Here is a 57,671-nt window from a genome sequence, read left to right on the forward strand (position 1 = left end):
GAGCTGACTGTTACTAATCGGTCGAGGGCATAACCAAGAAGGTAGGACAGGGTAAAGAATGGATGGAGTAAAGATTTAAATTTGTATGTGGTTTTGAAGGTACATGAAATGCCTTTAAATAAGGCCCGATGGCTCAGTTGGTTAGAGCGCCGCCCTGTCACGGCGGAGGTCGTGGGTTCGAGTCCCATTCGGGTCGCTTGCAGGAAACACCTAGTGTTGATTGCTTAATTAAATTATCATGGGATCATAGCTCAGCTGGGAGAGCATCTGCCTTACAAGCAGAGGGTCATAGGTTCGAGCCCTATTGGTCCCATTGATATGCCGATGTGGCTCAATTGGCAGAGCAGCTGATTTGTAATCAGCAGGTTATCGGTTCGAGTCCGATCATCGGCTTGCATCAGACAGTTAATCTGAATGATGTCTGTTGGAAGACAGTAAAACTTCATATGGGTGGATTCCCGAGTGGCCAAAGGGGACAGACTGTAAATCTGCTGCAATTTGCTTCGGTGGTTCGAATCCACCTCCGCCCATTGCATATTTAGAAAAAATGTGCTATAATGAGATATCATCGCGGGATGGAGCAGTCTGGTAGCTCGTCGGGCTCATAACCCGAAGGTCGTAGGTTCAAATCCTGCTCCCGCAACTCACACATTAGTGTGTATGCCCAGATAGCTCAGTCGGTAGAGCAGAGGACTGAAAATCCTCGTGTCACTGGTTCGATTCCGGTTCTGGGCACTGTCTTCGAAAGAAGGCAAGCTGTATAACAGATGGAGCATTAGCTCAGGTGGTAGAGCACTTGACTTTTAATCAAGTTGTCCGGGGTTCGAATCCCCGATGCTTCATGATTTAGAAGATGTAAATCCTGTATAAATTGGGTTTACATCTTTTTTCGTTTTATAGAAAATTTAATATGCACCAAGTAAATTTTTGCTAGTAAAATAGAATGATACCAGGGTTAAAAGGTCAGAAAGCCGATGCAAGCTTGCCTGCAAGAGGATTTTTGACCTCTTGACTCCAACATCATAGAATTTGATAAGAGGGAGCAGGATATGAAATCAGCAGCAGAATTAGAAAAAAATTTGATGAGTATCAATCGAAGAAGCTATCCAGCTTACAAAGATTTGAGAGGAAGCTATCAGTTTCAAGGATACCAGCTCAATATTGATCATGTACAAGGAGATCCATTTGCTTCTCCGTCAAAGCTGAGTATTCAGGTGAAGAAAATCCAGGCGAGATTTCCAGAAGAATATTATAAAGAAGAACACAGAAGAATTGCGCTTCAGGATTATCTGGCAAGACAATTTGGAAAAGCTGTTTCCAAATTTATTTTCCAGGCAAAGGGTTCCGGAAAAAGTGGATTGATTGGGATAAGCCGCTGTGGACAGGAGGTTCTGGACAGGACTGCATTTGAAATTAAGGATGGAGATCTTCTGGTACGGTTTGAAGTTGGATTTCCGGCAAATGGACGGACGATCAATGCATTTGAACTGAGGAAGATTTTGTTTGAATATCTTCCGGAAATAGCTGACAGATCTTTATATTATAAGAACCTGAATCAGCAGGAAGTGAAAAAGTGTATAGAACTTGCGGAAGATCAACATTATATAAGAAGAGAACTGACAAAGCGGAGACTTATTGCATTTGTGGCAAATGGTTCTATACTGCCAAGAGAAAGCGGTGTATCACAGAAGCCTATGAAAGGTGCAATTGCTTTTGAAGCACCGGAAAGTATGGAAGTAGAGATGGAACTTCCACACCGGGGTAAAATAAAAGGAATGGGAATCCCGGAAGGAATTACTTTGATCGTGGGTGGAGGATATCATGGAAAATCAACACTTCTGAAGGCACTCGAGCAGGGAATTTACAATCACGTCGCCGGAGATGGTAGAGAATACGTGATTACTTCGGATACTGCGATGAAGATCCGGGCCGAGGACGGAAGATGTGTATCCCATATCAATATTTCACCGTTTATCAATGATCTGCCGAATAAGAAAGATACAGTGAATTTTTCTACAGAGGATGCCAGTGGTTCGACTTCGCAGGCTGCAAATGTGGTAGAAGCGGTACAGTCAGGTGCAAAATGTCTTTTGATCGATGAAGACACCTGTGCGACGAACTTTATGGTCAGGGATGAGCTGATGCAGGCTGTCGTATCCGGCGAACAGGAACCGATTACACCATTTACTCTTCAGGCAGGTAACCTGTATCAAAAGCAGGGAATTTCTATTATTCTGGTGGCCGGAAGTTCTGGATCTTATTTTTACATTGCTGATCATGTGCTGCAGATGGATAATTACCGAACGTACGATATCACAGAAAAAGTGAAAACGGTGATTGGTGAAAAAAGTGAGACCGGAGAGAAAAAGGTTCCGGTTGATGTAGCTGTCTTATTTGATAAAGATCATCACAGAAGCTTAAAGGCCGGAAAAATGGAAAAGAAGAGAGATCAGGTGAAGATAAAACAGTTTGGTAAAGATTCATTTTCTATTGGAAGAGAAAATGTGGATCTGAAATATGTAGAACAAATCCTGGATGCAGAACAGACAACGGCATTAGCGTACTGCCTAGAGAATCTTCTGGAAGAAATGGAACGGAAGGAACAGGATGTTGATCTTTGTGTGGAAAAGCTCTGGAGTCAGATTAAGAAGCAGGGTCTGGCATCCCTTTGCAAAGGAAGTTATCTTTCTGTATCAATGGCACAGATCCGTAAACAGGATATTTACGCATGCCTGAACAGATATCGGGGATTTATCGGATAAGATTAAAGAATTTGGAGGAGAAGATCCGTGAGGAGATGGAAGAAAATTTTAAGTGCATCGCTGGTGGCAGTGATGGTTGGAAGTCTTGGAATGACCGCATTTGCAGAAGATACGTCAGCAAATGAACCAATTGATACAACGGTCAGCAATTATAATCTGACAGAGGAAGAAACTTCCGGAAAAAATCAAGAAGAAATTAAAGCCCTGCAGCAGCAGAAAATCGATGAAGTAACACAGCAGGCATATGATATGAAGATTGCCAGCAATGAGCTGGAGAACTGGCCGGAAGGACCGGCTACTTACGGAGAGGCTGGGATTGTCATGGAGGCAAAAAGCGGTGCAATCCTTTATGCGAAAAACATTGACGGAAAGGCTTATCCTGCCAGTATTACAAAGATTTTAACGGCACTTGTCGCATTGGAAAACGGCAATCTTGATGACAAGATTACGATTACACAGAATAGTGTGGATTGTGTAGCAGAGGGGGATGCTTATATAGGAATGATCGCGGGGGAGGAAATTTCTTTAAATGATGCGCTTCACGCACTTCTGATGGCATCTGCAAATGAAGTTGCTTATGCGATTGCTGAAAATGTGGGTGGTTTAGGATATGATGGCTTTATTGCAAAGATGAATGAACGCGCAAAAGAGCTGGGAGCAGTAAATTCTGATTTTGAAAATCCGAATGGGCTGAATGCGCAGAACCATTATACGACGGCACGTGATATGGCACTTATTACACAGGAACTGCTTGAAAATCATGAAGAATTCAAGACGATTGCCCAGACACAGCAGTATACGATCGGTGCAACCAATCTGGTAAATCAGGCGAGAACCTTTCAGCAGAGTGATCTGATGTTTTACGAGGGAAACGACTATTATTATCCAAAGACAATAGCCGGAAAAACCGGTTATACGGATGAAGCACTCAACACACTGGTATCCTGTGCAGCGGATGATAATCTGGAGCTGATCAGTGTTGTCTTGAAGACACATGGGAAAAATGTATACCCAGACTCCGTCAATTTACTGGAGTATGGATTTAATAATTTCGCAAAATATACGATTGCGGATTATGAAGACTCCGCAGATTTTAAAGAAATTGATCCGAATGCATATGTTGTACTTCCGGAAAATGTAAATTTCCAAAGCCTGGATTACGAAATTACGCAGGATGACACGAACAGCAGCACCGGAACAGTAACTTATACTTATCAGGGCAACCCGGTCGGAAAAGCAGCTGTGACATTAAGTGATGAATATCTGCAGAAGGATAACACAGAAAATGAAGCACAGGTGTCCGGCGATAAGTCAGACAGTGAAACACAAAAGCAGGCTCAGAGTACAATACCACGAGAGGTAATCCTTGTAATCTGTGTGATTGCAGCAGTACTCATTCTTATTATTGTATGGAGGGCTGTTCTGAAACATTTGAGAAAGAAGAAAGTGGAAACAAACAGAAAGCGCAGAAGAGAAGTTGACAAAGATTAACGTCTGGTCAGTCAAATATAAGGAAAGAATCACGAAATCCCGCAGAACCCCTTGACGAAGCAAGGGGTTCTTTATTATAATAACCTAGAAATGGTGAAAAAAGATCAAAAGACATTGACGAAGACAGTAAGGTTTATTTGAAAGGTAAAGCGAACCGGAGATGGTGGAAGACCGGTGCAAGTAGGGTAGATCTGAACATCACTTCCGAGTTGCAGTAACTGAAAGCAATCTGGCGAGTAAGTTCTGACGGTTATTTCCCCCGTTACAGGAAACTCATATGCTGGTATGCAGTAACAGGTGGTTAACGATGTACAGACTTTCGTCCTTTTACGGGTGAAAGTCTTTTTTAATTTTGCAGGAAATTCCAAAAACTTCCTGCAAAATTAAGGGCACTACGTGCCGGGGCACATTTTTCTATATACCCAAAAATGCATACAAAGTCATTGATTCAGAAAGGAGCTTATCATGGCTAAGTACAAAAAAGTGGATACAGACCTGAAGTTTGTAGACAGAGAAAAAGAAGTTGAAAAATTCTGGAATGAAGAAGATATTTTCAAGAAAAGTATGGAGAACCGTAAAGAAGGAGAAACTTATACTTTCTACGATGGACCTCCGACAGCAAATGGAAAACCGCATATCGGACACGTTCTTACCCGTGTAATCAAAGATATGATCCCGAGATACCGTACAATGAAGGGCTACATGGTTCCGCGTAAGGCAGGATGGGATACTCACGGACTGCCGGTAGAGCTGGAAGTAGAAAAGCTGCTCGGCCTTGATGGAAAAGATCAGATTGAAAAATATGGTGTAGAACCATTTATCAATAAATGTAAAGAAAGTGTCTGGAAATACAAAGGAATGTGGGAAGATTTCTCTTCTACAGTAGGTTTCTGGGCAGATATGGAAAATCCATATGTTACTTATGATAATAACTTTATCGAGTCTGAATGGTGGGCTCTGAAGAAAATCTGGGATAAGGGACTCCTTTACAAAGGATTTAAGATCGTTCCGTATTGTCCACGTTGTGGAACACCACTTTCAGCACAGGAAGTTGCACAGGGATATAAGGACGTCAAAGAACGTTCTGCTATTGTTCGTTTCAAAGTGAAAGACGAAGATGCATACATCCTTGCATGGACAACCACACCTTGGACTCTTCCGTCTAATATCGCACTCTGCGTAAACCCGGAAGAAGATTACGCCAAAGTAAAATGTGCAGACGGATATACTTATTATATGGCATGTGCTCTGCTTGACACCATTCTTGGGAAATTTGCAGAAGAAGACAAACCGGCATACGAAGTTCTGGAAACTTACAAAGGAAAAGATCTGGAATACAAAGAATATGAACCGCTTTACCAGTGTGCATATGACTGCGCAGCAAAACAGAAAAAGAAAGCATTCTTTGTTACCTGTGATGATTATGTAACTCTGACAGATGGTACTGGTGTTGTTCATCTGGCACCGGCATTTGGTGAAGACGATGCAAAAGTAGGACGCAAATATGACCTTCCATTCGTGCAGCTTGTTGACGAAAAAGGTGATATGGGTGAGACAACTCCATTTGCAGGACTCTTTGTAAAGAAGGCTGATCCGAAAGTACTTAAAGATCTGGATGCTCGTGGACTTCTCTTCGATGCTCCGAAGTTTGAACACAGTTATCCGCACTGCTGGAGATGTGATACTCCACTGATCTACTATGCAAGAGAATCATGGTTCATCAAGATGACAGAAGTTAAAGATGACCTGATCGCAAATAACAATACTATCAACTGGATTCCGGAAAGCATTGGTAAAGGACGTTTTGGTGACTGGCTTGAAAATGTTCAGGACTGGGGTATCAGCCGTAACCGTTACTGGGGAACTCCACTGAATATCTGGGAATGCGAATGCGGATGCCAGCACTCGATCGGAAGCATTGAAGAACTGAAATCCATGTCAGACAACTGCCCGGATGATATCGAGCTTCACCGTCCATATATTGACGATGTAACAATCAAGTGTCCGAAGTGTGGAAAACAGATGCACCGTGTACCGGAAGTTATCGACTGCTGGTTCGACAGCGGATCCATGCCGTTTGCACAGCATCACTATCCATTTGAAAATAAAGAAGTATTTGAACAGCAGTTCCCGGCTCAGTTCATTTCTGAAGCCGTCGACCAGACAAGAGGATGGTTCTATTCTCTGCTGGCAATTTCAACCCTGATCTTCAACAAAGCACCATACCAGAACGTAATCGTTCTCGGACATGTACAGGATGAAAATGGTCAGAAGATGAGTAAATCCAAAGGAAATGCGGTTGATCCGTTTGATGCTCTGGAAACATACGGTGCAGATGCGATCCGCTGGTATTTCTATGTAAACAGTGCACCGTGGCTGCCGAACCGTTTCCATGGAAAAGCGGTTATGGAAGGACAGAGAAAGTTCATGGGAACACTCTGGAATACCTATGCATTCTTCGTACTGTATGCCAATATTGATGATTTTGATGCAACAAAATATGCACTTGAATATGACAAATTATCTGTAATGGATAAATGGCTCTTATCAAAACTGAATACACTGATCAAGACAGTAGATAATCATCTTGCAAATTACCGGATTCCGGAAGCTGCAAGAGCACTTCAGGACTTCGTAGATGATATGAGTAACTGGTATGTAAGACGAAGCCGCGAACGTTTCTGGGCAAAAGGAATGGAACAGGATAAGATCAATGCTTACATGACTCTTTATACAGCACTCGTTACTGTATCAAAGGTTGCAGCACCGATGATCCCGTTCATGACCGAAGAAATTTATCAGAACCTGGTAAGAAGCGTAGATGAAAGCGCTCCGGAAAGTATCCACCTTTGTGATTATCCGGTTGCAAATGAAGCTTATATCGATAAGACTCTGGAAGAGAACATGGATGAAGTCCTGAAGATCGTTGTAATGGGACGTGCATGCCGTAATACAGCCAACATCAAGAATCGTCAGCCGATTGGAAAGATGTTCGTAAAAGGTGCTTCCAATCTGCCGGAGTTCTATCAGGATATCGTGACAGATGAGCTGAATGTAAAAGAAATCGAACTTACAGATGATGTTCGTGCATTTACTTCTTATACATTTAAACCACAATTAAAGACAGTTGGACCAAAATATGGTAAATTGTTAGGTGGAATCAAGAATGAACTCAGCAATTTGGACGGAAATGCTGCTATGGACGAACTGAATGCGACAGGTGTTCTGAAGCTTCAGGTAAATGGACAGGAAATTGAACTTGCAAAAGAAGACCTTCTGATCGACATGGCACAGATGGAAGGATATGTATCTGAGAGTGACTATGGTATCACCGTTGTACTGGATACAAACCTGACAGAAGAACTTCTGACAGAAGGATTTGTACGTGAGATCATCAGCAAGATCCAGACTATGCGTAAGGAAGCCGGATTTGAAGTTATGGATAAGATCAAGGTAACTTACGACGGAAGCGAAAAGGCAGAAAAAGTATTTGCAGAGTATGCAGAGCAGATCGGACAGGAGACACTTGCGGTAGCAGTTGAAAAGGCTGAACCTGCAGGCTATGTGAAAGACTGGAAGATCAACGGTGAAGCTGTAAATATGGGCGTAGAAAAGCAGGGAGAATAATCCCTGCCGCTGCGCAAAAATGAGAAGGGAATATAGGCATGTACAGTAAAAGATTTGAAAAAGAAACTTTTAAAAATGATGTGAAAGAAAATGTGCGGACACTGTATCGTAAAGAGATTGAAGAAGCAACTCCGCAGCAGATTTTCCAGGCAGTATCTTATGCAGTAAAAGAAGCAATTGTAGATGACTGGCTTGCGACACAGAAAACATACGAAAAAGAAGATCCAAAGACCGTATATTATATGTCAATGGAATTTCTTATGGGACGTGCACTTGGCAACAACCTGATCAACATGACTGCATATAAAGAAGTAAAAGAAGCCCTTGATGAGATGGGCATTGATCTGAATGTGGTAGAAGATCAGGAACCGGATGCGGCACTTGGTAATGGTGGTCTTGGACGTCTTGCAGCTTGCTTCCTGGATTCACTTGCATCTCTTGGATACGCAGCTTACGGCTGTGGAATCCGTTACCGCTACGGTATGTTCAAACAGAAGATCAAAGATGGCTATCAGGTAGAAGTGCCGGATAACTGGCTCAAAGATGGCAATCCGTTTGAAATCCGCCGTGACGAGTATGCAAAGGAAGTCCGTTTTGGTGGTACCATTCGTGTACAGTATAATGAACAGACCAAGAAAGAAGATTTCATCCAGGAAAATTATGAATCCGTACTTGCTATTCCATATGATATGCCGATCGTAGGATATGGCAACCACGTAGTCAATACACTGCGTATCTGGGATGCACAGGCAATCACAGACTTTAAACTGGATGCATTTGACAGAGGAGAATACCATAAAGCGATCGAGCAGGAAAACCTTGCAAAAACGATCGTCGAGGTTCTTTATCCAAATGACAATCACTATGCAGGAAAAGAGCTTCGTCTGAAACAGCAGTATTTCTTTGTATCTGCCAGTCTTCAGGTTATGCTTGATAAATATAAAAAGAAACACAAAGATGTGCGCAAACTGTATGAAAAAGTTACGATCCAGATGAACGATACTCACCCGACTGTAGCAGTTGCAGAGTTGATGCGTCTGCTCATTGACCAGGAAGGTCTTGGATGGGATGAAGCATGGGAAGTAACAACAAAGACGGTTGCTTACACCAACCATACTATCATGTCAGAAGCACTTGAAAAATGGCCAATCGATCTGTTCTCAAGACTGCTTCCGCGTGTATACCAGATTGTACAGGAAATTAACCGCCGTTTTGTAGAACAGGTTCGCCGTATGTATCCGGGCAATGAAGATAAAGTCCGTAAGATGGCTATTCTGATGGACGGTCAGGTAAGAATGGCACATATGGCTATTATTGCAGGCTACTCCGTAAATGGTGTTGCAAGACTTCATACAGAGATTCTGAAACATCAGGAATTAAAAGATTTCTACGAAATGATGCCGGAGAAATTCAACAACAAGACCAATGGTATCACACAGAGAAGATTCCTTCTTCATGGAAACCCGCTGCTTGCAGACTGGGTAACAGACCACATCGGAGACGGCTGGATCACAGATCTGTCCCAGATGTCAAAATTAAAACCGCTTGCAGATGATCCGAAGGCAAGAGCAGAATTTATGGATATCAAATACAAGAACAAAGAACGTCTTGCAAAATATATTCTGGAACACAATGGAGTAGAGATCGATCCGAGATCTATTTATGATGTACAGGTTAAGCGTCTTCATGAATATAAGAGACAGCTTCTTAATATTCTGCATGTAATGTATCTGTACAACCAGATCAAAGAACATCCGGAGATGTCCTTCTATCCGAGAACATTTATCTTTGGTGCAAAAGCTTCCGCAGGATATGTCCGTGCAAAAGAGATCATCAAACTGATCAACTCTGTAGCAGATGTGGTAAATAATGACCTGAGCATCAATGGAAAGTTGAAAGTCGTATTTATCGAAGATTACCGCGTATCCAACGCAGAATGGATCTTCGCGGCAGCAGATGTCAGCGAACAGATTTCTACCGCTTCCAAAGAAGCTTCCGGAACAGGTAACATGAAGTTCATGCTGAACGGTGCACCGACACTTGGAACTATGGATGGAGCCAATGTAGAGATCGTAGAAGAAGTTGGAATTGAAAATGCATTTATTTTCGGCCTCAGTTCTGACGAAGTTATCAACTATGAGAATAATGGCGGATATAACCCGCAGGAGATCTACTTCAATGACTGGGATATTAAGAGAGTCGTTGACCAGTTGATGGATGGAACTTATTCACATGGTGACCATGAGATGTTCCGCGACCTGTATAATTCACTTCTGAATACACAGGGTGGAGACAGACCGGACAGATACTTTATCCTGAAAGACTTCCGCTCTTATGCAGAAGCACAGAAGAAAGTGGAAGAAGCTTACAAAGATCCGGATCGCTGGGCTAAGATGGCACTTCTGAATACAGCAAGCTGTGGTAAATTTACTTCAGACAGAACCATTCAGGAATATGTTGATAATATCTGGAAACTGGATTATGTTACAGTTAAACCAGAAGCATAATCAGTCAAAACCTCTCATACAGTGGTATGGGAGGTTTTATTATGCGAAAATACTTCAGACAGGCAGGCTATTTTGCTGCCATTCTTATATTACTTCCGTATGTGGTTACGATTCTGCTGAATGGCAGAAGCAGTTTGGCGCAGGACAATGGGACGAGCCCGTATGTGACCGTAAAAAGTGACGAAAAGAACAGAAAAATTTCACTGGATGAATATGGGATCGGGATTCTGGCTAAAGAAATTGAGGGAGATGCGGAGGAGGAAGCGTTAAAGGCACAGGCAGTGTTGATCCGGACCAGCATTTACAAAAGCATCCAGGATGAGGGCACCAGCACTGTCCTGACGAAGGAATACTGGACCAGGCAGCAGATGGAGAGCAACTGGGGAGCAGATCATTATGGAGAATATTATGAGAAGATGAAAGCTGCGTGGGATGAGACGAGGGGACAGGTTCTGATGTATGACGGAAAGCTGATTCTGACCCCGTATCACCGGTTAAGCAACGGAAAAACAAGGTCTGGAAATGAAGTGTTTGGTTCGGAAGAGTATCCGTATCTTCAGAGCAGGGAATGTCCCGAAGATGTGGAGGCAAAAGAGGAGATGACCGTGTCCATGATCCAGGGAAGCGACATGGAAGTGACAGGAACAGACAGTGCCGGGTATGTGACAGAGGTCCGTTGTGGCAGTGAAACAGTAAATGGTGAAGAATTCCGGAGAACCTACCATCTTGCCTCGTCATGTTTTGCGCTTCAGGATTATGACGGGCAGACAAGGGTTACGGCGAAGGGAATCGGGCACGGTCTTGGGATGAGCCAGTATACGGCAGAGAAGATGGCAGAGGAAGGGAAATCCTGTGAAGAAATCCTGCAATATTTTTTCACTGATGTCAGTCTGAAAGAGGTCACGGATATTGTGATCGAAAAAAACGAAAAGGGAGAATAAGTTGGTCATTTTCTGGCAAAAATATTGTCAGAGGTGATAAAATATGAATAAAAAGCAGCAGTCCTCTAATAAGAGGAGAAAAAGAGCGTCGATCGGTCTTGCGGTCTGCTTTGCCGCTGCTATTGTGCTTACAGGAGCCTATACATGGAGAAATTACCGGGCAAATGTGAAGGATGAGCAGGCAAAGATCGAGGAAGAACAGCAGGCGAAAGAGGAAGAAATCAAAAGAAATACGGAAGAGACAAGCAGTATTGCAAAGAAAGCGCTGGAAGATGAAGAGCCTGTGACAAAAGAGGACAGCCAGGCTGCAAATACGGCAGCAGATGGAAGTACAGAGAACCGGATGGATACATGGGAGACGGACAGCACGCAGACCGCAGGAACGGCAATGAACCTGAATTTCGGGGAAGACAGCCAGCTTCTGTGGCCGGTGGACGGCAATGTGCTGATGAGCTACAGTATGGATAAAACCGTATATTTTTCTACATTGGACCAGTACCGATATAATCCGGCGATGATCATATCCGGTGCGGTGAACGATAACGTGATTGCAGCAGCACCAGGTATTGTCAAATCCATTGATACCTTTGCACAGACGGGAATCACGGTGACCCTGGATATGGGGAATGGCTACGAGTGCATGTACGGACAGCTCAAGGAAGTGCAGGTGAAAGTCGGTGATTATCTGGAAGCGGGAAATGTGATCGGATATCTGGAGATTCCGACCAAGTATTACAGTCTGGAAGGCTGCAATCTGTATTTCGAGATGTTAAAAGATGGTCAGCCGGTCAATCCGATGGACTATCTGGCTGAAGAATAAGAGCAGAAGAAAGGAAGAGGGGCTTTTTAGTCCCTCTTTGAAGCGATGAATTATACATATATTTTAAAATGCAAGGATGAAACATTATACACCGGGTGGACGAATGATATTGAGAAGCGTCTGGAAGCGCATAATGCCGGGAAAGGCGCAAAATACACCAGATCCCGGAGACCGGTAGAGCTGGTGTATCTGGAACAGTTTGAGACGAAGGAAGAGGCGATGCGGCGGGAGTATGCGATCAAGCATATGACGCGGAGGGCGAAGCTTGGACTGGTGATGAACTATAAAGAGACGGGGCAGTAAGGCATGAAACAGGAGAAGCAGATTAGCTTCTCCTGTCGGCATTTTGTGCAGAATAAAAAATTACTTTCGCAGCTTTAGTGGGGCGAGATTTCTGGATTTTTCGAGGATGCAAGGTTTACAATAAAGAATACATTACAACAAAGTGGCATGCACTTCCGCCCATCACGAAGAGGTGGAAGATTTCGTGGCTGCCGAAATTCTTATGCTTACTGTTGAAAATCGGAAGCTTCAGTGCATAGATCACACCGCCGATTGTGTAAATGATTCCGCCGGCGAGAAGCCATCCAAATTCTGTACGTGTCAGATTGTTGAGGATCTGACTGAATGCGAGGACACAGATCCATCCCATACTAATGTAGAGGACGGAGGATACCCATTTCGGGCAGAATACCCAGAACCCTTTAATAATAATTCCGGTGATTGCAATACCCCATACAAGTGCGAGCATGATAAGTCCGGTTCTGCGTTCCAGTACCAGCAGGCAGATCGGTGTGTAGCTTCCGGCGATCAGTACGAAGATCATCATATGGTCGATCTTTTTCAGGATCGTGTTGACACGTTCGGAAAGATCAAAGGTATGGTAGGTTGTGCTTGCGGCGTATAAAAGAATCAGGCTGACTGCATAGATTGCAAGCGAGATCAGGTAAATCCGGCTCGGTTCGTGGGCTGCTTTTATTAAAAGTGGAAATGCGGCAAAAATTGCCATCAGCATGCCGATAAAATGTGTGATTGCACTTCCTGGATCTTTAATATGTTTCTTTTTCATCATAAATCCCTCCTTAGAGATGAATAATTAAAACCATTACACGTAGTAATCAATACTACATTAAGTATATGAGTATATTATACCGTTTATGCATAAAATGCAAGTGAAAATTGACTTTTTAAAAATTATTTGTTAGAATATAACGCGAATGTTACGATGCTCTTTACTTGTATTGTCACCAAGTAAGGAGTTTTTTATTGTGCATTGCGACGGATAAGGAAGTTGGCGCAAGCGACCGCCGCAGGCGCGAGAATGCGCCCTGGCAGATTTTATATGATGGAGTTTAAGGTCATATTTGTAATTGGTAATGTATTTAATAGAAAGGATAATGGATGGAAACAGTTAGATTTGAAGAAATGGGACTTTCGGAAGAGATTCAGAAAGCAGTAAGATACATGGGATTTGAGGAGGCTTCACCGATTCAGGCAAAGGCAATTCCGGCAATGATTAGCGGGATCGATTTGATCGGGCAGGCACAGACCGGAACCGGTAAGACCGCAGCATTTGGAATCCCGATTCTGGAAAAGGTAGACCCGAAGCTGAAAAAGCTGCAAGCGATCGTTCTCTGCCCGACCAGAGAGCTTGCAATCCAGGTGGCAGACGAGATCCGCAACCTGTCCAGATATATGCATGGAATTAAGGTTCTGCCGATTTATGGAGGACAGGATATCGTAAAGCAGATCCGTTCCTTAAAGAGTGGAACACAGATCGTCATCGGAACTCCGGGGCGTGTGATGGACCACATGCGCAGAAAGACGATGAAGCTGGATTTTGTACACACGGTTGTGCTTGATGAAGCAGATGAAATGCTGAACATGGGATTCCGTGAGGATATCGAATTTGTATTAAGTGGTGTTCCTGAGGAGCGTCAGACCGTGCTTTTCTCAGCAACCATGCCGAAGCCGATCATGGAGATTACGAAGAAATTCCAGAATAACGCAAAAGTGATCAAAGTTACAAAAAAGGAACTGACTGTTCCGAATATTGAGCAGTATTATTATGATGTAAAGCCGAAGAAGAAAGAGGAAGTTCTTTCCAGACTTCTTGATATTTATTCACCAAGGCTTTCGGTTGTATTCTGTAATACGAAAAAGCAGGTGGATCTTCTGGTAAATGCACTTCTCGGACGCGGATATTTTGCAGCAGGACTTCACGGGGATATGAAGCAGGAACAGAGAGACCGCGTGATGCAGGGCTTTCGGACCGGTAAGACAGAGATCCTGGTAGCGACGGATGTGGCGGCCCGTGGAATTGATGTAGATGAAGTGGAAGCAGTATTTAATTATGATCTCCCGCAGGATGATGAATATTATGTACACCGTATCGGGCGTACCGGACGCGCAGGACGCGAAGGAAGAGCATTTTCTTTCGTATCAGGAAAAGAAGTTTACAAACTGAAAGAGATCCAGAGATACTGCAAGACGAAGATCTATGCACAGAAAGTTCCGTCACTGAATGACGTTGCGAATACTAAGATGGAAAATATTCTGGATGATGTGGAGCGTGTGATCGAGCAGGAAGATCTGGACATGATGATCAATGCCATCGAAGAACGTGTCAATAATTCTGAATTTACAGCGATGGATATGGCAGCAGCATTTTTGAAGATCTGCTGTGGAATGACAGAGGATAATAAAACTACAGAGGAAAATGACTGGGAATTTGGAGATACCGGTGCAGGTGAGGACGGAATGGTACGTCTGTTCATCAATATTGGTAAGAAGCAGAGAGTACGTCCGGGAGATATTCTTGGTGCGATCGCCGGGGAAAGCGGAATGGATGGAAAGCTGATCGGAACGATTGATATGTATGATAAGTATACATTTGTTGAGGTGCCGAGGGAATATGCCCGTGAGGTACTGAACGCGATGAAGAATGTGAAAATTAAAGGGAAGACGGTGGCTGTGGAGCCGGCGAACCAGAAATAGGAGGTCGAGCCAGCTCGAATGCGCTGCGCTACTTCTCGCTGTAGGCTGTCGCCTAATAGGGATAAATAGAAGAGCCCCTGGAAGAATGAATAAATTCGTTCTTCCAGGGGCTCTTCTATTTATCCCTGCTCGGCTTGTAGCTTAGCCAAAGTAGCGTTTGAGTAATCCTTCGAATGCTTTTCCGTGTCTTGCTTCGTCTCTTGCCATTTCATGAACTGTGTCATGGATCGCATCGAGGTTTGCAGCTTTTGCACGTTTTGCAAGGTCAAATTTGCCTGCTGTTGCACCGTGTTCTGCTTCTACTCTCATTTCAAGGTTCTTCTTTGTGCTGTCTGTTACAACTTCGCCAAGAAGTTCTGCGAATTTAGCAGCGTGTTCTGCTTCTTCGTGAGCAGCTTTTTCCCAGTAAAGTCCGATTTCCGGATAGCCTTCTCTGTGAGCTACTCTTGCCATTGCAAGATACATTCCTACTTCTGAACATTCACCTTCAAAGTTTGCTCTGAGGTCGGCAAGGATGTCTTCGCTTACGCCTTTAGCTACTCCAACTACATGCTCTGCAGCCCATTCTCTTTCGCCTTCTTTTACTTCTGTGAACTTGTCAGCGCCTACGCCACATACTGGACATTTCTCCGGTGCTGCTTCGCCTTCGTATACATAACCACATACTGTACAAACAAATTTCTTCATAATAATAATCTCCTTTTCTTTTTTTGATAGTATATTTGATTTCTTTTAGTTAGCAATATTAGTAACTGTTACTGATATTAAGATAACATATACATCCATCTTTGTCAACTATAATTGATAAGTTTTTTCAAAATTTCTGAATTTATACTACATAGTCAGGACTTTTTTAAACAATCACCGCAGATACCGTAGAAAAGCATGGTGTGTGATTCAATCTGACCATCGAAACTTTCGGATGCGAGATGGTTGATCTTATCCATGTGATCAAAATCCATATCAATCATTCGCTTGCAGCACTTGCAATAGAAATGATAATGCGGATTGGTACGTGCATCAAAACGATCGCCGCCATCGGGTGTTGTAATTTTAATTGCCTCGCCTATGTCGGCAAGCAGATTTAAATTGCGGTAAACGGTTCCGAGACTGATATTTGGAAATTCTTCTTTGATATGCATATATACAGTATCTGCTGTTGGATGTGTTGTAACAGAGGAAAGATAATCCTTAATTGCCTCACGCTGTCTGCTGTATTTTAAACTTGCCATTGATGTCACCTCCTACAAATAGATAATAATAATAATAATTACTAAAATCATATTATAATAATATTCTTATAATGTCAATAAAAAATTGTATATTGAATAAAAGAATAAAAAATGGAAATACTGTTAAGCGAGATGTAATAATTTGTAACAAATATGACGAAAAAACAAAGTGTATAAAGAACGGTGTAGAACTGTGTACTACGAAATAACTGAGGAAAACTTGACAATGTGAAATTTGATTGATATAATATCACCGTAACAAATGTAACAATTCTGTAATATTTACAAAAGATAAGAATACATGAAGGAGGGAGATTTATGCATTCAAATCTAAAAAAAGGATTGTTCCTAGTTACTTTTCTGGGGATGACAGTATCTCCGGGAATTTCGGTTATGGCAGCAGATGGAGACACCGCAGAAGCTGCAAAGATGCCGGGCGTAGGGATAGAAGCGGTATTGAATGATCTTTATTCTCAGAACAGGGAGATTAAAGCTGAGGATTATCTGGTACCGGAAAATAAGGGTGAGTATTTAGATATGGCATTTGCCAATGTAACAAGTTTTCTGTATGTCAGAAGCGAACCGACGAAGGAAAGTGAATATGTCGGAAAGCTGTATCCGGGATACGCGGCGAAGATCACAGGTCCTGTGGGAGAATGGACGGCAGTTGAATCGGGAGATGTCACCGGATATGTAAAAACAGAATATATACTGACAGGAGCAGAGGCGCAGACGTATGCGGAGAATCTGGTAACGGAAGCGCAGCAGGAAGGAAAAGAAGAAGCAGAAGCATTTAACTATGCAGTGTCCAGGGAATCCGAAGAAGCGCAGATGACGCAGGAAGTCCAGGAAAATGTACAGCAGACGGAGACTACCGAAGTTTCCGCACAACCGGCGTCAAATGGACAGGCGATCGTTGATTATGCATGCCAGTTCATTGGGAATCCGTATGTCTGGGGCGGCACAAGTCTGACAGATGGGGCAGACTGTTCCGGATTTGTACAATCAGTATTTGCGCATTTTGGAATCAGTCTTCCACGGACAACGTATGACCAGATTAATGCAGGCGTGGAGGTAAGCTATGATCAGGCGATGCCGGGAGATCTGATCTGTTATGATGGCCACATCGGAATTTATATTGGGAACGGTCAGATCGTCAATGCACAGAACCCGGAACAGGGAATCGGGATTTCACCGGCGACTTATACGACAATTCTTTCAGTAAGAAGAATCGTGTAAAAGCTTGGAAACACCAGTGAAAGCAGGCATTTGAAAAATGTGAAAATGCTGAATATTTGTGGGTTATCCACATTGTCCACATAAAAACATACGTTTTTTGTGGAAAACGGGGGAAAATATTTTACAAAAGCAAAGAAACCTTAATATCCGAGCAATACAGTCGGATATTAAGGTTGTTTTTTGGGATAAATGGTATTATAATAAGGGATACGAAAAGCAAAGGAGGAAGAAAGATGGCAGTCGAAGTAACAAAAACAATGACAATTGGCGAATTACTTCAGGTAGCTCCACAGACAGCACCGGTTCTTATGGAAGTTGGAATGCATTGTCTTGGATGCCCGGCTTCACAGGGTGAGTCTCTTGAAGAAGCAGCAATGGTTCATGGAATTGATGCAGATCTTCTTATCGCAAAGATCAACGCACTCTTAGCAGCTGAAGCATAGACCGTGAATAAATAAAAGATATAATTTAACGGGGACGACAGATCATTAATCTGCCGTCCCCGTCTTTTTTCGCCAAGTTAAAAATTGTGGATTTGTCTGTTATTTAAATGAAGTCAGAGTCTGTATTGCGTTTTTGGCAAGGATCATATCACAGTGTTCTTCCAGAAATGCAAGTGATATACCACCACCCTGTTCCGGTGAACCATACTCGGAGAGCATATTACAGATACGGTTAAAATCAGAAGACGGATGCTCTCCCTGTGCAAGTGTCAGGATGTACATGTTCTCTGCTTCATCCTTGTAAAGTGTGTTCGGACCATCATACATCTCAGCTAAAAAATGACTGGCATGAATTACACTGTCAAGTCTTGAGAAAGAGAAAAGCCGGACCGGTGGAACAGAAGGTTCAGCAGGAGCTGCTTCTTTGGCTTCTGAAGCAGGAGCCTGTTCCTGGACCGGAGTATCGGCAAGTGCTTCCGGGTTCTCCGGGAGCTGGGATACAGCCTCTTTCATCTGGCGGAGAATGTCGAGAAAATCTTCGGCTCCGTCAAGCTTTTTCAGATGTTCCAGCACGGATTTGTGCTTATCAGCAGCTTCGTCCGCAGGAGTAGGTGTGAATCTGGAAAAACGGGTATCCAGTTCATCCGGATCATCAACTTTGGTTATATTCAGAACGATAGAATCACCGGCGGTCGGGATTGCTTCGATCATCAGTGGCAGATTGTCGCTTTCGAATCCAAATTCAGAAGCGGCCTGCTGCATCATCTCGCGGAATAAAGACTTTGCCTTCTCGGAGCCGTAAGCAAGCTCGCTGAGCTTTAACTGTCTCTGGGCGAGATCATCACGGGTAAGTGTGCAGCGGATCTGATTATCATTTATCTTTTCTATCTTCATAAAGTATCACTTCCTATTCAATCAAAAATCTATCTGAACAATTACTAATAGTATAAACAAAAAACGGAACGATGTAAACAAAATAAAAAATAAAAAATGCTTGCTTTTTTATAAACTCTTTCTTATAATGGCGTTACAGGAAAATAAGACAGACCAGTCAATCGCACAAATCTTGAATTTATCATACGCATTTCGCACACAGCGTACAGAATCAAGTACATTCAGGTCATATCAGACGATTTATCAACAGAACCTAACAATTGAACCGAAGTATGGACAGTGATCATTTTCTTGTCATCGGAAAAAGCACAGGAGAAGTAATATATCACAAGTGTTGCCTTATGGTCGCTTTTTGCCGTAAAAACTGTCTGACTCAAGGGGGAAATATGGACGAGCAAGAGAAAAAGTATCAGGATTTATTTACGGAACTGACAAATTATGAGCGTAGCGGTGTCCGGATGCAGATGAATGGCTTTCCGGCAAGTCCGCTTCAGATCGTGTCAGCGCATATGGTAAGAGAAGAAAGTAATTATATGCGGGATTATATTCTGGATGAACAGGGAATGATCCGGGAACTGGATTTTAACAGTATAGGAACAGACCATTCACAGGTGGAATGAAAAAAGCAGAGCCCCCTCGCCAGGACATGACCTGTGGGGAATGGAAATAGTTTTCAGATGTGTACAAATGTCAGATATATGTGGTATAATAACCTAAAGTATGCGCATATTACAAGCTTAGTTAAGCTGTGAAAATATGCTGCAAACAGGAGGTGTCATGTGGACGAAAGAAGAATGACCAATGAGCAAAGGGAAAGAGAGCGCAGACGCAAAGCTGCGGCAGCAAGAAAAGCTGCGGCAAGATACGAGGATCCGGGCGTAGGTTATCAGAGACGGAGAAGAGCAAGAAAAAGACGTCGCCGTGTCAGAAACGTGTGTATTGCATTGCTGGTGATCTTTATAGTTGTCATTGGGCTTGCCGGTGGAACAATATACTGGATAAAGTATGGGCCGACAAAAGAAACCTATGATTTGAATAAATATTTTGGAATTACGGCAAAGTCGCAGATGGGTGTAACGATCAACAACGAGGTACTGGATGCTCAGGCAATTACAGAAGGCGGAACTGCATATCTGTCTTATAACTTTGTACAGGATTATATCAGCGATCGTTTTTACTGGGATTCCAATGAGCATATACTTTTGTATACACTGCCGAGAGATATGGTAAAGGTAGCGGCAGACAGTAAGGATTATTCTGTTTCAGATACTGTGAACAGTGAGGATTATACAATTGTAAAGACAGAAGGAGATACAGCATATATTGCACTGGATTTCCTGCAGAAATATGCAAATTTTGACTACGAAGTTTATAAAGATCCGGCAAGAGTCGTGATCACCAGTAAGTTTGGAGAGCGTCAGACGGCAAAGGTTAAGGATGATTCCCAGGTAAGGATTCTGGGAGGTGTAAAAAGTCCGGTGCTCGAAGAAGTGAAAAAGGGAGATAAGCTTACGGTTCTTGAAGATGTAAGTGACTGGAAAAAAGTCTGTACAAAGTCCGGAATTGTCGGGTATATTCAGAAGTCAAAGCTGAAGGATGCCAAGAAAGAGACAATCTCAAGAGAATTTGAGGAACCGGATTATACAGGAATCAAGAAAGATTACAAGATCAATCTGGTATGGCATCAGGTCACAAGTGAATCTGCCAACGAAGGGATTGAAGATGCGCTTGCAGCTACAAAAGGACTCAATACGATTTCCCCTACATGGTTCAGTGTAACGGATAATTCCGGAAATATCAGTTCCATTGCAAGTACAGACTATGTGGATTATGCACATCAGTGTGGAATGGAAGTATGGGCGCTGGTTGATAATTTCGACCAGAATGTAGACGATATGGAGCTGCTCAGTCATACTTCAAGCAGGGAGAATCTGGAGAATCAGCTGGTAAATGCAGCACTTCAGAATGGAATTGACGGAATTAATGTGGATTTTGAACAGATACCGACGGATGTCGGAGATCATTACATTCAGTTTATCCGGGAGCTTTCTGTGCTGTGCCGGGTGAACAATCTGGTCCTTTCTGTAGATAATTATGTGCCGAAGGGTTATAACACACATTATCACAGAGAAGAACAGGGGGTTATGGCAGACTATGTGATCATTATGGGATATGATGAACATTTTGCCGGTTCCTATGAAGCAGGTTCTGTGGCATCTTACAATTATGTAAAAGAGGGAATTGAAGAAACCCTGCGGGATGTACCGGCAGATAAGGTGATCAATGCAGTGCCATTCTATACAAGGCTGTGGAATGAGACACCGAAGACGGACGAAGAGCGTGCGGAAGATCAGGGAACCGAGGCTGAAAGCTATTCAATGAAAGTTACCAGCGAAGCACTTGGCATGGAAGAAGCGGCACAGCGGGTAAGCGAAGCCGGAGCAACTGTGACATGGGATGATACGGCGAAGCAGAACTATGCAGAGTGGCAGGGAGATAACGATTCAACCTACAGGATCTGGCTGGAGGATGCTTCTTCACTTGAAGTCAAACTCGGACTTATGAAGGACAATAATCTGGCAGGAACGGCGGCATGGAAACTTGGATTTGAGACTTCCGATATCTGGGATCTGATTCAGAAATATGTAAACTGATTACATAATGAGAAAGGTATAGAAAAGAGCTTTCCATGCATATATTTGTAAAAATATATGCAGGAGGCTCTTTTTTTGAATAAAAAAATCAGTGAAATGGTAAAAAGGGGGAAAACTATTTTCAAGAGCAAAATAAAGTGGATTCTGGCTCTTATTTTACTGACGGGATGTATTTATGGCAGCTATACATTAAGCAGGTATACCGAGGCGGATCAGGTGGAGGCAAAGCAGGCTCAGGTAATCCTGGATGCAGGACACGGGGGAAGTGATCCGGGAAAAATCGGGCTGAATAACCTTCTGGAAAAGGATATCAATCTGGCAATTACTAAGAAAGTGAAAAAATGTCTGGAAAAGGAAAAGATAACAGCAGAGCTTACAAGAAAAGAGGATAAAGGGCTTGTAACAACAGGAGACGGAAGTAAAAAGACAGAAGATATGCAGGCAAGAGTGAAGATGATCAACGAGACGAAACCTGTCCTTACAGTGAGTATCCATCAGAACAGCTATGAAGACCCGGAAATTCATGGAGCGCAGGTGTTTTATTACAGCCATTCCCGGGAAGGAGAGGCTGTTGCGAAGATCCTGCAGGAAAGTTTGCAGGAGATTGATCCGGAAAATCACAGGCAGGCAAAAGCAAATGAGACCTATTATCTTCTGAGGCGGACAAAAGTGCCTACGGTGATCGTGGAATGCGGCTTTCTGACTAATCCGGAAGAGGCAGAAAAATTGTCGGGAGAAGAATATCAGAAGCAGGTTGCAGAAGCTGTTGCAAAAGGAATCGCAAAATGTCTGGAATACCTGAACGAGTATGGAAATTAAAATTGCCATGCCATGTGGATAATGCTATAATGAAACACATGGAAACAATAATAAAAAAAATAGACAGAAACCAAATAGATCAGGTGATTATGGAAGAAGCCGGTTCAATCCTGAAGAACGGCGGTCTGGTGGCATTTCCGACAGAGACAGTCTACGGACTGGGGGCAAATGCGCTTGATGAGGAGGCAGCGAAAAAGACCTATGCAGCAAAAGGACGCCCGTCAGACAACCCGCTTATCGTCCATATTGCGAGACTGGAGGATCTGGGTGCGATCGTTGAATCTGTACCACTTATTGTAGATGAGATCGCGGCACATTTCTGGCCAGGGCCACTTACGATGATTTTCAATAAGAACGAAAAAGTTCCGCTAGGAACAACCGGTGGTCTGGAAACGGTCGCTGTGCGTATGCCGGATGATGAGATTGCCCGTGAACTGATCCTTGCAGGAGGCGGATATGTATCAGCACCAAGTGCCAACACATCCGGAAGACCGAGCCCGACGACAGCACAGCATGTGGCAGAGGATTTAAGTGGCAAGATCGAGATGATCCTGGATGGAGGAAGTGTAGATATCGGAGTAGAGTCTACGATTCTGGATATGACGGTGACTCCACCGATGATCCTGAGACCGGGAGCGATCACAAAAGAGATGTTAAGTGAAGTGATCGGTGAGGTGGCTGTGGATGAAACTTTGATTTCAGAGAACAGCACAAAAGCACCGAAAGCACCGGGAATGAAGTACCGTCACTACGCGCCGAAGGCAGAGATGATCATTGTCGACGGAGAGCCTGAAGAGACTGTTCGGGCGATCAAGCAGATTGCTTACGAGCAGGTAAGACTTGGATATAAGGTGGGGATCATTGCGTCTAATGAATCGGTTGATCAGTATACGACCGGTGTAGTAAAATGCATAGGTTCCCGTGTGAATGAAAAGACGGTTGCGAGAAACCTTTATAAAGTCCTACGTGAATTTGATGAAGAGGAAGTTGATTACATTTACAGTGAAGCATTTCCGGAGGCAGGTATCGGAACTGCGATCATGAACCGGCTGGGCAAAGCAGCAGGACATCATGTACTGCAGGCATCTGAGATCACGAAGCTTCAGGATTACCGCAGGATCGTATTTGTGAGCAACAGCGCGAACTGTCGTGCTCCGATCGCAGCAGCAATTCTGAAAAAGCAGCCGCTTTTCCAGGAATACGAGGTGTGTGCGAGGGGACTTGTGGTTCTCTTCCCGGAGCCACTGAATCCGAGAGCAGAAGAACTTCTGGCGAGACATCATATTGAGACAGAAGGATATGAGACTGTTGCATTATCAGAAGAGGAATTTGGGGAAGATACGCTTGTTCTGGCAATGCAGGACAGTATCAAACAAAAGATACAGAATGATTATCCGGGAAAAGGACAGGTTTATACACTATGTGAATTTGTAAATGGAAGCAAAGAGATTCCGTCTGTATATGGTCAGACACAGGAACAGTATGAGCAGATGTATGAGCTGATCCAGGGGTATGTCAAAAAACTTGCCAATAAGTTAAACGAGGAGGCAAAAAACAAATGTCAAATGTACACGTAATGGATCATCCGCTGATTCAGCACAAAATCGGGATTATCAGAAGAGAGGAAACAGGTTCAAAGGATTTCAGAATGATGATCGGTGAGATCGCAATGCTGATGTGCTATGAGGCAACCAGAGATCTGAAATTACAGGATGTCGAGATCCAGACACCGATCTGCAAGATGACAGCAAAAGAGCTTGCAGGAAAGAAGCTTGCTGTTGTTCCGATCCTGAGAGCAGGACTTGGAATGGTAGAAGGTATGCTTGCGATGATTCCGGCTGCAAAAGTAGGTCATATCGGTTTGTTTCGTGATCCGGAAACTCTTGAACCGGTAGAATACTACTGCAAACTTCCGGCTGACTGTGAAGAAAGAGAAGTATTTGTAGTAGATCCGATGCTTGCTACGGGAGGATCCTGTATCGCAGCGATCCAGATGCTGAAGAACAGAGGCGTAAAAAATATCCGTTTTATGTGTATTATTGCAGCACCGGAAGGAGTAAAGAAGCTTCAGGAAGCTCATCCGGATGTTGAAGTGTATATTGGAGCATTGGATGAAAAGTTAAATGAACATGGATATATTGTTCCGGGGCTCGGAGATGCCGGAGACCGTATTTTCGGAACAAAATAGAGGAAACGATCATGAGTGGAAAAAGACAGGATTATATTTCCTGGGATGAATATTTTATGGGAGTTGCCATTCTCTCGGGAAGACGGTCAAAAGATCCGAATACCCAGGTGGGATGCTGTATCGTAAGTGCAGATAACAAAATTCTGTCAATGGGATACAACGGTCTGCCACGAGGCTGTTCGGATGATGAATTTCCGTGGGAACGGGAAGGTGAGGATCCGCTGAAGACAAAGTATGTATACACCGTACACAGTGAACTGAATGCAATCTTGAATTACAGTGGAGGAAGTCTTGAAGGAGCCAAACTTTATGTATCGCTTTTTCCGTGCAATGAATGCGCAAAAGCGATCATTCAGAGTGGAATCAAAGAAGTAATCTATGATTCAGACAAGTATGCAGATACAACTTCTGTAAAAGCATCTAAAATGATGTTTGACTGTGCCGGGGTGCGATACCATCAGTATCACCGGACCGGGCGAAAAGTGGAAATTGAATTATAAAAGATATGGGGAAGTGCCATTGGACTGCGAAGTGCAGACAGTGGCACTCTTTTTTATTCCATAGGAACTTCTTTTCAAAGGTAAAAAACATATCTGTGTGAAAAAGTTCATAAGATAGAGCAGGAGGTGGCGGAGCATGAAAAGAAGAGGATCATGGCAGATAAACTTTATTGTCAGGGCTTTGACAGGAATGGGCAGTATTTTTCTGGTCAATCAATGGATGGACTATAGAAACATTCCTGTTTCTGTCGGACTAAATGTCCTGTCATTTTTTGTGTCCGGATGTCTTGGAATTCCGGGAGTTGCCATGCTTTATGGGATTATGTTTTATCAGTTTATGTAGGTGTTGCGCAAAACGTTTTTTTCTGGTTTAAAGCTATGGACAAAGGGAAAAGTGGCGCATATAATACGTCTTACAAGAGAGGCAAAGCAATAAGTTAGAAAATCAAAAAATCAGTTTCAGCAGTATTTATATTCTGATAAATACTGTGTCAAAAAAGGAATGCAAACGTGTTCCGTCATATGCCATTCGGCATTTGATTCAAAGTTTGAAAGAAAAAGGGCGGACATGCCGGAAAGGAGCAGAGCAAAGAATCGACAGAGAAATTTTAATTTGTGATCCAGAAGAAGAGTATGTCAGAAGACTTGCGGAGGCGCTGCTTTTGAAAAAAGAGGTGACAGCAGGAGTGCGAATCTGTTCGTCGCCGGAAATGGTACAGGAGTTACTGAAGATTGGTCTGATAAAGGTATTGTTGATCAGTGAGGATGTTCCATATGAAAAAAGAAAGCAGATTTTTGCCGGGAAGAGAATTATTCTGACGAGACAGCATTGTGTGGATCTGGGAGAGGAGGAAACGGAGCTTCGGAAATATCAGCCGGTTGACGGACTGATGACCGGGATTTTAAAAGGCCTTCAGGAGGAGAAGTTTCCGGGATCGTGTGCGGATAACGGAAATGGAAGAATCCTTGGAGTATATTCACCGATTCACAGAATTGGAAAGACAACGTTTTCACTGAAACTTGGGAAAGCACTGGCACAGTCAGAGGACGTGCTGTATCTGAATCTGGAAACCTATGCAGGCATGGGAGGATATTTCCGGGATCAGGATGCTCCTGATCTGGCAAATGTTCTTTACTATGCAAAACAGGAAAGAGATGATATCGGGATACGGATTGCATCCATGGTAAAAAGAATGGGTGATCTGGACTATATCCCGCCAATGAAAGTATGGACAGATCTTCGTGCTGTGCATACAGAGGAATGGAAAACTCTATTTGAAAGACTGATCAGCCAAAGTGTATACAGCGTGATCATTCTGGATATCGGAAATGGGATGGAGGATGTGTTTCAGCTGTTAAGGCTGTGTGACCAGATTCTCATGCCGTGTGCGGAGGATGTATATGCGATGGCAAAAATTGCGCAGTACCAGCATATGTTGAAGGTACTGCGGTATCAGGAGCTGGAGTCGCGTACCATGTATATCAATATGGGGAAAAATATACGTCAGACAGTAAAAGAAACAGTTGAGTTATTAAAAGAAAGTACAGAAAAGAGGTTCTTCTATGCGGAGGGCAGAACAACTTCATGAAGAAATTCTGGCGCAGATGGATCTGTCGAAGGAAGCAAGCGATGAAGAGCTGCTGGAACTGATCCACAGGATACTGGAAGAAAAATCGAAAGAAGAGTTCATTCCGCTTGGAGAAAAGGCAATTCTCGGGAGAGAGCTTTTTAACGCGTTCAGGAAGCTGGATATCTTGCAGGAGCTGATCGAGGATGAAGAGATTACGGAAATTATGATCAATGGAACGCAGCCGATTTTCATCGAGCGTAACGGAAGGATTTATGAAACCGATAAAAAGTTCCTTTCAAAGGGAAAGCTTGAAGATGTGGTTCAGCAGATGGTAGCAGGCTGTAACAGGGTTGTCAATGAGGCAACACCGATCGTAGATGCGAGACTGGAGGATGGATCCAGAGTAAATGTGGTACTGCCGCCGGTTGCGCTCAATGGACCGATCGTCACGATCAGAAAGTTTCCAAAAAGCAGGATTACGATGGAGACGATGATCGACACAGGTTCTATCGGAAAAGAAGCGGCAGCAATGCTGATCCAGGCCGTGAAGGCAAAGTATAACATTTTTATCAGCGGAGGGACAGGATCAGGAAAGACAACCTTTCTGAATGTATTGTCGGATTTTATTCCGAAAGAAGAACGTATTATTACCATTGAGGACAGCGCGGAACTGCAGATCACAGGGATTCCAAATCTGGTGCGGCTTGAAGCACGGAATGCAAATGTAGAAGGAACAGGCGAAATCAATATCCGTGATCTGATCAGGACAGCGCTCCGGATGCGACCGGAGAGGATTATTGTCGGTGAAGTCAGAGGAGAAGAAGCACTGGATATGTTACAGGCATTTATATGTACTATATAACAATTATATATATAACGTATATAAGGATGGAAAATATAGATTAGAGGGAAGGCATAGGAACGATATGAACATTAAGTATAGGTTATTGTGTAAAAGGTTAATAGAGGAAAGGAAGAGAGTAGGTGTCATTCAATATTATAATGTACTGTTCATAATGGAGTTATTGTCAGATAAAGACATATGGTTTTTAGAACAGTGGGTGAACGGTATAAATAACATATATATGAAGGATATACATAACTGGTGTAGAATGCATTTTGTTAAATATCACACTGTATTTGTTTACAGGAAAGAGTATCCGGTAAAAGCAAATATTTGGAATGGATATTCATATATAAGGTGGCGGATGGAGCGGATGATGAATTTGGAATAAGATAAAATAGTGCTTGCATGAAAGGGAGTCTTAGAGTAGGGTATTCTTTTGAAAGTATGGATAGAACGAAGGCTGAAGGCTCTGCGCTATTCGTTTGGCAGAGCCTGAGTATTGTCCTGATCCGTAGAAAATAAATCTAACTGACCTTCTGGAGTGGAACTTTGACCGGATTCATCTTCAGTTGATTGTTCTCTTTTTTTGGGTGTTTTATGAGTGTATAATTTCTCAAAAGGAAGTGAATACTTGGATTTTTTATTGTATTCTAGTAAAAGAGCTTCTGCAAACCCTAATGAACCGGCACGACGTTCTCTGGCAGTACGACTGATTTCTCTGACAGAGACACGTCCTACTTTTTCTTTAAATGTGTCATCTTTCATTGTTTCTCCATAAGCATTATCCAGACGGGCAATAGCATTAAGCATATTGGAGCTAAAGGACATAGGCGCGCCTTCCCATGTGGCAACGCAAAGGCGTAAAACACGATCAAGAGTGTGAAAACCATATTTTTCATAGATATTAATTAAAGTGGATACAGCACATATACCTCCGGGGCGAGAGGAAGAAGTAATAGAGAGATCATATGATTCAACAAGGTCACGAATAATAAGTTCTCTATCATTACCAGCTTCAATATTAGCCATGAATATTTCATAAGGTAGTAACGATTTGACATATTTCATCTGATTTGCAAAAATATCTGCTTCTTGAGTGTAAACAAGATCATCATAAACCATGCACCAGACAGGAGTTTCTCTTGATCCAGAGACGAGAGCGACAATTTCTATAGTGTGTTGTCCGTTGAACACATAATTTATCCCATCACGTCTACTTACTTTTACAGGGTTTATCTGATAAAGGTCAAAATTAGCTGCAGCACGCTGAACGTGTTTGATAGAAAGATTACGTTGGTAATCTTGATTTGAACATAAATTTTTAATAGGTATTTGCTCAAAATGCACTTGGGGAACAAACTTTTGTAAATCTTCGGTATTTCCATCCATAATTATATTTCCTCCAATTTTTTCAAAATATTATTTGTGGTTGATATTAGGCACATAAGCTGATATTTAAGCTTATATTTTGCTGTATCAGATGCAATTTTAAAATCTGAAACTTTTAATACTCTTTCGATAGAACTGTTCCATGAGGGAATCGTCAACGTAAGACTTGCAATTTCCGCATCTGGATCAAATTGTGGCAGATTGCGTATAGATGGAATAGAAACGGAAGATTCTTTCTTTAATATCGGTTTGGCGTAATTATTCCACAGTAATTCCCTTTTCATATCATGATAACTGAGATGTTCTATCTTTTCGGCAAGAAGGTAGTTATTTAGACTTAAAAGCTGCTCTTTTGATAATCCTGAAAGTTCAATAATATTAGCTTGGGAAATCCAAAGCTGACCAGAACGAACTCGTTTGACAAGATCCGGAACTTTTTCATCAATTATATCTAGTGCACTACTGTAAGCAGAATATTTGTAAACGGTAGCCATTGCTACATTACATTCTTCGGATATTTTTTTTGCTGCGATGCTTGCACCGGAAATATGAGATTTATTCGTAGATGAAAGTTGTCTTGAAACTAAAATTTTTTCAGCATCATATTTTTTCCCAATCAGGTATTTTTTATTGATATTGGTTAAATCCTCTCGTTTAAGTTGGTCAGTACATATCCATGAAATTACATCTTCTTTACTGGAAAAATGGAGTCTTTTTATTCGGAAAGGAATACTGTGTTTACGAAATAATTCATATGCTTCTATACCATTAATGACAATACCATTCCATGTGCAGATGGGGGTGTGATAGGAATGACATAATATCTGTTGCTCAAGTTGTTTATAATCTTTTTCACTGAGATATTGATACAAATTGGTGAATTCTAGTTTTGTTTTTAATGTATATATACTATAATTGCGCATACTCATCTCCCATTATTTCTGATTTGAATTCTGTTTGTGGCAGTTTTGTGATGATGTTATCCATGGAAAATAGAGCTATTTTCTTATCTGGGTAAATATTGCCTTCTAAACGAAAAATGTTAAATTTCTCCCAAGAAAGGTTAAGCTGGGAAAGTGAATATAGTAATTCTCGGCTGTACAATTCATAACTGTTACCATTGATGACAAAATAATCCTTAACTTTATGTGCCAATTTATCCTCTGCACAACTAGCCTTTATACCTATCATTTTTTGATCAGGATTAACAAGAAGTTGAATATATTCTGGGTTACCAATTTGACGGAGTGTATTGCGGTGGATTCGTATACGATTCTTTTTAAAGTCAATACATATTAGTGGATGGGAAGAGTGTTTGTTGTTCATAGGATTTTTCCTCACTTTCTGCTGTTGATGGTTCTTTTGCTTTTTCTATGGATTTATCAGTTGCCTTCTTCTTTTCTTGTATGTCAAATACTGCGTAGCCTTCAAATATATTGACTTGCATTGATTTCTGATGTTCTTCCACTGGAATACCGAATTGATTCTTCCATTCTTCAGGATAAGAAGGTGTCCTAGCAGTGGTTACAGTTCCATTGTCTTTTAGTGTACGAGGAAATATTTCAGGTGAAGTTAAATCGAAAATGAACAGTATTTCATTGCCAGAACGAATTAATTTGCCGAGAATCTTGTACCGATAATTAGGATTCCAATCCATGAGAGATATCACTTTAGCAAAGAAAATTCGACAGGTGATTTGTTTTGGCGAACGCTTTTTTCCAGAGGAACACCAACGAAAAGAGTCTTTTTCTTCTTCTCGACAGGGACGGACAGCCAGTTTTTTTTCAATGGGATTGACTAATATTTGCACATATTCGACATCGGGTAGCTTTTTTATGCAGGCGGTATTTACAGATACCTTGTAGTTATTAAACGTAAACGAAGGTTCGTAAATATGAGCGAAGAATTCGCCACGTACAACTTGATAACCGTCATAGCTGAAAGAATCATCGTCAATGACTTCCATTTGATTTGAGGGGCTGGGTGCGACTGTTATTGGCATAGGTGTGTTGATTTTCATCATATCAGAAGGTTCTGTAGTCATATTCCATTGATTTATAGGTTGCTCGCTCATTGGGTGTCTCCTTTAATTTCTGTAATAATATTCTTTATATTTTGTATAATGGTTTCTTTGGGAGTGGTTTGTAGCTCGGGTTCTTTATAAGGTTTACTTTCTGAAGCAGTTTGCCAGTTTTTGTCCACTGTAAATTCTGTTAATTCTGGCGCTTGAGACTGAGTATAGTAATTATTACCGAAGCTATTCATCCAGTCGGCAGGATAAGCTAACACACTCTTAGAATCAGATATTGTATCAGGCGTGTTGTTATTGGGGGCGGATACTTCGTTGGTACTTGTCGGGATTCGTATTTCTGTATCGTCCATGTTGAAAATAAGGACATTTTCATTGTCTTTTTGGTGGGCAACTCCTAATATTCTATATTTGCATTTTTTGTCCCACTTAAATATCTCGTATAATGTTGGCAAAAATGCAGCACCGGAAATTGGTTTTGGAATAAGTTGACCATCTTTGAGACGTGACCACTGCACTTTATTTTTTGTTTCAGAGGAACATGGTCGAATAGCAAGTAGTTTTGAGCTCGGGTGTATTAGCATTTCGACAAATTTTATGTTTGGAAATTTCCGTATAGCATCTTTGTTAAAAGAGATCTGTTTATATGAAAAAGAAACAGAAATCCGACCAACCGAGGAGAAAAATTGTCCTCTAGCAACTTCATAGTCTCTTAAATCGAAGGAACCGGCGGAAGCAGTAATTGTATCAGGTGCATTCATATTTGCCGGTTTAAGGACGCTTTGAGATGCTTCAAAGTAGTCTCTGGATTTAAATCCAGACCATCTTGGATTAATGCTTATAAATCCACTTAGAGAGCCTTCTTGTATCACATGTAATTCTGGTAAAATCTCTTTATTTCCATATTTCGCATTTGTAATTAATTTTTGAACAGCTATGAAATCATCTCGGGAGATAATAGCTTCATGATGTCCGACTTTTCTGTATTGATTACGGTCTTGATTGTTTTTCCTTGATTTATGGTCAAGATAATTCGGAGTCCATGTTTTTCTCGCCAGAACATCCCCACAATGGCGTTCATTTTGAAGGATTTGTAGTATGGTACTGGATGACCAGACATCATTATTCTTTTTTGTTTTACAACCGAGTTCTGTCAAAGAATCAGCAATTTGTTGAGTACTACTTCCATTAAGATACATATAAAAAATAAGCTGCACAATTTTAGCTTCATGTGGATTGATTACAAGATCTCCATTTTCGTCTTGGTCATATCCGAGCAGAGGAGGTGTAAGGAATATTCCCCGACGAAAACGCATTTCAATGGAAGAATTCATAATTTCACTTTTGGTATGACTTTCTTCCTGCGCAAGTGTTGACATGAATGACAGAATCATTTCGCTTTTGGGATCAAGAGTATTTAAATGCTCTGTTTCAAAAAATACACCGACGGGTGGACGGAGTGAAGAAAGCTCTCGTACATATCGGATACAGTCAACAACGTTTCTTGCAAATCGGGATACACTTTTTGTTATGATTAAATCAATTTTTCCGCCTTCACAATCTTCAATCATTTTTTTGAATGCATCTCTATGTTGAAGCGAAGTGCCGGAAATGCCTTCGTCGGCATATATTTCTACAAGCATCCAATTCGGATTTTTATTTACTACATCCTGATAATGATTTTTCTGTAATTCATATGAGGATGTTTGGCGTGGATCATCCGTAGATACCCTTGCATATACAGCTACTCGTAGTTTTTTTTCTGTTTTAAAAATATCCTCTGGTGGAAGTGCCGGAATTACTTCCAGTTCTTCTGGATCAATACCTTTGTATCTTTGCCGGATTCTGGCTTTCTGTTCATCAATATTACTGCTTCGTTCTTCACTTTCTTTCATCAATAGCGACATCCTTTATAGTTGATATAACTATCATAGAATTTTTGGATTGAAAAAGACATAAACCATCGGTTAAGTGATTAACGGATGGTTTATGTAGAAATAGATATTTGATTGTTATTGAATGATTTAATAATCATTCGGGTTATCAGCATCGTAATTGTGTTTTGAGGATAGATGCCAATCATTGATTCGTAAAATGTTTTTTATGGCTGAAAGAACCTCGAATATGTAACGTTTTTCAGTGCTGGTACAATCTGCCATTAATAAATCAATGTCAGTTTGATATTCCGTAGGATTGTATAACAAGTTCCCATAGAGTAATTCATCAATAGTAATTTCAAGTGCGTTGCTAATTTTGATTAAAGATTCTAAACTGGGTTTACGCTTGGCATTTTCAATATAGCTTATATAAACAGTAGAAAGATCAGCAATTTCAGCCAGCTCCTCGGCAGATAATCCTCGTTGTTTGCGGGTTTCTCTTATACGTTTGCCTATAAGTGCATAATTTATTTCCATGTCCTCACCTCCTTTCCATCACAACTTGACTTTCTTGTGTTGTAGATAGAAAAAATGGTGAGCTATACAACAGCAATTAGTTGTATAAAGAGAAGTATATCATATGTATATAGCAAAAAGAAGATTGTCGATTGATGGGAGAAAAAGGCGATAAGTTGTAATTGAACAACAGCGAAAAAAGGGTTATCATTTATGTATTAAAAATTATGTCTGGGAGGAAAATACATGGCAGATAAAGAGGAAATCAAAACACTGGAGGAATTAGAGGAAAAAGGAAGAGTACTGCGGGAGTACAAAGAAAAATTCCGGCAGATGTGCCAAGAGAATAAAATGATAAAGGGTTCGACAGTGCTGAAACTATATGATAAAATTGAAGAAATACAAAGAGAATATGAGCATTTAGATAATAAGCTGACATTAATGGAATACAACTTTATATAGTTCTATTTTTTTTGTTTTAATACTACTGTTTCCCTTAGTAAATACTTGTAAGATACATCTCTAATAATTTTGCGGATTTCTAGTTACAATTAAGGTAACTACTATCGGAAAGAGGTGTATTTACTTGCGTACAGAGGATTATATTGCGGACAATATTATAGCTTTATGTAAAAAACGTGATATGAGTAAATATCGGCTGTCACAATTGACTGGTATATCTCAATCTTCGATTGGAAAAATTATTGCTAAAGAAAGTTTACCAACTATGCCTACTGTAGAAAAGATATGTGATGCACTGGGAGTAACAATGGCACAATTCTTTGCCGGAATGGATGTTCCAGTAAGCTTATCAGAATCACAACAAGAGGTTCTGAATATTTGGAATAATCTTGATGAAAAAGAACAGAATGTAGTGATACAAATGCTCCGGGGACTTCAAAAATAAAGGAAACAGTTGTAACGAAAATGTTGACTGTTTCTTTTTTTATGGAGTTGAGAGATTATGGTGATTGAAAAGAAATATTATGATATTGCACAGCATGAATTGGAAGAAATGCAAAGAGAAATTAATGAAGAAAAAGCGCAAATGTCAGAAGAAGAGATACTAGAGGATAAAAAATGGCATGATGAACAATTGGAAACAATTATTAAAAAGGCAGAAGCTCATATGCGTCGTTTTAAGAAAGTTCCAGATCCTCAAAAAGTAGTGAAATTCACTTTTTTACAAAAAGATGCATTGGAAATTGCACGAAATATGCAGATGAATATAAAAACTGAGCGTAAAGAAGATGATTTATGGGGGACGATAGAAATGTCATTTAATAATATGTGGTTTTTAGATTCGGCTCCTAGTGAATGGAAAGATATTTGGAATAACTTGCTGAAAGAAGCTCAGAGAGTGTATATAGAAGCAAAAGATAACATGATCATGTATCAATATTATTATGATTTGGCGGTAGAAGTTCCTTGTGTGCAGACACAATACAAATAATGATATATGAATGCTGTTCTGTAATAATTTTATGATATACTGTGGATATGATATGTAAAAATAGTCGGAGAAAGATTTGTGAATGCACGATTATTTAGGAGGAAAAAAGCATGACAGATGCAGAACAAAGAGAGGCTGCCCGTCAATTTGTAAACCGATGGATGGGAAAAGGGAAAGAAGATGAAGATGGACGTTCTTATTGGATTGATTTATTGACGAATGTTTTGGGAATGGATAATGTGACAGAACGTTTGAACTTTGAAAAGAAAGTTGTAATTGATGGAAATACAAAACGTATTGATGTGTATATTCCTGAAACACGAGTAATTATTGAACAGAAGAGTCTTGGAAAAGCATTGGATCAGAAAATCAGGAATTCAGGAGATGTTGATCTTACTCCATTTGAACAGGCAGACAGATATAATGGAAAGCTGACTTTTGATGAAAGAGCTCGGTGGATTGTTACGTCAAATTTTGCTGAAATTTGGATTTATGATATGAACCAGAAACAGCCAGAACCGACAAAGATTGCTTTAGATGAATTACAAAGCAAATATCCATTGTTGGACTTCTTGGTGAAAAAGGAAGTAAAGACAATATCGCATGAAATGGAAGTATCAATAAAAGCAGGAGGTATTGTTGGGCTTATTTATGATGCGTTTTTAAAACAATATCGTATACCAGATATTAAGGAAAAGGATGAAACACTTGAGCAGAGAGAAAAAAGAGAGCATAAACTAAAGAGCCTGAATGCTTTATGTGTGCGAATTGTTTTTTGCTTGTATGCAGAAGATGCTGGTATTTTTGGAAAGAGAAATATGTTCCATGATTATTTGGAAACATATGAAGTAAAGGATTGCCGGAGAGCTATAATAGAATTATTTAAGATATTGGATACACCTGTATCAGAGCGAGACGAGTATTTAGAGGAAGAACTTGCTCAGTTCCCGTATGTAAATGGTGGGTTATTTGCTGATGAAACTATTGAGATACCACCTTTTACAGAGAAAATTAAAGAATTACTTCTTACAAAAGCGTCAGAAGATTTTGACTGGAGTGATATTTCTCCAACTATATTTGGAGCGGTATTTGAATCTACATTAAATCCTGAGACCAGACGTTCGGGAGGAATGCATTATACATCTATTGAAAATATTCATAAAGTTATTAGTCCTCTTTTTTTGGAAGATTTGCAGAAGGAATTTGATAGTATTAGAGCAATTCAAGTGAAGCGTACCAGAGATAAAAAATTGGAAGAATTCCAAAATAAATTGGCATCACTTACATTTTTTGATCCTGCGTGTGGTTCCGGAAATTTCCTTACAGAAACATACCTGTCGCTTCGTCGTTTGGAGAATGAGGTGATAAAGGAAAAAGTTGGCGGACAAATGACATTGGTAGAGGTAAATAATCCAATTAGAGTTTCTATTCAGCAATTTTATGGAATAGAGATTAACGATTTTGCAGTTACAGTTGCGAAAACGGCTTTATGGATTGCAGAATCTCAAATGTTGGAAGAAACGAAAAATATTGTGTATGGATTTAATGACGATTTTCTTCCTTTAAAGACATATGTAAATATTACAGAAGGAAATGCATTAAGAATTGATTGGAATGATGTAATTCCTGCAGAAAAATTATCGTTTATAATGGGAAATCCGCCATTTGTAGGAGCACGTTGGATGGCGTCGGAGCAGAAGGAAGATGTTGAGAAGATATTTGAAGGATGGAAGAGTATAGGAAATCTTGATTATGTTAGTTGCTGGTATAAAAAAGCGGCTGACTATATGGGAAATTATAATATCAGAGCAGCATTGGTATCAACTAATTCAATTACACAGGGAGAAAGTGTTTCGATTCTCTGGAAACCGCTTTTTGAATCAGGTGTACACATTGATTTTGCATACAGAACATTTATATGGGATAGTGAAGCGTCAATAAAAGCGCATGTTCATTGTGTAATTGTTGGCTTTAGCAGAGCTGTAAATAATAAGCAGAAAATAATTTATTCAGGTGAGAACGCAATTCCGGCGAATAATATTAATGGATATTTGCTTGATGCAGAAAATATATTCATTGAAAAAAGAATGAAACCATTGTGTAATGTTCCTGAAATAGCATTAGGTGGGCAAGCAATTGATGGTGGATTTTTAATATTGACGGAAGAGGAAAAGGAAGAGTTTTTGGAAAAAGAACCACAGGCTTCTCCGTTTTTTAGACATTATATGATGGGAAAAGATTTTATTGATCGAAAGCCGAGATATTGTATTTGGCTTGTTGGAGCTGATCCTGGATTATTAAAAAAATGTCCGATGATATTAGAACGAGTGAATAAAGTACGTGAATTTAGACTTAGTAGTACAAGAGCGAACACAAAAAAAGCGGCTGAGAATCCAACTTTATTTGCATCAATACTTGAACATAAAAATCAATATATTGCGATTCCCAAAGTTTCTTCTCAGAATCGTAGATATATTCCAATGGATTATTTAGATGGTGAAATTATTCCGGGAGACAAATTATTCACTATGCCCAATGCATCATTTTATGAATTTGGTGTATTGATGTCGAATGTTCACATGGCATGGATGCGAGCAGTGTGTGGAAGATTAAAAAGTGATTATAGTTATTCAAACACAATAGTGTATAACAATTTTCCGTGGCCTGTAGTAACGGAGAAGAATCGGGAACAAATTGAAAAATCGGCACAGGAAATTTTGAAAGCAAGAACATTATATCCTAGTAGTAATCTTGCGGCTTTATATGATCCTTTAACAATGCCAGCCGAGTTACGACGAGCACATACTGCAAATGATAAAGCTGTTATGGCTGCGTATGGCTTTAGTACAAAAATGACGGAAGCAGATTGTGTGGGAGAGTTGATGAAATTATACCAGAAAATGCAATGATAAAAGTTTATAGAGCTGTTTTTTGCTCAAAGTAAAATATTTGAAAACATAGAATATTCCAAATCCATAAAAGATGAATGAAAACCAATATGGGAATTTTACATGTGTTACAAAATTTGTAAAATTTTCATATTGGTTTTTTTGTAATCTGTAAAAATTATAAATTTGGATATCGAGTAAGGTTTCGGATTTTTGATTTTTATGTATTTTTCAATTTTGGATATGGCTCCGAAATTGGCAATTTTGCGGAAGTGTATCCACACTTCCTGTCCTTGCTATTTTTTAATCACATGGTGATTTCACAGGGATATAGGGCTGTTTAGCCTATTTTTTCTCCCTGTGCTGTGACCGAAGAAATTCGAGGAACCAATTATATATTTATGCTGAATGTGAGGAACTGGGGAGCACAATCCTCAGCAAGATTCCAACATCCGAAAAATGCCGTATTGCTAAAATAGCGATATGGTATTACCGGGGTGGATCTTGCTCTAATGTGTACAGTAACCTCGGCATAAATAGAAAGAATGGGTTTGGGGAATCCCCAGCAAGATAAAAACTTGATGAAAGAACATTTGTCGGAAAGACAATATTGTTAAACACAGGTGGATCTTGCTCTGGGGTAAGAAAGAAGTATCTTTATATTATCAAAATGATATTTGGAGTTTATGTTGTTGGAAAGTCGTAAGCAGGAAGATAACTTCAAGTTGTTGGTGCAAATATAATGAATAGAAGTGTCCGGTACATTTTTGGTGATGGGTATTTTGGTGGAATCCATTTTTATTTATTTTGAATAATAAAATTTTGAATTTGCAGCCGATTCTGCCTGCCGGACAATGTTTTTAGATATCTGTAAACGTCACGGACTGGAACTTGATGAAGAACCATCGTATGATGGAAGAAAGTATTTGGAAACACGATAGAAGCAAACGCTGTACTTATCGTCTTGTCTGGCAGGGAAGATTATTAGGCATTAACCAGAGAGATATCGGCAGAGAAAACAGAAGTGATAGACAATGATATTTGTTAGATATGCTTCTTGTCGTTGGCTGTATCATATTAAAACGCTTTTTACGTTAAAAAAGTGCTGTGATCACAAGGCTTTTTTCAAGCAAAAATGAAAAGGCTATATATAGGTAGCCTGTGAAACTGGAAGTGCCCATTTTGGGCCTGATTTAAAGAATAATGTTCTGACAGAGACCAATGGAATGACTCTCTGCTGGGGCTCCAAAAGAAAGGAAAAATGATTATGGAAAAAATGATGAATACAAAAACAGAGGGTAACACATTTACAAAGAAAATCGGGCAGACAGTCTATGTTGTCCGTTATCATTTCAATGAAAATGCAAAGGAAACAATGCAGGAGAAGATTAACCGGATGCTGGTTACAGAAGCAAGTCGACAGGCAGTATATTAAAATTAGGTGGATGTAATTGAAGAAAAAATATGATATCATGTGAGTAACAAATCGGTATTTATAAAGGAGAATATTGATGAAACTATTTTTATGTTCGCACTTTTCAAGTGTAGGAAGTCTGATAAAAGAAGAAATTGAAAATAAGAAAGTCGCATTTATTCCAACAGCTTCGTTGCGTGAAGGCTACACCGGTTATGTCGGCTCGGCTCGAAAATTATTCAAAAAGTTGGGAGCAATCGTAACTGAAATTGATATTTCAACGGAGGCTTATTCAACGATACAGTCTGTTTTTGAAGATGCAGATGTGATATATTTTACCGGCGGAAATTCTTTCTTTCTTATGGACCAACTCCGTAAAACAAGAACTGATGGGTTGCTGAAAAAGGAATTGGTAAATGGAAAATTGATGATCGGCGAGTCGGCAGGCGCAATTATATGCGCTCCAAGCATCCAATATATCGAGCAAATGGATGAAAAGCCGGAGGACTACTCACAAGAAGATGATGCAGGGCTTGATTTGATTGATTTCTATGTTCTTCCGCATTATCTTACAGCACCATTTAAGAAAGTTACCGAGAAAATAATGACTGAGTTTTCGGATTTGAATCTATGCCCTATTAACAACCATCAGGGAATTGTAATTGATGGTGAAGGTTCAAAGGTTATTTGCAAAGACTAATTTGAAAAATCCTTTTTTTTGAAACTGGAAAATCGGAAACTGAGGAGATAGACTATTGAGAACATATGAGAATAAAGACGAGCTTAAAAACGAGATAAATAAAAGCTTTGCAAAGTATATTTCAGAATTTAATGATATTCCGGAGCATTTAAAAGATAAGAGAATTGATGAGGTCGATCGAACTCCGGCAGAAAATCTTGCTTATCAGGTTGGCTGGACAACTCTTGTTATTAAATGGGAATCAGACGAAAGAAAGGGTATTCCTGTCAAAACTCCTTCGGATAATTTTAAGTGGAATCAGCTTGGCGAATTATATCAATGGTTCACAGATACATATGCTCAGCTGTCACTGCAAGAATTGAAAGACAGATTGAATGAGAATATCAACTCTATTTATGCAATGATTGATTCTCTGAGTGATGAAGAATTATTTAAACCACATATGAGAAAATGGGCTGACGAAGCAACTAAAACAGCTGTCTGGGAAGTATACAAATTCATACATGTTAATACAGTTGCTCCGTTCGGAACCTTTAGAACCAAGATTAGAAAATGGAAAAAGATTGCACTATAACTTCCAGTTTGTAGAATTCAAAAATTTAATATGAAATGTGAGATAGAGCGTATGGAAATAATCTATACGTTCTATTTTTTTGCCTTTTTTGAAAAAGTGATTAAAAAACTATTGACATTTTGTTACTGGTAGAAGCAGATGGTTATAAAAAGCTTTTGGTAACTATGAGTGCAAAAACAGATAGCTGCGAAAATTTATTATGAGCTAATAGCAAAATTTGATATTTTGTGATATTGAGGGTATGGGGAATCGTAATCTCCATTAAGTTCGTCAGAGAATTATAATCCAGAAATGGGATTTTGAGTTACTCTAGGCGATACTTGCTTTAGAAAATGATTTGCCATAATGAGTTAGAATATGGGAGGAGGAAGCGTTAAAAAAAGAGAGAGCCATAAGCAACTCTCTCTGTGATAAAATCAAAAAGTTATAGTATCAGTGATTCGGTAAGATTACAAAAATCCTTAACAGGAATATTTTCTTTAAGTGGTAAAGCTGTCTCTAAAAAGGTTTCGTCTGCAAATCTTTCGAGTTCAGAATCAAAATATATAATTGAAGCATTTGTATTTAATTGGTATGGTGGAATTGTAACAAAATAATCATAATCTTCGTAAGAAGGAGTGGCGCAAGAAACTTTGATTTTTCCGCCCAATTTCAATTTTGCAAATTCTCCATAAATGGCAGTTAAGGCTTTTTTTCTTTCTTCATCAGAAGTAATTCTATCTACATATCTAATATACCAATAATCTATATTTCCCTCTTTTAATTCAATTAAATAATCGTATGATCTGGGTGTTCCGGATTTTATTGTCCATTCAACTTTATGCAGACTTGTCATCATGGAAAGTCCACGCATTAAGGTAGAAAAAAATTTTTCATGCACCTGAACAGTAGAGAGATCCAGAGAAAATCCATTGTCTGCAATTATCTTTTTCCGTTCCCGTATTTTCTTAGAAGAATATCCCGTTGCATCATATAATTCTTGGATAAGTTCTGGATCATCAATGGCTTTTGCAATTTTATCAATAGTGCTTTTATATGGTCTTCCAGATCGGGCACCGTTGAGCATTCGTGAAATGGTTGCATTATTTAAGCCTGTTTGTTCAGATAATTCTTTTTGTGTTTTTTTCTGTAAAATGATTTGAAGTATATTGATGAATCTTTCCTGATCGTAAACGCTGTCAGGATTTATTAGTGTGCCTGAATTTGATATAAATTCGTTCATTCAAATCTCCTCTTGACTTCTTTGACTTTGTATAAATTGACTTCTTGTAGTTTATCTTATCAATTATATCCCTAAAAATCAATTTAAAACATAAAGAAATCAAAAAATGCTTTATTGATATTCCTTTAAAAGTCAAAGAAGTCAAAAACGTAATTGACATTTTGATATCTTTGTGTATAATGTAAATCAAGAAGTCAAAGAAGTCAAACAAATCGAAAAGAAAGGAAGGAGGGCTGTGGATTGAAATATAGGGTTGTTTCGGTTTTGAAAGATAATAGACCACGTTTTTTGATTATTTCTGATATTGAAGAAATTGAAATCCTTCCATCAAAGTATTTGAAGCATCTGGATCAGATTAATGCTTCTCCGAATACTGTAAAATCCGCAGCCTTCGCACTTTCATATTATTACAATTATCTGCAGGAGCAAACGATAGGATTGGATGAGATTACATTGCTATCCTATTCAGAGCAGAATAAACATTTTATTGATTTCTTGTATTGGGTTAAGAGTGGAAAGCATACTGAGCATAAAACACAGACGAGCAATAAGACCTGCAATATGTATCTTGGTGCAGTCTTCAGATACTACCAGTTTTTGGCACTGGAAGATGTCTTGCCAATGCTTAAAGTCTTACGAGTAAAAAAAGTATCATATTTTGACAGTATGGGAGTAAATCATCAAAATGCAGTGAATTCGTTTAAAGGTTTCTTCAAAGAAGAAGAATCTAATCTGGAAGAAATAACATCCGAAGAAATACAGGAGCTGATAAATGCCTGTACGAATGATAGAGATCTATTGCTGATAGCAATGATGGCAGAAACCGGTCTTAGATTAGGGGAAATTCTAGGAATCCATTATACCGAAGATATTGATTTTGAAAGAAGGACGGTTTGGGTAAGGTATCGTGAATCTAATACCAACTTGGCAAGAGCAAAAAATGCAGAATATAGAATGGCTTTGTTAAGTAATACAACTTTTGAGTTCTTGGTTAAGTACATTTCTGATAATCGAAAAAGTCTGATGAACTCGGAGTATCTATTTACAAAATTAACTGGAAAAAACAAAGGAGAGCCATTAGATGCGGATTCTGTGTATAGCATGTTGAAAAGGCTATCCAAAAAAACGGATATCAATTCCCATCCGCATCAGCTCCGACACTATTTTGCGGAGGAAAGAAGAAAAGAAGGATGGGATTTGAATGACATTCGTTTTGCCTTGGGGCATAAGAAAGTTGAAACTACCATTAAATACTTGGGTGAAAATAATGAACGATTGATAGAAGCGACAGATCAATACTACTTAAATAATGAAGATTTATACCAAATTGCAGATTTTCTGTAAAAGGAAGGAGGGATTACCTTGGCAGTATTAAAAATTGTTCCGAAGTTATATCAGGAAAAAATATCTGAAAAATTAAAGGAAGAAATATCTTTAGTTACGACTGGAGAAGCAAAATACTATAACCGGTTATACAAATTTTTTCAGTATACAGATATACAGTGTACTGCAGATATTAACTATGAAACGAGAAAAATGTATATGGATTCTCTTGAAAAAGAGGATATTTCAGAAAAATATAAAGCGGAATTACTGAGCTTATTTGATCGTTTAAAAATAGAAAATATGCCGGATGTCTATTCACAAGGAAAGCCCTTCTCTGTAGAACAGGAGTTTTTTAAGCAAGACAAATTGTTTTTGCTGTATGTCCCCAATAAGAAGAAAGCACAATCTTTCCGTCAGGTGGTCGATAAGAATGATTTGTTATGGGACTTAACGAGGATACATTCATCACAGTTGGTGCGACAGACAAAAATATTGCTGTGTGAAATTCTGAATATGGATAAGGTACAAAGACATCGAAGATATTTTTTAGAACCATTAAAAGCACTTGTACGGTTTTGCGATAAGTACGGAATAGATGATATTGAAGAAATGGAACAGGCAGATGAAAACAGATTTTATCTGTATTTAAACAAGGAGTCAGAAATTATAAAAAAACAGGCTTCTAAGATTGTTGAGTTTGCGAGAAGAACGTTATTTCTAACAGATTCAGAGATAAATTGGCAAGCATGTATCTGGTATATGGATAGGTTTCAGTTTGATAAATCAAGAATCAATGCCAGTTCACCTGTTAAAAGTCTTTCATTTATTAATATTTACGAAAAAGAAAATCGTTGGTATTTACAATTATACGCAAAATATTTAGTTGGGATATCTGATCTGTCTTTATCAAATATCCGAAATACAATAAGTTTTATTTCACAATTTTTAAAATATCTGGATGGACAGAGTAAGAAAGTAACTGAACTGGAGATACAAGATATAGCGGATTATGTATCTATTTTGGATGTGTCCGATATTAAATATTCCACGTTTAACCGATATATAACTCATATACATACATTTCTACAGTTTTTGAAAATGAAAAATATTGAAGTGTTGAAGTTTTATCCGGAACGATTTTTAAAAAAAGGTTTTCCAGAACACAACGAAAGAAGTGTTCCAGAAAAAACAATTGCTCATCTGATTAAGGAGTTGCCGGCATTCCCAGAGCATTTACAGTTGATGTATTTGATTTTGTTTTGCACAGGAATTAGGAAAAGCGAGGTTTGTACAATAAAATCGGGAGCCTTTTATTCACAAGGCAATGAGAATTGGATGCGCATATATCAAAGCAAAATGCGGAGGGAAAAAGTCATTCCTGTTCCGAGTTTATTGGTTGGACTGGTGAACGATTATGAAAAAAAGTACGGAATAAAAAATGGGGAGTATTTATTCAAAAATAAAAAAGGTGGTGCATTTAATGGACAGACATTTTCAAATCAGATGATTCGGGAGTGTAAGGCTCGTGGGATTGCCTGTGGAGATTATATCTTTAGAGCACACGATTACAGACATAACCTTGCAACTTCAATGTACGGAAATGGAGTTTCTATACAAGGGGTACGAGATTATCTGGGACATTCAAGTGAGAATATGACAAAACAGTACATTGATTTCATGCCGGAACGTATTGTATCGGCTGAAGATAAATATTTTTCAAGAAATCAGTCATTTAAATTGAAAGGAGTAGAAGATGATGAAAGGTAATATTAATTTGATTTCTTATGACTGTTATCAACAAGCTACAGAAAAACAGTTGGCTGGGCTGAAATGGAAGGAAAACAGGGTGTACTACATATCAGAGATTCGTAATGAAAAGATACAGGATGAGATTTATGGGTATATCGATGATAGATGTAGACGTTTATCATTATCAACAGCCGTAAATGATATTTACAGATTTGATCTGTTGAAAGAATTTCTGAATGAGAAGTGTACAAGCTGTAGCAGCATTACTGATAAAAAATGGGAAGAACTGGAGAGAAGCTATAAAGCATTTTTATATAAAAAAGGATTGGCGCTGTACGTTAGAAGAAATAGACCGGATAGGCGGAATGTTGAGCAACAAAATAGCGCTCAGGTTTCTTTTCTGAAAATGTATTATGAGTATGTTGTGAAGTGTAAAACAGCAGATATTCCAGAAAATGAAAAAGATGTATGGGATATGAGAAAGCTGGATATTGTGCCAAGGAGTAATCCGATTCGTGGAAGATATAGATTAGATTTTCGTGAGATTAGGCAGAGAGAATTTAAAGAGATAATAAAGAGAATATTGTATAGCCACTGCCAGACAAAAGCAATGGGTAGTATAAAAGGCGAATTGTGTGGATTCCGTCGGTTTGCTAGATTTATGTATGATCGGTTTCCAGAAGTAAAGCATTTTACAGAAATTAGCAGGGATATGATAGAAGATTATCTGGTTTATATAAAAACGGATACCGGTCTTACATCAGTCAGTTACACAACAGAACTGTCGGTTTTGGATAATCTGCTGGATGAAATTGGGCGGGAACTGGAAATAGAAAATTTATGCAATCTTTTTCTGTCCAGTGATTGCAGAGCATATGACAACGCTTTGCCAGAAGCGTATTCAGATGCAGAAATCAGGAGATTTAATAGTGCATTAACAAAATTAAAGCCCCAGTTAGGAAGATGTCTAATAATACATCAGATGCTCGGTACAAGAATAGAGGATACGTTGACTTTGCGAAGGGATTGCTTATCTGAGAAATCTGGGCATTATTTTATAACTATTCTCCAGCATAAAACAAGGAAATACAAAAGACCAGTCAGCGATCAGCTGGCAGAAGTGATTAGAAAAGCAATAGAAGTTTCAGAAAAGGACCATCCAGATTCAGAATATATTTTTTTGCAAGATAATGGGAAATTATATACAGATTCAATGCTGAAATATCATGTAAATATCATGATTTATGAAAATGATATCAGGGATGATAATGGAAATTATTTTGAGTTTCGTACACATCGTTTTAGACACACTTTTGGAGTAAAACTTACAGAAATGAAATTAGATGATGATAGCATTGCAAGGCTGTTGGGGCATAAGGATACACGAACCATACCACATTATCGGCGGTTAAGAAACGAAGCATTAGCGGAGGATACAAAGGCTGTACGAGATGAAATGAATGAATTATTAGCACAATACAGGAGGGAAAAGGAAAATGCAGAAACACGATAAAATGGTAGCACTGGCAAAAGAAAAAAGTGCGGAAATGACGGAAACAGCAATAACAGCTATTGAAACAATGTATAGAAAAAATATAAAAATTTCAGTTGCTGAACTTACAAAATTAACAGGACTTTCCAGAGGTTTTTTCTATAATAATCCGAATGTGAAACAGGTCATGATGGAATTGAAGGAAAAACAACAGGGAATGATATTGCGAAATCCTAAAAGCGATGCTATTGCAAAAGCACAGGAAGCACGGATTAAGAGTTTAGAACAGAAATTATCCGATAGTGTTCCGAAAAACGAATATGAGAATCTACAGAAAAAATATGAAGAATTACAAGTGAAATATAGTCAAATGAAAAAGGGAACACTGTTGAAGATGTACGACCAATTATAGGAAGAAAAGGAGAATATTTTATGCAGAACGAAATTTACGATGAGAAAAATGGACTTACTTATATGTTATGTGGTGATTATTATTTGCCGGAATTGGCACTTAAAGATATTGAACCAACATATGGGAAATATGGGATGCTTCGTAAAAGCTATTTACAGGAACACAGAAGGGCAAAATATCAAATATTGTTGTTACAAGGAAAACTTGTTGAGCATTTGAATCAGATTGATGCAGAAGCAAGGGATAGGGAAGAACAATTAGTAAAACAGATGATGGAGAAACAAGGAATTACAGAGAAATTAAAAAGACAGGACAACATGGAATGGACTAGGAGGATGAATACCATTTGTCATGATGCAGAAGAGATGATTTTGACGGAAATGATATACACGAAAGGATAATGAACTGTATTGGATAGCAAGAATTTTGCAGCCCGGATAGCAAAAAAGTGGAAGTCCGGATAGCAAAAAAATGGAAGTCCGGATGGCAGGATTCTTGCTGTCCGGAAAGATAAAAAAGTGAGGGATTAAAAATGTTGGTTAAGTACATAATAAAAGTGTTTTTGTGTTTGATTCTTGTAGTAATGACATTGATTTGCTGGTTATTAAAAATTCCTATGATGTTGGGAAATATTTTTCTTTACTTTTTATCAATTATATTTATTCTGACAGGTGTTTTGAGCTATGGATTTGCATTGGAATCTGCAAGAGAATGTGGTCGAATGATAATAATTGGGATGGCATTTGGTGCAATACCAGACTTTGTCCCATTTTTGGGAAAAAGTTTAGAGACATTGGTTGACAAACTGTTGAGTATGATAAATGAATGAGAAAGTCGATATGAAAGAGGGCTGTGAAAGGTTCTCTTTTCTTTTTGCAACTGTGAAATGGCAAGATAATAACGTTATATACATTGTGTATTAAGTACAGATATTGTATTTCTGCATGATGGGAACATAGGGAGTCCATATAAAGGCTCTTAATACAGGCCATGACGGGTCGATCAGTACCGGCCATGCGAACAGTCCGGATGATATGATGAGCAGACTGTCTACAATGGTACTGATGGGGATTAAACTTCCGCTGGAAGCAGTTATGCGTCAGATCGCTTCCGGAATCGATATCCTGGTACATCTGGGACGCCTTCGGGACAAGAGCAGGAAAGTATTGGAAATCATGGAGGTATTGGGATATGAAAAAGGAGAAATCAGGCTTCAACCGTTATTTTCCTTTCAGGAGACGGGAAGTAAGGATGGAAGAATCCAGGGGGAGTGGGTGAAAAGGTCCACACTTACACGGACGGAAAAACTTATGGCGGCAGGGTATCAGCCGGAAGGAGTATGCCCTGGCAATAACGGAAAGTATTCTTTTGGTGTTTCTGATCGCCATGCTGTTCTATTCAAGACTATGGATGATGGCAGTGCTTTTTCCTCTGGGAATGAAGTATTACGAAAGGATGATCTGTCAGGTGGAGGAAAAAGGGAAGAGACGTTTTGAAAGACAGTTCCAGGATGCGCTTCAATCACTGGAAGCGCAGCTGAATGTGGGATACTCTATGGAGAACGCGATCAAAGAGGTACAGAGAGACCTGCAGATCATGTATGATAGGCATACACTTATTGTACGGGAATTTACGTATATGGTAAGGCAGCTGAATCTGAACGTAACCGCGGAAGCTGCCTGGAAGGATTTTGCTGCAAGGGTAGCACTTCCGGAGGTGGATACATTTGTCACTGTATTTTCCCTGGCAAAGAGGAGCGGAGGCGACAGTATTCTGATCATTAAAAATGCGGTTAGACAACTTGGTGATAAAGCGGAAGTAAAAAGAGAAATTGATACCGTAATTGCAGCGAAAAAAATGGAATTTCAGATCATGTCAGTGATCCCTTTGGGAATTATTGGTTATATGCGTCTGAGCTTTCCGGAATTTATGGCGGGGTTATACGGGAATCTGCCAGGAGCGGCTTTTATGAGTATTTGTCTTGGAGCTTACATTGCTGCCTGGAGACTTGGATGTAAGATTGTGGAAATCGAGGTATAGAAATGTGGTTTTGTATCGGAATGTATTTCTTTCTCGGAGCTTGTGCATGGATGTATTTCAAGAAGAAATCACTTTTCAGAAAATGGGACAGGCTTTTCAGGCAGATATTTTTTTTGATGTTGGCGGTGACAAGTCTGGCATTTTTGTCGGAAATCGTGCAGAAGACAGGGACGGAAAACTCTGAAACCATGCAGATAAAGCGGAACGGGTACGGGGAAGGACAAAAAGAAGCGGCGCTTTCTATGCAGGTTGAAGGAGAAAAAAAGCAGGATATAGAAATTCGTGTGTCACCGAAGATTTACAGTGAAAAGCGGCTGGAAAAGGAGTTTCAGAAAGCGAGGAAAGAGCTTGCAAAAGTGATTTCCGGGGAAAATAAGGATCTGTCGCATATAAAGACAGATCTGGATCTGGTAACAGCATTAGACGATTTTCCGTTTTCGATTTCCTGGGAACTTAGCAGATATGATGTAATGGATTCGCTTGGGAGACTGGATCAGGAAAAAATCCGGGAAGAAGATCCGGAGAATCAGGGGATTGGGATGAATATTACCGGAGTTCTGCATTATGAAGATAAGGTATATCCGTGTGAGATGGATCTTGTTATTTTTGCAGGACAGGAGAAAACGCTTTCCACGAAAGAGCGGGTTCTGGAACTGGTAAGATTACAGGACAGTGCTACGAGGCAGAAAGCATATCTTACACTGCCACCCAGTCTGGACGGAAGAAAAATTGCCTGGACAGAGGAGAAAGATTCAAAAGTGATTCCGATTCTGATGCTCGGAATAGCAATAAGCATTCTGCTTGTCGGAAGAGAAATACAGAAAGAAAACAATCAGAAGAAGACGAGAAAAGAGCAGATGATGCTGGATTATCCGGAAATTATCACAGAGTTTACGATGCTGACCGGTGCCGGAATGACAGCAAAAAATGTGTGGAAAAGGATTGCGGAAGACTATGGAATCACCAGGGGAAAAACGGGAAGAAAAAGAGAAGCATATGAAGAAATCTGGAAAACCTGGCAGGAAATGAAAAGTGGAATTCCGGAGATGGAATGTTATGAAAGATTTGCAAGAAGATGTGATCTGATTCCGTATATGAAAATGGGAGCACTTCTTTCACAGAATCTGAAAAAGGGTGCAAAAGGAATTTCTGAAATGCTTCGTATGGAGGCAGTACAGGCACTGGAGGACAGAAAGAGCAGGGCGAGACAGCTGGGAGAAGAGGCAGGAACCAGACTTTTGATCCCAATGCTTTTGATGCTGATCATCGTGATTACGATCGTAGTTGTACCGGCATTTTTGTCGATCCAGGTGTAGGAGGTGAGAGAATGAAGGCGGTAAAAAAGAAGCTGTGGACAGGATGGATCAGAATTCAGAAGATTCTGACGGAAAAAGACGGGATATCAACGGTAGAATTGATCCTTGTACTGGTCGTCATTATCGGTCTGGTTATCATTTTTAAGAAACAGCTTAATGAACTTGTAACTAAAATATTTGAAAAAATAACGAATGAAAGTTCAGGAATCTAAAATAAAAATTTTATTTCAGAAGTGAGTGTGTACAGAGATGAAAAAAATGGTAAAGGGAGAGATTACTGTGTTTCTAAGCCTGGTCTTTCTTCTGCTTCTTACTCTGGTTGGGGCTTTGCTGGAAAGTGCCTCGATCCAGCTGGCAAAGAATGAGAGAAGAGCAGACGCAGGCAGGGCAGTGGAATCTGCGTTTGCAGAATATCAGAAAGATCTTCTGGAGCGATATGGTATTTTTGCAATAGAAGGCAGTTATGAATCCGGAACAATGTCTGAAGAAAATATTTTAAACCGACTGTCCTTTTACGGGGCAGAAAATATAGAAACAGAGATTGCGGCAATCCGTTATCTGACAGACCAGAATGGGAAAGAATTTCTGCGGCAGGCGGTTGAATACGAGAAAATGAAGACAGGAGCTGCGGCGATAGAGAATCTGACGGGAAAGGTATCCGAATGGAAGGAGCAGGAACTGAAAGCAAATGAATATGGGAAAGAGAATATAGAGACGAGTAAAGAACTTGACCAGATGCTGGAAAGTGAAAAAGAAGAACTTCCTGCAGAAAATAATCCATTGGCGGATATTGTGGATATACAGGCGCAAGCACTGTTAAATCTGGTCAGCCCGGAAGGATTTACGCTGTCATCGAAAGCTGTAAAGTCAGAAGAGACTGTATCGAACCGAAAGCTCAGGCAGGGATACGGAACCATGAAGGAAAAAGATAATGGAGCCGGAGATACCATTTTTTTCAATCTGTACCTTATAGATAAGTTTGGCAATGCTGCAAATAAGAAAAAGAATACGGTACTGGACTATGAGATGGAGTATTTGTTAGGAGGAAAGGCGAGCGACAAGGACAATCTGGAATATGTGATCGGGAGAATCCGAATCCTTCGATTTGCAGTGAATTATGGATATTTGCTGACCGATAAGGACATGCAAATGGAGGTGGATACCCTTGCAACGACACTGAGTGCGGTGTTTCTTTCACCGGAGATCAGACCTGTGATCAAGCATGCGCTGCTTCTTGCATGGGCTTATGGAGAAAGCCTTACGGATGTTAAGACGCTTCTGGCAGGGAAGAAGGTTCCAGCTGTAAAGAGTAAGGAGAGCTGGAATCTGACGTTGGATAGTCTGCTTGAACTGGCAAAGAACAGAAGTATTCCGGAAGGGAAGGAGACAGAAGAGGGAAATTCTTATGAGCAGTATCTGCAAATGATGCTGGTTTTAAAATCAAAGGAAGAACTGTCGATGAGAGCATTGGATCTGGTGGAAATGAATCTGCGATCCGGAATGGAGAAAACGTTTTTCCGGGCAGATGCCTGCGTATCAGGAGCAGACTTTGACATGACATGTTATCTGAGAAGAGGAATCCGGTATCAGTATCATATTTTATATCAATATCAGTAACAAAAAATGAAAATGTTAGGAGGTGGATACAGGTGTCTTTTCTGAGGACAATCGAAATAATAAATAAAATTCCTTTGATGATGTACAGAAAAATATTGAATTACAAACACATATTTGATATTCGCAGAAAGGAGGAAGGATTTGATTTTCTACCTGATTTGATCGCCATATCTTGTGTCAAAGAAAAGGCATCTGTATCTGCCTCGGTAACAGTAGAAGCTGTACTTTGTGTTCCGTTGTTCCTATATGCGGCGGTGAGCCTGATCTGGATGCTGGAGCTCAGAAGCATCCAGTCTGCAGTAAGATGCGGACTGCAGAGTGCAGGAAAGCAGGTGGCAGAGAGTTTTGCAGAAATTCCCGTGCTGAACCCGATAAGTCTGCATGCAGATCTTGTAAATGCGGTCGGGAAAGAAAGAATGGATCGAAGTATGATTGTTGGCGGAAGCGGAGGAGTCAGCTGTAAAAGATCCTGGGCGATACCGGGAATGGGAGTGCTGGAACTGACGGCAGAATATGAAGTAGAATTGCCGGTTCCTGTCTTTCATATTCCGGTACTGCATTATAAAGAAAAAATGAGGATGAAGACATGGACCGGTTATGTAAAGACCTACGAAGCAGGAATTGGAGATAATGAGCTTGTATATGTGACAGAAACAGGGATCGTATATCACCGGAATTATCAGTGCACTTATCTGGAACCGTCCGTGCGCAGTGTTGCGAAAACACAGTTAGGGGAACTGAGAAACAGCAGTGGAGGAATTTATCATTTGTGTGAACGGTGTGGATGGATGCCGGGAAATGATGGAAACTGCTATGTCACAGATTACGGGGATCGTTATCATACTTCATTATCATGCAGCGGACTGAAGAGAAAAGTTTATACAGTTCCGCTGTCAGAAGTAAAAGGAAAAGGAGCATGTTCGAAATGTGGTGGAAAATAGCAAAATTGGCAGGATTATTTTTTTTAGGATTCGGAGCAGCACAGGATATAAAATATCAGAAAATCTCGACAGAATATCTGCTTGCAGGAAGCTGTGCGGCGATTCTGTACCGTGCATTATTTGGACGGATGCATTGGAGTGTATGGGTTGCCGGACTGGGATGTGGAATTGTATTTCTCATGATATCGAAATGGTCACAGGAGGGAATAGGGTACGGAGACAGCTGGATGATCCTGAATATGGGTATTTTTCTTGGGATCTGGAATCTGCTTGGAATGCTGATGCTTGCATTTCTTGTGGCTGCGATGGCAGCAGGAGCAGGTCTTTGGAGCGGAAAATGGAAAAGGACGACAAGAATGTCATTTTATCCTTTTCTTCTGATCGGCTATCTGGGGACATTTATATGGTAAAGCTAAAAGGAAGTACAGTAGTTGAGATGGCGTATCTGATGCCGGTAGTATTGCTTTGTTGGATGGCAGTCATTTTCGCACTTTTTTATTACCATGATAAAAATATTATCGGTGGGGCGGCATATGAGACTGCGATTGTCGGAAGTGAAGAATGGCGATGGCAAAAGGAAATAGAAGATGGAAAAATGGAGCAGTATTTTCAGAAAAGAATTGAAAACAAACTGATATTTTTTGATACAGTATCGGTGGAAACTGCGGTAGTAAAAGATGAATTTGAAGTGACAGCAGGAGCGCAAAAGAGAAAAATGCGCGTATCTGTTAAACGCAGTGCGGCACTGACCGTGCCAGAGGAAAAAATACGCAGGAAAAAAGTATTGCAGGAGATTGTAGAAAGGGACCAGGAGGAATGAGAGAAGAGTACGAAAGAGATTTACATCATGCCTGGATGATTCTGGAAACAGATGAGCTATATAAAGAAGATTATCAGATGCGGATGCTGATGGAAAATGCGATTCCCGGACTCTTGTCAGTAAGAGGGCAGGGAAAAGATGATAAAAGCCAGTACCGCTACGAGATCAGTGGGAAGATATCCGTGAAAGCAAAGGGAGAAAAAGAGCACTGGAAATTTGCAGATCTGGAAAATTTTATGAGACAGTTTATCCAGGTGCTTTATGCAGTGAAGAATTATCTGCTGGACGTGAACTGTCTGAGCCTGGATCCGGGACATATTTATGTATCGGATGAAATCTATTACTTTTGTTATTGTCCGGGACTGGAAGGTAATATTCTGGAAAAGTTTCATGAGCTTACAGAGTATTTTGTCAGGGAGACAGATTATGAACAGAAAGAGGCAGTCTATCTGGCATATGAATTACATAAGGCTTCAATGGAAGAAAATTATAATATTGAGTATGCGCTGGAGCGGATACTGGAGAAAAAGGAGAATGAAATGGAGAGTATACAGCCGGAGAAAAAAGCAGGATATGATCTGCAGGAGGAACTGATCCTGGATGACTGGATTGCAGAACAGGAAATGAAAGGGCAGGTTGTAAAGGACAGACAGAGCGTCTGGGGATTTCTGAATCAGCGCCTTCAGAAACGTAGAAAAAAACGGGAATCCCAATGGGATGAGATAATGGCGGATGATTCAGAGGAATAAGTAAGATAGGACATGTTTTTCTTTTTACTACATTTTCCAGTTTATGGAAAGAAGTACTTGTAAAACAATTACGTGTTTTTTATAATAAAAATGATTATGTAATTGGTAACAAAAGCAAAAAAGAAGTGCCTTTTCCACAGGAGGAAGTAACTGTTACTGTTCCGGCGTGAGCTGTGATTGTCCGGTTGACAATGGCAAGACCAAGACCGGTGCCGTCTGGTTTGTAAGTGACAAAAGGATCAAAAATCGTGTCGAGATATTCCGGTGAGATTCCACATCCGGTATCAGATATGGTAATCTGAAGCATTTGATCTTTGAGGATTGCTTCCAGACGGATTGAACCGGCAGACGAAATGGCTTCACGGGCGTTTTTTAAAAGGTTGAGAATCGCTTCATGCAGCTTTAATCTGTCGGCCGTCAGAGATGGAAGATCAGGGGCTATCAGAGAAGAGAATCCAATGTCGGTATCTACGCAGGAGGCGGCAAAGGACAGGCAGATCTGTCCCAAAAAGTCCTGTGCAGAAAACGTGCTCAGATGCAGATGTTCACTGTTATTATAGGCAGACAGCTCCTGCAGCAGAGAGATTGTGTATTCAATGTCTTCGCGAAGCTCTGACCAGTGGCTGAAATCTCTGGTTTCAGGGTGACTGGACTCTATGAGCTGAAAGGTACTGTAGATCAGCGTCAGTGGATTGCGAACTTCATGACTGATCTTGCTGATTGTATATTGCTGTGAATCCAGGAGTTTCTGAAGTAATTCACGAATTTCCGGACTGGAATTCATAAGCTGATGTAACTTTTCATAATCATTTGCAGTAAATGGCATGGTAACGACCATCCTTTCCATGATATAAAGTAGTTGTAGTTTATCATTGAAAGTCTGGTTCGTAAACAAATTCGAGATTAATCGAAGAAAATGTAGAAAGAAGGAAAAAACATGAGGGATGAGAACTGTATTTTTTGTAAAATCGCAAATGGAGAAATTCCATCTGCAACCATATATGAGGATGATGATTTCAGAGTAATTTTGGATCTTGGACCGGCGACAAAGGGACATGCACTGATCCTGCCAAAAGAACATGCGGCAGATATTTATTCTATTGATGAAGAACTGGCAGGAAAAGCATTTAAGCTTGCAAAGAAGATCACAACAAGATTAAAAGATGTACTTGGATGTGACGGCTATAATATCGTACAGAATAACGGGGAAGTGGCCGGTCAGACCGTATTCCATTTCCATATGCATCTGATTCCGAGATATAAAAATGACAAGAGCGGATTCGGCTGGAAACCGGGTAAACTTACAGATGAAGATCGGGATGAAATCCTGGAAAAACTGAAAGAAAAATAAAATAGTGAGGTACTGGAGTGAGTTTTCAGAATAAGAATAAAAAGGAATTCGAGAACGTGTACTATAAAAATAAGTTCAACGTTTATCGGATAGCAATGGATTATTCTGGCAGTCACAAAGAGTCAGCGGAAGAGATATTCCAGGAGGTTTTTCTAAAACTATATACACACTTTGATACAGTGGATGAAGAATACATGGCAGCATGGCTGGTAACAACAACGAAAAATACAGCTATCAATTATATGAAGAAGCGGGCAAGAGAATGTCCGAAGGCAGATATTGAGCTGTTTTCGGATCTGTACTCGAAGGAATATGCGGAAAGTGCAGAGGAGCATGTATTCCACAAAATTTTACAAAAAGAAAAAGTGGGTTATGGATGGACGATTCTGGATGCATTGTACGAAGAAAATGAAAACTGGTACGAAGCAATTACCATGGTTTACTGTCTGGAGAGAAAACAAAAAGATGTGGCTGAATCTATGGGGATCAGTATCCAAGCACTGACGGGTGTACTGTACAGAGCAAGAAAATGGGTAAAGATACATTACAATTCTGATGATTACACAAAATAGCACCGATGGATATGTAAAGAAAACAGGTGTCGTTCCGGCACCTGTTTTTGAACAATGTAAATAACTGTTGTTAAAAAATTATTTGGAAGCAGCATCTTCGATCAGACCGATAATTGTCTTGATCGGATCCTGCTGAGAAGACTGATTCATTGCATTTATGAAGTCTTCACGGGAATCATAAAGCTTGTGGACAGCTGCGAGAAGCTTTTCATCTGTAAGCTCTTCTTCTTCCATAACCATACTGAATCCCTGACGTTCAAAAGAACGGGCATTCAGAATCTGGTCACCACGGCTTGCGTTAGCTGAAAGTGGAATCAGAAGATTTGGTTTGCGAAGAGCAAGCAATTCGCAGATTGCATTTGCACCTGCTCTTGAGATTACAACATCGGCAAGGGCGAAGAGATCTTTCAGTTCATCCTGAATATATTCAAATTGAACATAGCCGTTCAGACCGGTGAGCTTTTCATCGAGCTTGCCTTTACCACAGAGATGAACAACCTGGAAATCTTTTAACAGTTCAGGAAGAATCTTGCGTACTGCATTATTGACTGCGACTGCGCCAAGACTTCCTCCGACGATCAGGATAACTGGTTTTACTTCCTTGAAACCACAGAAAGCGCAGGCTTTTTCTTTATCTCCGGTGAAAAGCTCCTGACGGATAGGGGATCCGGTAAGGACAGCTTTATCCTGAGGAAGGGAACTTAAAGTTTCCGGGAAGTTACAGCATACTTTTGCAGCTGAAGGAATGGAAAGCTTATTAGCCAGTCCCGGAGTCATATCCGATTCGTGAATGATAACAGGAACATGGTTCTTCTTTCCGGCAATAACAACAGGAACACTTACAAATCCACCCTTTGAAAAAATTACATCCGGTTTTAACTGCTTGATCAGACGGTTGGCTTCACTGAAGCCTTTCAGGACGCGGAACGGATCCGTAAAGTTCTGAAGGCTGAAATACCGGCGGAGCTTACCGGAAGAGATACCATGATATGGAATCCCCTGCTGTTCAACCAGCTGCTTTTCCATACCGTTGTAAGAACCGATGTAATGTATGTCATACTGCAGTTCCCGAAGACGGGGAAGCAGTGCAATATTAGGTGTAACATGTCCGGCAGTACCTCCGCCGGTCAGAATGATGCGTTTCATAATAAAAATCCTCCCATTGATGGTGCGAATTAAGATTCGCAGTTGATACAGGCAGAGAGACTGCCCTGATATCATAATATTAAACAGGTGAAGGAAAAAGGTCAAGTTAAAGGGAAAAGAAATCCAAAAGAATGAGGTTTAAAATGGAAAAACATGAAGATAATCTGGATAAGCTTTTAAAAGCTGAACTGGAAAAAGAAGCCGGGGAAATCATGGAAGAAGTGGACTCGGACGAATCACTGCAGGACATTTCCTTTCCAGAAGACCTGGATGAAAAGATGTGGAGTAAAATCCAAGAATATGAAGAACAGCAGAAAGCATATGAAAAACTGTCAGATGCCGACAAGGAGGCAATCCGTCTCGGACGAGAGGTTCAGGCGCTTCGCGGAGGGGAGGATACGAAAGATCATCTTGAGAAAGATGTGGAGAGTGACAGTTATATAGATAATGTTGTGCCAATTGAGCATGTGAAGCATGAAACAGATAATAAAGCAAGTGACGACGGTACGAACGGAGAGACCGGGAAGGAAGCCGGGAAGAAGAAAG

55 protein-coding genes, 7 tRNA genes and 2 pseudogenes (1 of these 64 running past the window's edge) are annotated in these 57,671 nt (G+C 40.2%); 51 read left to right on the forward strand and 13 right to left on the reverse strand.

Annotation, left to right across the window (positions count from 1 at the left end; translation table 11 throughout):
- The first annotated feature begins 122 nt into the window (after positions 1 to 122).
- The 14 genes from PGQ33_RS12845 to PGQ33_RS12910 all read left to right on the forward strand — a co-directional run bounded on the left by PGQ33_RS12845 (position 123) and on the right by PGQ33_RS12910 (position 12,451).
- Positions 123 to 196, forward strand: a tRNA-Asp gene (locus tag PGQ33_RS12845).
- A gap of 44 nt (positions 197 to 240) precedes the next feature.
- A tRNA-Val gene (locus tag PGQ33_RS12850) sits at positions 241 to 313 on the forward strand.
- Between the two features lie 7 nt (positions 314 to 320).
- Positions 321 to 393 (forward strand) — tRNA-Thr (locus tag PGQ33_RS12855).
- Between the two features lie 55 nt (positions 394 to 448).
- A tRNA-Tyr gene (locus tag PGQ33_RS12860) sits at positions 449 to 530 on the forward strand.
- Between the two features lie 39 nt (positions 531 to 569).
- Positions 570 to 643: transfer RNA gene (locus PGQ33_RS12865), tRNA-Met, on the forward strand.
- 19 nt (positions 644 to 662) lie between these two features.
- A tRNA-Phe gene (locus tag PGQ33_RS12870) sits at positions 663 to 735 on the forward strand.
- A gap of 34 nt (positions 736 to 769) precedes the next feature.
- A tRNA-Lys gene (locus tag PGQ33_RS12875) sits at positions 770 to 842 on the forward strand.
- Between the two features lie 207 nt (positions 843 to 1,049).
- Positions 1,050 to 2,762: an ABC-ATPase domain-containing protein gene (locus PGQ33_RS12880; protein ID WP_270205854.1), complete on the forward strand. Its 1,713-nt coding sequence runs from the start codon at positions 1,050 to 1,052 to the stop codon at positions 2,760 to 2,762.
- 27 nt (positions 2,763 to 2,789) lie between these two features.
- On the forward strand, positions 2,790 to 4,253 hold the full coding sequence (locus PGQ33_RS12885; protein WP_195255469.1) for a D-alanyl-D-alanine carboxypeptidase family protein: 1,464 nt from the start codon (positions 2,790 to 2,792) through the stop codon (positions 4,251 to 4,253).
- A gap of 465 nt (positions 4,254 to 4,718) precedes the next feature.
- Positions 4,719 to 7,880 carry an isoleucine--tRNA ligase gene (ileS, locus tag PGQ33_RS12890; protein WP_270205855.1) on the forward strand — a complete coding sequence of 1,054 codons (3,162 nt, stop codon included), beginning with the start codon at positions 4,719 to 4,721 and terminating at the stop codon, positions 7,878 to 7,880.
- 38 nt (positions 7,881 to 7,918) lie between these two features.
- On the forward strand, positions 7,919 to 10,387 hold the full coding sequence (locus tag PGQ33_RS12895) for a glycogen/starch/alpha-glucan phosphorylase (protein ID WP_008375560.1): 2,469 nt from the start codon (positions 7,919 to 7,921) through the stop codon (positions 10,385 to 10,387).
- Positions 10,388 to 10,428: 41 nt separating this feature from the next.
- A complete protein-coding gene (locus PGQ33_RS12900; protein ID WP_270205856.1) occupies positions 10,429 to 11,328 on the forward strand; it encodes a SpoIID/LytB domain-containing protein in 900 nt (299 codons plus the stop codon).
- Positions 11,329 to 11,371: 43 nt separating this feature from the next.
- On the forward strand, positions 11,372 to 12,148 hold the full coding sequence (locus PGQ33_RS12905; protein WP_173826497.1) for a M23 family metallopeptidase: 777 nt from the start codon (positions 11,372 to 11,374) through the stop codon (positions 12,146 to 12,148).
- A 45-nt stretch (positions 12,149 to 12,193) separates the two neighbouring features.
- Positions 12,194 to 12,451 carry a GIY-YIG nuclease family protein gene (locus PGQ33_RS12910; RefSeq protein WP_173689179.1) on the forward strand — a complete coding sequence of 86 codons (258 nt, stop codon included), beginning with the start codon at positions 12,194 to 12,196 and terminating at the stop codon, positions 12,449 to 12,451.
- 115 nt (positions 12,452 to 12,566) lie between these two features.
- Here the strand turns inward: PGQ33_RS12910 and trhA are convergent, their stop codons facing one another.
- Positions 12,567 to 13,220 (reverse strand): PAQR family membrane homeostasis protein TrhA, encoded by a 654-nt coding sequence (trhA, locus tag PGQ33_RS12915; protein WP_117824587.1) that lies wholly within the window; start codon positions 13,218 to 13,220, stop codon positions 12,567 to 12,569.
- A gap of 329 nt (positions 13,221 to 13,549) precedes the next feature.
- On the opposite strand from trhA, the gene PGQ33_RS12920 reads away from it, so the two are divergent.
- Entirely contained in the window at positions 13,550 to 15,145 is a 1,596-nt protein-coding gene (locus PGQ33_RS12920) for a DEAD/DEAH box helicase (RefSeq protein ID WP_117559494.1), read from the forward strand.
- A 141-nt stretch (positions 15,146 to 15,286) separates the two neighbouring features.
- On the opposite strand, the gene PGQ33_RS12925 is transcribed toward PGQ33_RS12920, so the two are convergent.
- Together PGQ33_RS12925 and PGQ33_RS12930 are read right to left on the reverse strand one after the other, a co-directional pair.
- Positions 15,287 to 15,832 carry an NADH peroxidase gene (locus PGQ33_RS12925; protein ID WP_008375550.1) on the reverse strand — a complete coding sequence of 182 codons (546 nt, stop codon included), beginning with the start codon at positions 15,830 to 15,832 and terminating at the stop codon, positions 15,287 to 15,289.
- Positions 15,833 to 15,987: 155 nt separating this feature from the next.
- On the reverse strand, positions 15,988 to 16,377 hold the full coding sequence (locus PGQ33_RS12930) for a Fur family transcriptional regulator (protein ID WP_270205857.1): 390 nt from the start codon (positions 16,375 to 16,377) through the stop codon (positions 15,988 to 15,990).
- Positions 16,378 to 16,695: 318 nt separating this feature from the next.
- Between PGQ33_RS12930 and PGQ33_RS12935 the strand changes: the two genes are divergently transcribed.
- Complete coding sequence (locus PGQ33_RS12935) at positions 16,696 to 17,616, forward strand: C40 family peptidase (RefSeq protein WP_117824589.1); 921 nt, start codon at positions 16,696 to 16,698, stop codon at positions 17,614 to 17,616.
- A 233-nt stretch (positions 17,617 to 17,849) separates the two neighbouring features.
- A complete protein-coding gene (locus tag PGQ33_RS12940) occupies positions 17,850 to 18,059 on the forward strand; it encodes a DUF1858 domain-containing protein (RefSeq protein ID WP_022220329.1) in 210 nt (69 codons plus the stop codon).
- A 99-nt stretch (positions 18,060 to 18,158) separates the two neighbouring features.
- On the opposite strand, the gene PGQ33_RS12945 is transcribed toward PGQ33_RS12940, so the two are convergent.
- On the reverse strand, positions 18,159 to 18,953 hold the full coding sequence (locus PGQ33_RS12945; protein WP_008375545.1) for an adaptor protein MecA: 795 nt from the start codon (positions 18,951 to 18,953) through the stop codon (positions 18,159 to 18,161).
- A gap of 386 nt (positions 18,954 to 19,339) precedes the next feature.
- On the opposite strand from PGQ33_RS12945, the gene PGQ33_RS12950 reads away from it, so the two are divergent.
- The 9 genes and pseudogenes from PGQ33_RS12950 to PGQ33_RS12990 all read left to right on the forward strand — a co-directional run.
- Positions 19,340 to 19,573 carry a hypothetical protein gene (locus PGQ33_RS12950; protein ID WP_117559053.1) on the forward strand — a complete coding sequence of 78 codons (234 nt, stop codon included), beginning with the start codon at positions 19,340 to 19,342 and terminating at the stop codon, positions 19,571 to 19,573.
- 174 nt (positions 19,574 to 19,747) lie between these two features.
- Entirely contained in the window at positions 19,748 to 21,607 is a 1,860-nt protein-coding gene (locus PGQ33_RS12955) for a glycosyl hydrolase family 18 protein (RefSeq protein ID WP_270205879.1), read from the forward strand.
- Between the two features lie 75 nt (positions 21,608 to 21,682).
- Positions 21,683 to 22,426, forward strand: a complete 744-nt coding sequence (locus PGQ33_RS12960; RefSeq protein WP_270205858.1) for an N-acetylmuramoyl-L-alanine amidase family protein — start codon at positions 21,683 to 21,685, stop codon at positions 22,424 to 22,426.
- A gap of 38 nt (positions 22,427 to 22,464) precedes the next feature.
- On the forward strand, positions 22,465 to 24,003 hold the full coding sequence (locus PGQ33_RS12965; protein WP_117559103.1) for an L-threonylcarbamoyladenylate synthase: 1,539 nt from the start codon (positions 22,465 to 22,467) through the stop codon (positions 24,001 to 24,003).
- Positions 23,985 to 24,614, forward strand: coding sequence for a uracil phosphoribosyltransferase (gene upp, locus PGQ33_RS12970; RefSeq protein WP_022220333.1), 630 nt, complete (start codon positions 23,985 to 23,987; stop codon positions 24,612 to 24,614). Before PGQ33_RS12965 ends, upp begins: the two co-directional genes overlap by 19 nt.
- Positions 24,615 to 24,625: 11 nt before the next feature.
- A complete protein-coding gene (locus PGQ33_RS12975; protein ID WP_008375533.1) occupies positions 24,626 to 25,114 on the forward strand; it encodes a deoxycytidylate deaminase in 489 nt (162 codons plus the stop codon).
- Positions 25,115 to 25,250: 136 nt separating this feature from the next.
- Positions 25,251 to 25,457 (forward strand): pro-sigmaK processing inhibitor BofA family protein, encoded by a 207-nt coding sequence (locus tag PGQ33_RS12980; protein WP_008375529.1) that lies wholly within the window; start codon positions 25,251 to 25,253, stop codon positions 25,455 to 25,457.
- Between the two features lie 319 nt (positions 25,458 to 25,776).
- A complete protein-coding gene (locus tag PGQ33_RS12985) occupies positions 25,777 to 26,703 on the forward strand; it encodes a hypothetical protein (RefSeq protein ID WP_270205859.1) in 927 nt (308 codons plus the stop codon).
- Positions 26,678 to 27,529, forward strand: a pseudogene (locus tag PGQ33_RS12990) (CpaF family protein); the annotation flags it as partial. The gene PGQ33_RS12985 and the pseudogene PGQ33_RS12990, both read left to right, overlap by 26 nt.
- Positions 27,530 to 28,006: 477 nt before the next feature.
- Here the strand turns inward: PGQ33_RS12990 and PGQ33_RS12995 are convergent.
- The 6 genes from PGQ33_RS12995 to PGQ33_RS13020 all read right to left on the reverse strand — a co-directional run bounded on the left by PGQ33_RS12995 (position 28,007) and on the right by PGQ33_RS13020 (position 33,364).
- Positions 28,007 to 28,921, reverse strand: coding sequence for a DUF6551 family protein (locus PGQ33_RS12995; RefSeq protein ID WP_117592861.1), 915 nt, complete (start codon positions 28,919 to 28,921; stop codon positions 28,007 to 28,009).
- A 2-nt stretch (positions 28,922 to 28,923) separates the two neighbouring features.
- Positions 28,924 to 29,844, reverse strand: a complete 921-nt coding sequence (locus PGQ33_RS13000) for a hypothetical protein (RefSeq protein WP_117592863.1) — start codon at positions 29,842 to 29,844, stop codon at positions 28,924 to 28,926.
- Complete coding sequence (locus PGQ33_RS13005; protein ID WP_044999283.1) at positions 29,831 to 30,247, reverse strand: hypothetical protein; 417 nt, start codon at positions 30,245 to 30,247, stop codon at positions 29,831 to 29,833. Before PGQ33_RS13005 ends, PGQ33_RS13000 begins: the two co-directional genes overlap by 14 nt.
- Positions 30,207 to 30,995: a hypothetical protein gene (locus PGQ33_RS13010; RefSeq protein ID WP_055145192.1), complete on the reverse strand. Its 789-nt coding sequence runs from the start codon at positions 30,993 to 30,995 to the stop codon at positions 30,207 to 30,209. Before PGQ33_RS13010 ends, PGQ33_RS13005 begins: the two co-directional genes overlap by 41 nt.
- A complete protein-coding gene (locus PGQ33_RS13015; protein WP_118213163.1) occupies positions 30,992 to 32,845 on the reverse strand; it encodes a recombinase family protein in 1,854 nt (617 codons plus the stop codon). The genes PGQ33_RS13010 and PGQ33_RS13015 overlap by 4 nt, the downstream gene beginning before the upstream one ends.
- A 129-nt stretch (positions 32,846 to 32,974) precedes the next feature.
- On the reverse strand, positions 32,975 to 33,364 hold the full coding sequence (locus PGQ33_RS13020; protein WP_008374249.1) for a helix-turn-helix domain-containing protein: 390 nt from the start codon (positions 33,362 to 33,364) through the stop codon (positions 32,975 to 32,977).
- 225 nt (positions 33,365 to 33,589) lie between these two features.
- Here PGQ33_RS13020 and PGQ33_RS13025 point away from each other — a divergent pair, with 225 nt between their 5' ends.
- The 7 genes from PGQ33_RS13025 to PGQ33_RS13055 all read left to right on the forward strand — a co-directional run bounded on the left by PGQ33_RS13025 (position 33,590) and on the right by PGQ33_RS13055 (position 40,372).
- Entirely contained in the window at positions 33,590 to 33,805 is a 216-nt protein-coding gene (locus PGQ33_RS13025; RefSeq protein ID WP_013976761.1) for a hypothetical protein, read from the forward strand.
- 124 nt (positions 33,806 to 33,929) lie between these two features.
- Complete coding sequence (locus PGQ33_RS13030; protein WP_013976760.1) at positions 33,930 to 34,250, forward strand: helix-turn-helix domain-containing protein; 321 nt, start codon at positions 33,930 to 33,932, stop codon at positions 34,248 to 34,250.
- A gap of 57 nt (positions 34,251 to 34,307) precedes the next feature.
- Complete coding sequence (locus tag PGQ33_RS13035; protein WP_117649579.1) at positions 34,308 to 34,796, forward strand: chemotaxis protein CheY; 489 nt, start codon at positions 34,308 to 34,310, stop codon at positions 34,794 to 34,796.
- Positions 34,797 to 34,906: 110 nt separating this feature from the next.
- The gene (locus PGQ33_RS13040; RefSeq protein WP_117592868.1) at positions 34,907 to 37,705 is read left to right on the forward strand and encodes a DNA methyltransferase; all 2,799 of its coding nucleotides are present in this window, start codon (positions 34,907 to 34,909) and stop codon (positions 37,703 to 37,705) included.
- A gap of 1,246 nt (positions 37,706 to 38,951) precedes the next feature.
- Positions 38,952 to 39,119 (forward strand): transposon-encoded TnpW family protein, encoded by a 168-nt coding sequence (locus PGQ33_RS13045; protein WP_015513594.1) that lies wholly within the window; start codon positions 38,952 to 38,954, stop codon positions 39,117 to 39,119.
- A gap of 76 nt (positions 39,120 to 39,195) precedes the next feature.
- Positions 39,196 to 39,798 carry a Type 1 glutamine amidotransferase-like domain-containing protein gene (locus PGQ33_RS13050; RefSeq protein WP_015514771.1) on the forward strand — a complete coding sequence of 201 codons (603 nt, stop codon included), beginning with the start codon at positions 39,196 to 39,198 and terminating at the stop codon, positions 39,796 to 39,798.
- A 55-nt stretch (positions 39,799 to 39,853) separates the two neighbouring features.
- Entirely contained in the window at positions 39,854 to 40,372 is a 519-nt protein-coding gene (locus PGQ33_RS13055) for a ClbS/DfsB family four-helix bundle protein (RefSeq protein WP_033126079.1), read from the forward strand.
- 424 nt (positions 40,373 to 40,796) lie between these two features.
- Here the strand turns inward: PGQ33_RS13055 and PGQ33_RS13060 are convergent, their stop codons facing one another.
- On the reverse strand, positions 40,797 to 41,594 hold the full coding sequence (locus PGQ33_RS13060) for a helix-turn-helix domain-containing protein (protein ID WP_055219104.1): 798 nt from the start codon (positions 41,592 to 41,594) through the stop codon (positions 40,797 to 40,799).
- A gap of 240 nt (positions 41,595 to 41,834) precedes the next feature.
- Between PGQ33_RS13060 and PGQ33_RS13065 the strand changes: the two genes are divergently transcribed.
- The 15 genes and pseudogenes from PGQ33_RS13065 (at position 41,835) to PGQ33_RS13135 (ending at position 54,056) form a co-directional block, all read left to right on the forward strand.
- On the forward strand, positions 41,835 to 42,938 hold the full coding sequence (locus tag PGQ33_RS13065; RefSeq protein WP_117699384.1) for a tyrosine-type recombinase/integrase: 1,104 nt from the start codon (positions 41,835 to 41,837) through the stop codon (positions 42,936 to 42,938).
- A gap of 18 nt (positions 42,939 to 42,956) precedes the next feature.
- Entirely contained in the window at positions 42,957 to 44,687 is a 1,731-nt protein-coding gene (locus PGQ33_RS13070) for a tyrosine-type recombinase/integrase (protein WP_118213164.1), read from the forward strand.
- Positions 44,674 to 46,182, forward strand: coding sequence for a tyrosine-type recombinase/integrase (locus tag PGQ33_RS13075; protein WP_225877012.1), 1,509 nt, complete (start codon positions 44,674 to 44,676; stop codon positions 46,180 to 46,182). Before PGQ33_RS13070 ends, PGQ33_RS13075 begins: the two co-directional genes overlap by 14 nt.
- Positions 46,166 to 46,573, forward strand: a complete 408-nt coding sequence (locus PGQ33_RS13080) for a DUF6262 family protein (RefSeq protein ID WP_117592877.1) — start codon at positions 46,166 to 46,168, stop codon at positions 46,571 to 46,573. Before PGQ33_RS13075 ends, PGQ33_RS13080 begins: the two co-directional genes overlap by 17 nt.
- 20 nt (positions 46,574 to 46,593) lie before the next feature.
- Complete coding sequence (locus tag PGQ33_RS13085; protein WP_117592879.1) at positions 46,594 to 46,974, forward strand: TnpV protein; 381 nt, start codon at positions 46,594 to 46,596, stop codon at positions 46,972 to 46,974.
- Positions 46,975 to 47,105: 131 nt separating this feature from the next.
- The gene (locus PGQ33_RS13090; RefSeq protein WP_117698104.1) at positions 47,106 to 47,402 is read left to right on the forward strand and encodes a hypothetical protein; all 297 of its coding nucleotides are present in this window, start codon (positions 47,106 to 47,108) and stop codon (positions 47,400 to 47,402) included.
- 139 nt (positions 47,403 to 47,541) lie between these two features.
- Positions 47,542 to 47,898 (forward strand): annotated as a pseudogene (locus PGQ33_RS13095) (ATPase, T2SS/T4P/T4SS family); the annotation flags it as partial.
- Positions 47,899 to 48,040: 142 nt separating this feature from the next.
- On the forward strand, positions 48,041 to 48,613 hold the full coding sequence (locus tag PGQ33_RS13100) for a type II secretion system F family protein (protein ID WP_055248076.1): 573 nt from the start codon (positions 48,041 to 48,043) through the stop codon (positions 48,611 to 48,613).
- 116 nt (positions 48,614 to 48,729) lie between these two features.
- A complete protein-coding gene (locus PGQ33_RS13105; RefSeq protein WP_270205860.1) occupies positions 48,730 to 49,929 on the forward strand; it encodes a hypothetical protein in 1,200 nt (399 codons plus the stop codon).
- A gap of 11 nt (positions 49,930 to 49,940) precedes the next feature.
- Positions 49,941 to 50,141: a Flp1 family type IVb pilin gene (locus PGQ33_RS13110; RefSeq protein ID WP_022220442.1), complete on the forward strand. Its 201-nt coding sequence runs from the start codon at positions 49,941 to 49,943 to the stop codon at positions 50,139 to 50,141.
- Positions 50,142 to 50,178: 37 nt separating this feature from the next.
- Positions 50,179 to 51,546 (forward strand): DUF5702 domain-containing protein, encoded by a 1,368-nt coding sequence (locus tag PGQ33_RS13115; RefSeq protein ID WP_270205861.1) that lies wholly within the window; start codon positions 50,179 to 50,181, stop codon positions 51,544 to 51,546.
- 32 nt (positions 51,547 to 51,578) lie between these two features.
- A complete protein-coding gene (locus tag PGQ33_RS13120) occupies positions 51,579 to 52,487 on the forward strand; it encodes a hypothetical protein (RefSeq protein WP_008374202.1) in 909 nt (302 codons plus the stop codon).
- Positions 52,472 to 52,897, forward strand: a complete 426-nt coding sequence (locus PGQ33_RS13125) for a prepilin peptidase (RefSeq protein ID WP_049938189.1) — start codon at positions 52,472 to 52,474, stop codon at positions 52,895 to 52,897. Before PGQ33_RS13120 ends, PGQ33_RS13125 begins: the two co-directional genes overlap by 16 nt.
- Positions 52,891 to 53,307 carry a TadE family protein gene (locus PGQ33_RS13130; protein ID WP_117559394.1) on the forward strand — a complete coding sequence of 139 codons (417 nt, stop codon included), beginning with the start codon at positions 52,891 to 52,893 and terminating at the stop codon, positions 53,305 to 53,307. The genes PGQ33_RS13125 and PGQ33_RS13130 overlap by 7 nt, the downstream gene beginning before the upstream one ends.
- Positions 53,304 to 54,056, forward strand: coding sequence for a DUF6382 domain-containing protein (locus PGQ33_RS13135; protein ID WP_008374199.1), 753 nt, complete (start codon positions 53,304 to 53,306; stop codon positions 54,054 to 54,056). The genes PGQ33_RS13130 and PGQ33_RS13135 overlap by 4 nt, the downstream gene beginning before the upstream one ends.
- Before the next feature lie 94 nt (positions 54,057 to 54,150).
- Here the strand turns inward: PGQ33_RS13135 and PGQ33_RS13140 are convergent, their stop codons facing one another.
- The gene (locus PGQ33_RS13140; protein WP_270205862.1) at positions 54,151 to 54,882 is read right to left on the reverse strand and encodes a sensor histidine kinase; all 732 of its coding nucleotides are present in this window, start codon (positions 54,880 to 54,882) and stop codon (positions 54,151 to 54,153) included.
- A gap of 111 nt (positions 54,883 to 54,993) precedes the next feature.
- Between PGQ33_RS13140 and PGQ33_RS13145 the strand changes: the two genes are divergently transcribed.
- Together PGQ33_RS13145 and PGQ33_RS13150 are read left to right on the forward strand one after the other, a co-directional pair.
- Entirely contained in the window at positions 54,994 to 55,407 is a 414-nt protein-coding gene (locus PGQ33_RS13145; RefSeq protein ID WP_008374196.1) for an HIT family protein, read from the forward strand.
- Positions 55,408 to 55,424: 17 nt separating this feature from the next.
- On the forward strand, positions 55,425 to 55,979 hold the full coding sequence (locus tag PGQ33_RS13150) for an RNA polymerase sigma factor (RefSeq protein WP_173686103.1): 555 nt from the start codon (positions 55,425 to 55,427) through the stop codon (positions 55,977 to 55,979).
- 78 nt (positions 55,980 to 56,057) lie between these two features.
- Here PGQ33_RS13150 and PGQ33_RS13155 read toward each other — a convergent pair whose 3' ends face one another.
- Positions 56,058 to 57,125, reverse strand: a complete 1,068-nt coding sequence (locus tag PGQ33_RS13155; RefSeq protein ID WP_195502276.1) for an undecaprenyldiphospho-muramoylpentapeptide beta-N-acetylglucosaminyltransferase — start codon at positions 57,123 to 57,125, stop codon at positions 56,058 to 56,060.
- A gap of 143 nt (positions 57,126 to 57,268) precedes the next feature.
- Here PGQ33_RS13155 and PGQ33_RS13160 point away from each other — a divergent pair, with 143 nt between their 5' ends.
- Positions 57,269 to 57,671, forward strand: partial view of a DUF4367 domain-containing protein gene (locus PGQ33_RS13160; protein WP_270205863.1) — the beginning only. The gene runs 596 nt beyond the window's last position; 403 of the gene's 999 nt are visible here — the first part of the coding sequence; its start codon is at positions 57,269 to 57,271; the stop codon falls past the right edge of the window.

Origin of the sequence: Coprococcus sp. AM100_B19A (assembly GCF_027662015.1) — a bacterium.
GTDB lineage: Bacteria > Bacillota > Clostridia > Lachnospirales > Lachnospiraceae > Allocoprococcus > Allocoprococcus comes.

What these genes read in the sequence shown, in the direction of transcription:
- PGQ33_RS13005 (WP_044999283.1), bottom strand. Translation starts at nt 30,247, where the DNA reads ATGAACAACAAACACTCTTCCCATCCACTAATATGTATTGACTTTAAA.
- PGQ33_RS13020 (WP_008374249.1), bottom strand. Translation starts at nt 33,364, where the DNA reads ATGGAAATAAATTATGCACTTATAGGCAAACGTATAAGAGAAACCCGC.
- ileS (WP_270205855.1), top strand. Translation starts at nt 4,719, where the DNA reads ATGGCTAAGTACAAAAAAGTGGATACAGACCTGAAGTTTGTAGACAGA.
- upp (WP_022220333.1), top strand. Translation starts at nt 23,985, where the DNA reads ATGTCAAATGTACACGTAATGGATCATCCGCTGATTCAGCACAAAATC.
- PGQ33_RS12980 (WP_008375529.1), top strand. Translation starts at nt 25,251, where the DNA reads ATGAAAAGAAGAGGATCATGGCAGATAAACTTTATTGTCAGGGCTTTG.
- PGQ33_RS12895 (WP_008375560.1), top strand. Translation starts at nt 7,919, where the DNA reads ATGTACAGTAAAAGATTTGAAAAAGAAACTTTTAAAAATGATGTGAAA.
- PGQ33_RS13080 (WP_117592877.1), top strand. Translation starts at nt 46,166, where the DNA reads ATGCAGAAACACGATAAAATGGTAGCACTGGCAAAAGAAAAAAGTGCG.
- PGQ33_RS12905 (WP_173826497.1), top strand. Translation starts at nt 11,372, where the DNA reads ATGAATAAAAAGCAGCAGTCCTCTAATAAGAGGAGAAAAAGAGCGTCG.
- PGQ33_RS12910 (WP_173689179.1), top strand. Translation starts at nt 12,194, where the DNA reads ATGAATTATACATATATTTTAAAATGCAAGGATGAAACATTATACACC.
- PGQ33_RS13135 (WP_008374199.1), top strand. Translation starts at nt 53,304, where the DNA reads ATGAGAGAAGAGTACGAAAGAGATTTACATCATGCCTGGATGATTCTG.
- PGQ33_RS12950 (WP_117559053.1), top strand. Translation starts at nt 19,340, where the DNA reads ATGGACGAGCAAGAGAAAAAGTATCAGGATTTATTTACGGAACTGACA.
- PGQ33_RS13075 (WP_225877012.1), top strand. Translation starts at nt 44,674, where the DNA reads ATGATGAAAGGTAATATTAATTTGATTTCTTATGACTGTTATCAACAA.
- PGQ33_RS12935 (WP_117824589.1), top strand. Translation starts at nt 16,696, where the DNA reads ATGCATTCAAATCTAAAAAAAGGATTGTTCCTAGTTACTTTTCTGGGG.
- PGQ33_RS13045 (WP_015513594.1), top strand. Translation starts at nt 38,952, where the DNA reads ATGGAAAAAATGATGAATACAAAAACAGAGGGTAACACATTTACAAAG.
- PGQ33_RS13000 (WP_117592863.1), bottom strand. Translation starts at nt 29,844, where the DNA reads ATGCGCAATTATAGTATATATACATTAAAAACAAAACTAGAATTCACC.
- PGQ33_RS13090 (WP_117698104.1), top strand. Translation starts at nt 47,106, where the DNA reads ATGTTGGTTAAGTACATAATAAAAGTGTTTTTGTGTTTGATTCTTGTA.
- PGQ33_RS13085 (WP_117592879.1), top strand. Translation starts at nt 46,594, where the DNA reads ATGCAGAACGAAATTTACGATGAGAAAAATGGACTTACTTATATGTTA.
- PGQ33_RS13015 (WP_118213163.1), bottom strand. Translation starts at nt 32,845, where the DNA reads ATGAAAGAAAGTGAAGAACGAAGCAGTAATATTGATGAACAGAAAGCC.
- PGQ33_RS12975 (WP_008375533.1), top strand. Translation starts at nt 24,626, where the DNA reads ATGAGTGGAAAAAGACAGGATTATATTTCCTGGGATGAATATTTTATG.
- PGQ33_RS13035 (WP_117649579.1), top strand. Translation starts at nt 34,308, where the DNA reads ATGGTGATTGAAAAGAAATATTATGATATTGCACAGCATGAATTGGAA.
- PGQ33_RS12955 (WP_270205879.1), top strand. Translation starts at nt 19,748, where the DNA reads ATGACCAATGAGCAAAGGGAAAGAGAGCGCAGACGCAAAGCTGCGGCA.
- PGQ33_RS13115 (WP_270205861.1), top strand. Translation starts at nt 50,179, where the DNA reads ATGAAAAAAATGGTAAAGGGAGAGATTACTGTGTTTCTAAGCCTGGTC.
- PGQ33_RS13040 (WP_117592868.1), top strand. Translation starts at nt 34,907, where the DNA reads ATGACAGATGCAGAACAAAGAGAGGCTGCCCGTCAATTTGTAAACCGA.
- PGQ33_RS12925 (WP_008375550.1), bottom strand. Translation starts at nt 15,832, where the DNA reads ATGAAGAAATTTGTTTGTACAGTATGTGGTTATGTATACGAAGGCGAA.
- PGQ33_RS12995 (WP_117592861.1), bottom strand. Translation starts at nt 28,921, where the DNA reads ATGGATGGAAATACCGAAGATTTACAAAAGTTTGTTCCCCAAGTGCAT.
- PGQ33_RS12965 (WP_117559103.1), top strand. Translation starts at nt 22,465, where the DNA reads ATGGAAACAATAATAAAAAAAATAGACAGAAACCAAATAGATCAGGTG.
- PGQ33_RS12940 (WP_022220329.1), top strand. Translation starts at nt 17,850, where the DNA reads ATGGCAGTCGAAGTAACAAAAACAATGACAATTGGCGAATTACTTCAG.
- PGQ33_RS13060 (WP_055219104.1), bottom strand. Translation starts at nt 41,594, where the DNA reads ATGAACGAATTTATATCAAATTCAGGCACACTAATAAATCCTGACAGC.
- trhA (WP_117824587.1), bottom strand. Translation starts at nt 13,220, where the DNA reads ATGATGAAAAAGAAACATATTAAAGATCCAGGAAGTGCAATCACACAT.
- PGQ33_RS13050 (WP_015514771.1), top strand. Translation starts at nt 39,196, where the DNA reads ATGAAACTATTTTTATGTTCGCACTTTTCAAGTGTAGGAAGTCTGATA.
- PGQ33_RS13025 (WP_013976761.1), top strand. Translation starts at nt 33,590, where the DNA reads ATGGCAGATAAAGAGGAAATCAAAACACTGGAGGAATTAGAGGAAAAA.
- PGQ33_RS12945 (WP_008375545.1), bottom strand. Translation starts at nt 18,953, where the DNA reads ATGAAGATAGAAAAGATAAATGATAATCAGATCCGCTGCACACTTACC.
- PGQ33_RS12930 (WP_270205857.1), bottom strand. Translation starts at nt 16,377, where the DNA reads ATGGCAAGTTTAAAATACAGCAGACAGCGTGAGGCAATTAAGGATTAT.
- PGQ33_RS13105 (WP_270205860.1), top strand. Translation starts at nt 48,730, where the DNA reads ATGTTGGCGGTGACAAGTCTGGCATTTTTGTCGGAAATCGTGCAGAAG.
- PGQ33_RS13155 (WP_195502276.1), bottom strand. Translation starts at nt 57,125, where the DNA reads ATGAAACGCATCATTCTGACCGGCGGAGGTACTGCCGGACATGTTACA.
- PGQ33_RS13140 (WP_270205862.1), bottom strand. Translation starts at nt 54,882, where the DNA reads ATGCCATTTACTGCAAATGATTATGAAAAGTTACATCAGCTTATGAAT.
- PGQ33_RS12900 (WP_270205856.1), top strand. Translation starts at nt 10,429, where the DNA reads ATGCGAAAATACTTCAGACAGGCAGGCTATTTTGCTGCCATTCTTATA.
- PGQ33_RS13110 (WP_022220442.1), top strand. Translation starts at nt 49,941, where the DNA reads ATGAAGGCGGTAAAAAAGAAGCTGTGGACAGGATGGATCAGAATTCAG.
- PGQ33_RS12920 (WP_117559494.1), top strand. Translation starts at nt 13,550, where the DNA reads ATGGAAACAGTTAGATTTGAAGAAATGGGACTTTCGGAAGAGATTCAG.
- PGQ33_RS13130 (WP_117559394.1), top strand. Translation starts at nt 52,891, where the DNA reads ATGGTAAAGCTAAAAGGAAGTACAGTAGTTGAGATGGCGTATCTGATG.
- PGQ33_RS13010 (WP_055145192.1), bottom strand. Translation starts at nt 30,995, where the DNA reads ATGAGCGAGCAACCTATAAATCAATGGAATATGACTACAGAACCTTCT.
- PGQ33_RS13125 (WP_049938189.1), top strand. Translation starts at nt 52,472, where the DNA reads ATGTGGTGGAAAATAGCAAAATTGGCAGGATTATTTTTTTTAGGATTC.
- PGQ33_RS12880 (WP_270205854.1), top strand. Translation starts at nt 1,050, where the DNA reads ATGAAATCAGCAGCAGAATTAGAAAAAAATTTGATGAGTATCAATCGA.
- PGQ33_RS13145 (WP_008374196.1), top strand. Translation starts at nt 54,994, where the DNA reads ATGAGGGATGAGAACTGTATTTTTTGTAAAATCGCAAATGGAGAAATT.